47 protein-coding genes, 2 pseudogenes and 1 riboswitch (2 of these 50 cut by a window edge) are annotated in these 57,671 nt (G+C 71.5%); of the genes and pseudogenes, 34 read left to right on the top strand and 15 right to left on the bottom strand.

All coding sequences use genetic code 11. The features are described 5' to 3' along the window. A protein-coding gene (locus tag ACFYNP_RS16020; protein WP_388785919.1) for a class I SAM-dependent methyltransferase crosses the window boundary here: on the top strand, positions 1-225 show its 3' portion. Its footprint begins 726 nt before the window's first position; the window shows 225 of its 951 coding nt (coding positions 727-951); its start codon lies beyond the left edge, outside the window; it ends in the stop codon at positions 223-225. 110 nt (positions 226-335) lie between these two features. Here the strand turns inward: ACFYNP_RS16020 and ACFYNP_RS16015 are convergent. The 3 genes and pseudogenes from ACFYNP_RS16015 to ACFYNP_RS16005 form a co-directional block, all read right to left on the bottom strand. Then, a pseudogene (locus ACFYNP_RS16015) lies at positions 336-593 on the bottom strand (esterase); the annotation flags it as partial. Between the two features lie 137 nt (positions 594-730). Continuing rightward, a complete protein-coding gene (locus tag ACFYNP_RS16010) occupies positions 731-1,096 on the bottom strand; it encodes a MerR family transcriptional regulator (RefSeq protein WP_388409348.1) in 366 nt (121 codons plus the stop codon). Positions 1,097-1,206: 110 nt separating this feature from the next. Next, entirely contained in the window at positions 1,207-1,686 is a 480-nt protein-coding gene (locus tag ACFYNP_RS16005; protein ID WP_388785917.1) for a GNAT family N-acetyltransferase, read from the bottom strand. Positions 1,687-1,805: 119 nt separating this feature from the next. On the opposite strand from ACFYNP_RS16005, the gene ACFYNP_RS16000 reads away from it, so the two are divergent. The 11 genes from ACFYNP_RS16000 (at position 1,806) to ACFYNP_RS15950 (ending at position 12,203) form a co-directional block, all read left to right on the top strand. Beyond that, the gene (locus ACFYNP_RS16000; protein ID WP_388785915.1) at positions 1,806-3,047 is read left to right on the top strand and encodes an RNA polymerase sigma factor; all 1,242 of its coding nucleotides are present in this window, start codon (positions 1,806-1,808) and stop codon (positions 3,045-3,047) included. 169 nt (positions 3,048-3,216) lie between these two features. Then, the gene (locus ACFYNP_RS15995) at positions 3,217-3,858 is read left to right on the top strand and encodes a formylglycine-generating enzyme family protein (protein ID WP_388785914.1); all 642 of its coding nucleotides are present in this window, start codon (positions 3,217-3,219) and stop codon (positions 3,856-3,858) included. Between the two features lie 133 nt (positions 3,859-3,991). Continuing rightward, the gene (locus tag ACFYNP_RS15990; protein ID WP_388786275.1) at positions 3,992-4,804 is read left to right on the top strand and encodes a class I SAM-dependent methyltransferase; all 813 of its coding nucleotides are present in this window, start codon (positions 3,992-3,994) and stop codon (positions 4,802-4,804) included. Between the two features lie 727 nt (positions 4,805-5,531). Beyond that, positions 5,532-7,427 (top strand): bifunctional metallophosphatase/5'-nucleotidase, encoded by a 1,896-nt coding sequence (locus tag ACFYNP_RS15985; RefSeq protein ID WP_388785913.1) that lies wholly within the window; start codon positions 5,532-5,534, stop codon positions 7,425-7,427. Positions 7,428-7,605: 178 nt separating this feature from the next. After that, entirely contained in the window at positions 7,606-8,841 is a 1,236-nt protein-coding gene (locus ACFYNP_RS15980; protein ID WP_388409748.1) for an SLC13 family permease, read from the top strand. Positions 8,842-8,850: 9 nt separating this feature from the next. After that, positions 8,851-9,348 carry a universal stress protein gene (locus ACFYNP_RS15975; RefSeq protein WP_388409341.1) on the top strand — a complete coding sequence of 166 codons (498 nt, stop codon included), beginning with the start codon at positions 8,851-8,853 and terminating at the stop codon, positions 9,346-9,348. A gap of 67 nt (positions 9,349-9,415) precedes the next feature. Continuing rightward, positions 9,416-9,907, top strand: coding sequence for a fluoride efflux transporter CrcB (gene crcB / locus ACFYNP_RS15970; RefSeq protein WP_388785911.1), 492 nt, complete (start codon positions 9,416-9,418; stop codon positions 9,905-9,907). Continuing rightward, entirely contained in the window at positions 9,904-10,251 is a 348-nt protein-coding gene (locus ACFYNP_RS15965) for a DUF190 domain-containing protein (RefSeq protein WP_388409338.1), read from the top strand. The genes crcB (ACFYNP_RS15970) and ACFYNP_RS15965 overlap by 4 nt, the downstream gene beginning before the upstream one ends. Further along, a complete protein-coding gene (gene crcB, locus ACFYNP_RS15960) occupies positions 10,248-10,622 on the top strand; it encodes a fluoride efflux transporter CrcB (RefSeq protein ID WP_376208690.1) in 375 nt (124 codons plus the stop codon). The genes ACFYNP_RS15965 and crcB (ACFYNP_RS15960) overlap by 4 nt, the downstream gene beginning before the upstream one ends. Positions 10,623-10,815: 193 nt before the next feature. Then, entirely contained in the window at positions 10,816-11,433 is a 618-nt protein-coding gene (locus tag ACFYNP_RS15955; RefSeq protein WP_388409335.1) for a phosphatase PAP2 family protein, read from the top strand. Between the two features lie 86 nt (positions 11,434-11,519). Next, positions 11,520-12,203 (top strand): hypothetical protein, encoded by a 684-nt coding sequence (locus ACFYNP_RS15950; RefSeq protein ID WP_388785909.1) that lies wholly within the window; start codon positions 11,520-11,522, stop codon positions 12,201-12,203. Positions 12,204-12,260: 57 nt separating this feature from the next. On the opposite strand, the gene ACFYNP_RS15945 is transcribed toward ACFYNP_RS15950, so the two are convergent. Continuing rightward, complete coding sequence (locus ACFYNP_RS15945) at positions 12,261-12,884, bottom strand: RraA family protein (RefSeq protein ID WP_388785907.1); 624 nt, start codon at positions 12,882-12,884, stop codon at positions 12,261-12,263. Between the two features lie 655 nt (positions 12,885-13,539). Further along, positions 13,540-13,723, top strand: a riboswitch (cyclic di-AMP (ydaO/yuaA leader). A 3-nt stretch (positions 13,724-13,726) separates the two neighbouring features. Between ACFYNP_RS15945 and ACFYNP_RS15940 the strand changes: the two genes are divergently transcribed. From ACFYNP_RS15940 to ACFYNP_RS15930, 3 genes and pseudogenes are all read left to right on the top strand, one after another. After that, the gene (locus ACFYNP_RS15940; RefSeq protein ID WP_388785905.1) at positions 13,727-14,491 is read left to right on the top strand and encodes a transglycosylase SLT domain-containing protein; all 765 of its coding nucleotides are present in this window, start codon (positions 13,727-13,729) and stop codon (positions 14,489-14,491) included. A 315-nt stretch (positions 14,492-14,806) separates the two neighbouring features. Beyond that, complete coding sequence (locus ACFYNP_RS15935; protein WP_388785904.1) at positions 14,807-15,244, top strand: STAS domain-containing protein; 438 nt, start codon at positions 14,807-14,809, stop codon at positions 15,242-15,244. Between the two features lie 117 nt (positions 15,245-15,361). Next, positions 15,362-16,018, top strand: a pseudogene (locus tag ACFYNP_RS15930) (DUF4157 domain-containing protein); the annotation flags it as partial. Between the two features lie 1,675 nt (positions 16,019-17,693). On the opposite strand, the gene ACFYNP_RS15925 reads toward ACFYNP_RS15930, so the two are convergent. Both ACFYNP_RS15925 and ACFYNP_RS15920 read right to left on the bottom strand, forming a co-directional pair. Next, a complete protein-coding gene (locus tag ACFYNP_RS15925) occupies positions 17,694-18,404 on the bottom strand; it encodes an HAD family hydrolase (protein WP_388409320.1) in 711 nt (236 codons plus the stop codon). Positions 18,405-18,545: 141 nt separating this feature from the next. Further along, positions 18,546-19,586: an ETX/MTX2 family pore-forming toxin gene (locus ACFYNP_RS15920; protein WP_388785902.1), complete on the bottom strand. Its 1,041-nt coding sequence runs from the start codon at positions 19,584-19,586 to the stop codon at positions 18,546-18,548. 115 nt (positions 19,587-19,701) lie between these two features. Between ACFYNP_RS15920 and ACFYNP_RS15915 the strand changes: the two genes are divergently transcribed. Then, entirely contained in the window at positions 19,702-21,315 is a 1,614-nt protein-coding gene (locus ACFYNP_RS15915) for an adenosine deaminase (protein WP_388785900.1), read from the top strand. 84 nt (positions 21,316-21,399) lie between these two features. Here ACFYNP_RS15915 and ACFYNP_RS15910 read toward each other — a convergent pair whose 3' ends face one another. From ACFYNP_RS15910 to ACFYNP_RS15900, 3 genes are all read right to left on the bottom strand, one after another. Next, positions 21,400-23,550: a beta-galactosidase trimerization domain-containing protein gene (locus tag ACFYNP_RS15910; RefSeq protein WP_388785898.1), complete on the bottom strand. Its 2,151-nt coding sequence runs from the start codon at positions 23,548-23,550 to the stop codon at positions 21,400-21,402. A gap of 123 nt (positions 23,551-23,673) precedes the next feature. Then, positions 23,674-25,782 carry a glycoside hydrolase gene (locus tag ACFYNP_RS15905; RefSeq protein WP_388785897.1) on the bottom strand — a complete coding sequence of 703 codons (2,109 nt, stop codon included), beginning with the start codon at positions 25,780-25,782 and terminating at the stop codon, positions 23,674-23,676. A 153-nt stretch (positions 25,783-25,935) separates the two neighbouring features. Continuing rightward, on the bottom strand, positions 25,936-26,595 hold the full coding sequence (locus tag ACFYNP_RS15900; RefSeq protein ID WP_388785895.1) for a PAS domain-containing protein: 660 nt from the start codon (positions 26,593-26,595) through the stop codon (positions 25,936-25,938). Between the two features lie 116 nt (positions 26,596-26,711). Here ACFYNP_RS15900 and ACFYNP_RS15895 point away from each other — a divergent pair, with 116 nt between their 5' ends. The 11 genes from ACFYNP_RS15895 (at position 26,712) to ACFYNP_RS15845 (ending at position 43,909) form a co-directional block, all read left to right on the top strand. Then, complete coding sequence (locus tag ACFYNP_RS15895; protein WP_388785893.1) at positions 26,712-29,867, top strand: cytochrome P450; 3,156 nt, start codon at positions 26,712-26,714, stop codon at positions 29,865-29,867. A 288-nt stretch (positions 29,868-30,155) separates the two neighbouring features. After that, positions 30,156-31,088 (top strand): NADP-dependent oxidoreductase, encoded by a 933-nt coding sequence (locus tag ACFYNP_RS15890; protein ID WP_388409745.1) that lies wholly within the window; start codon positions 30,156-30,158, stop codon positions 31,086-31,088. 252 nt (positions 31,089-31,340) lie between these two features. Continuing rightward, positions 31,341-32,612, top strand: coding sequence for an imelysin family protein (locus tag ACFYNP_RS15885; protein ID WP_388785891.1), 1,272 nt, complete (start codon positions 31,341-31,343; stop codon positions 32,610-32,612). Then, the gene (gene efeB / locus ACFYNP_RS15880) at positions 32,609-33,871 is read left to right on the top strand and encodes an iron uptake transporter deferrochelatase/peroxidase subunit (RefSeq protein WP_388785889.1); all 1,263 of its coding nucleotides are present in this window, start codon (positions 32,609-32,611) and stop codon (positions 33,869-33,871) included. The genes ACFYNP_RS15885 and efeB overlap by 4 nt, the downstream gene beginning before the upstream one ends. Before the next feature lie 185 nt (positions 33,872-34,056). Further along, positions 34,057-35,952, top strand: coding sequence for a phospholipase C (locus tag ACFYNP_RS15875; protein WP_388785887.1), 1,896 nt, complete (start codon positions 34,057-34,059; stop codon positions 35,950-35,952). Positions 35,953-36,118: 166 nt separating this feature from the next. Next, positions 36,119-37,033, top strand: coding sequence for a glycoside hydrolase family 25 protein (locus ACFYNP_RS15870; protein WP_388785885.1), 915 nt, complete (start codon positions 36,119-36,121; stop codon positions 37,031-37,033). 118 nt (positions 37,034-37,151) lie between these two features. Then, positions 37,152-38,756 (top strand): APC family permease, encoded by a 1,605-nt coding sequence (locus ACFYNP_RS15865; protein ID WP_388786273.1) that lies wholly within the window; start codon positions 37,152-37,154, stop codon positions 38,754-38,756. A gap of 221 nt (positions 38,757-38,977) precedes the next feature. Continuing rightward, positions 38,978-41,107 carry a hypothetical protein gene (locus tag ACFYNP_RS15860; RefSeq protein WP_388785883.1) on the top strand — a complete coding sequence of 710 codons (2,130 nt, stop codon included), beginning with the start codon at positions 38,978-38,980 and terminating at the stop codon, positions 41,105-41,107. 55 nt (positions 41,108-41,162) lie between these two features. Further along, positions 41,163-42,806 carry an ABC transporter substrate-binding protein gene (locus ACFYNP_RS15855; RefSeq protein ID WP_388785881.1) on the top strand — a complete coding sequence of 548 codons (1,644 nt, stop codon included), beginning with the start codon at positions 41,163-41,165 and terminating at the stop codon, positions 42,804-42,806. Positions 42,807-43,048: 242 nt separating this feature from the next. Beyond that, entirely contained in the window at positions 43,049-43,534 is a 486-nt protein-coding gene (locus tag ACFYNP_RS15850) for an Asp23/Gls24 family envelope stress response protein (RefSeq protein ID WP_388409740.1), read from the top strand. A gap of 33 nt (positions 43,535-43,567) precedes the next feature. Further along, the gene (locus tag ACFYNP_RS15845; protein ID WP_388409286.1) at positions 43,568-43,909 is read left to right on the top strand and encodes a YkvA family protein; all 342 of its coding nucleotides are present in this window, start codon (positions 43,568-43,570) and stop codon (positions 43,907-43,909) included. Here ACFYNP_RS15845 and ACFYNP_RS15840 read toward each other — a convergent pair. Next, complete coding sequence (locus ACFYNP_RS15840) at positions 43,866-45,290, bottom strand: pyridoxal-phosphate dependent enzyme (protein ID WP_388409284.1); 1,425 nt, start codon at positions 45,288-45,290, stop codon at positions 43,866-43,868. The genes ACFYNP_RS15845 and ACFYNP_RS15840 overlap by 44 nt on opposite strands. 146 nt (positions 45,291-45,436) lie before the next feature. Between ACFYNP_RS15840 and ACFYNP_RS15835 the strand changes: the two genes are divergently transcribed. Continuing rightward, positions 45,437-46,345, top strand: coding sequence for a class I SAM-dependent methyltransferase (locus ACFYNP_RS15835; protein WP_388785880.1), 909 nt, complete (start codon positions 45,437-45,439; stop codon positions 46,343-46,345). On the opposite strand, the gene ACFYNP_RS15830 is transcribed toward ACFYNP_RS15835, so the two are convergent. From ACFYNP_RS15830 to ACFYNP_RS15820, 3 genes are all read right to left on the bottom strand, one after another. After that, the gene (locus tag ACFYNP_RS15830; RefSeq protein WP_388785878.1) at positions 46,346-47,779 is read right to left on the bottom strand and encodes a hypothetical protein; all 1,434 of its coding nucleotides are present in this window, start codon (positions 47,777-47,779) and stop codon (positions 46,346-46,348) included. Positions 47,780-47,911: 132 nt separating this feature from the next. Continuing rightward, on the bottom strand, positions 47,912-49,306 hold the full coding sequence (locus tag ACFYNP_RS15825) for an amidase (protein ID WP_388785876.1): 1,395 nt from the start codon (positions 49,304-49,306) through the stop codon (positions 47,912-47,914). A gap of 104 nt (positions 49,307-49,410) precedes the next feature. Next, positions 49,411-50,400 carry a LysR family transcriptional regulator gene (locus ACFYNP_RS15820; RefSeq protein ID WP_388785874.1) on the bottom strand — a complete coding sequence of 330 codons (990 nt, stop codon included), beginning with the start codon at positions 50,398-50,400 and terminating at the stop codon, positions 49,411-49,413. A gap of 229 nt (positions 50,401-50,629) precedes the next feature. Between ACFYNP_RS15820 and ACFYNP_RS15815 the strand changes: the two genes are divergently transcribed. Continuing rightward, positions 50,630-51,889: an MFS transporter gene (locus tag ACFYNP_RS15815; RefSeq protein ID WP_388785872.1), complete on the top strand. Its 1,260-nt coding sequence runs from the start codon at positions 50,630-50,632 to the stop codon at positions 51,887-51,889. Positions 51,890-51,939: 50 nt separating this feature from the next. On the opposite strand, the gene ACFYNP_RS15810 is transcribed toward ACFYNP_RS15815, so the two are convergent. Both ACFYNP_RS15810 and ACFYNP_RS15805 read right to left on the bottom strand, forming a co-directional pair. Beyond that, entirely contained in the window at positions 51,940-52,938 is a 999-nt protein-coding gene (locus ACFYNP_RS15810; RefSeq protein ID WP_388785870.1) for an alpha/beta fold hydrolase, read from the bottom strand. Positions 52,939-53,215: 277 nt separating this feature from the next. Then, entirely contained in the window at positions 53,216-53,689 is a 474-nt protein-coding gene (locus ACFYNP_RS15805) for a hypothetical protein (protein ID WP_388785868.1), read from the bottom strand. A gap of 881 nt (positions 53,690-54,570) precedes the next feature. On the opposite strand from ACFYNP_RS15805, the gene ACFYNP_RS15800 reads away from it, so the two are divergent. The 5 genes in view from ACFYNP_RS15800 to ACFYNP_RS15780 are tightly spaced (each overlapping or abutting the next) and all read left to right on the top strand, a layout consistent with a single transcriptional unit that may run on beyond the window. Next, entirely contained in the window at positions 54,571-55,770 is a 1,200-nt protein-coding gene (locus ACFYNP_RS15800; protein WP_388785866.1) for an ATP-binding protein, read from the top strand. Beyond that, positions 55,767-56,165 carry a roadblock/LC7 domain-containing protein gene (locus ACFYNP_RS15795; RefSeq protein WP_388409264.1) on the top strand — a complete coding sequence of 133 codons (399 nt, stop codon included), beginning with the start codon at positions 55,767-55,769 and terminating at the stop codon, positions 56,163-56,165. The genes ACFYNP_RS15800 and ACFYNP_RS15795 overlap by 4 nt, the downstream gene beginning before the upstream one ends. Continuing rightward, positions 56,162-56,551 (top strand): DUF742 domain-containing protein, encoded by a 390-nt coding sequence (locus ACFYNP_RS15790; protein WP_388409262.1) that lies wholly within the window; start codon positions 56,162-56,164, stop codon positions 56,549-56,551. The genes ACFYNP_RS15795 and ACFYNP_RS15790 overlap by 4 nt, the downstream gene beginning before the upstream one ends. Beyond that, positions 56,526-57,131, top strand: coding sequence for an ATP/GTP-binding protein (locus ACFYNP_RS15785; RefSeq protein WP_388409260.1), 606 nt, complete (start codon positions 56,526-56,528; stop codon positions 57,129-57,131). The genes ACFYNP_RS15790 and ACFYNP_RS15785 overlap by 26 nt, the downstream gene beginning before the upstream one ends. Beyond that, a protein-coding gene (locus tag ACFYNP_RS15780; protein WP_388409258.1) for a cytochrome P450 crosses the window boundary here: on the top strand, positions 57,128-57,671 show its beginning. 803 nt of this gene lie beyond the right edge of the window; 544 of the gene's 1,347 nt are visible here — the first part of the coding sequence; it begins with the start codon at positions 57,128-57,130; its stop codon lies beyond the right edge, outside the window. The genes ACFYNP_RS15785 and ACFYNP_RS15780 overlap by 4 nt, the downstream gene beginning before the upstream one ends.

Raw genomic sequence — 57,671 nt, 5'->3', positions numbered from 1 at the left:
AAGGCCAAGGCGCCCACCCCGCCCCAGCCGCTGCGCCCCGCGCCGGAGACGCCGGAGACGCCGGAGACGCCGGAGACGCCGGAGACGCCGGAGACGCCGGAGGCACCGGGTGCTCCGGGTGCTCCGGGTGTGTCGACGGCCCCCAGGACGCCGACGGCCCGGCCCGTCACCCCCGCGCCCGCCGCCCGGGGCCTGCTCGCCCGCGCCCTCGGTCGCCGCCGCTGAGCAGGACGGCGGGAGAGCCGGGATACGGCCCCGGCCCCGCGCTCCGGGCGGCTCGACCGTACGAGCCGCCCGGTGACGGGGCCGGAGCCGCAACTGGTGTGCGCGGCCTAGTGGTTGACCACCACGCCGACGCCCTGCTCCTGTCCGAACAGGTCCGTCCAGGAGCCGAAGAACAGGAAGGAGTTGTTCGTCGCGAGCCCCACGGCGGCGAACACCAGGAACTGCGTCGCGATGAGCAGCCCAAGCCGGCCGATCACCGTCTTCCAGGTGTGACGTGACAGACGCGGCCACAACCAGATGGTGACCGCGAACATGACCACCGCGCAGAGCACGGTCAGTGCCAGCACCTTGTTACTCGTGAGACCCATGGGTCGATAGAACTCTCTGCCAGACGTTCCCCCGGGCGCGCCCGAGTGGCACCGCTCGGGGGTGCTCACGAGAGTAGACAGGGATGGAGCCGGATCCGTTCCAGCGAAATCCCCTCGAATGGGCCCCCGTCCGCTCCTCAGTCCCGCTTGCCGCTCACCGTGTCGAGGTACTCCGACACCGCGTCGCGATTGCGGATCAGGCAGTCGATGCGTCGCGTCATGCGGTCGCGTTCGAGGGTGAGCGTGGCGAGCATCTCCGGCGTGGCGTCCGGAAAGTGGATCGCCCGGGGTTTGTTGAGGCAGGGCAGGATCTGCTTGATGATGCGCGTCGGCAGCCCGGCATCGAGCAGACCCCGGATCTGCAGGACCCGGTCCACCAGGTTCTCCTCGTAGTTCCGGTAGCCGTTGGGGGAGCGGCTGGAGATGATCAGGCCCTGTTCCTCGTAATAGCGCAGCAGCCGACGTGATGTGCCGGTGCGCTCCGAGAGCTCGCCGATGCGCATGTGCCCCTCCTCGCGGACGTACGGATCGAGGCGCCGAGCCTCACACCGGTGTCACGGTGGGAGCGAGTGTAGGGCAGCGCGAAGGGGGTCATGGGGGCGCGGCCGGACGGTCAGAGGTTCCGTACGAAGCGGAGGCCCGGGCGCCCGTTCAACTCGATGTCCCCGGTGGGAGTGAACCCGGCACGGGCCAGGACGGCCCGGGATCCGGGATTGTCCAGGGTCGCTCTCGCCGTCAGCGAGGTGAGCCCGTACGTATCGCGGGCCAGCACACAGACCTCGCGGACGGACGCCGTGGCCAGTCCCCGCCCCGCCGCCCGCTCGGCGATCCGGTAGCCGAGCTCGGCCGAACCACCGTCCAGATCGAGCAGGTTGACGCGGCCGAGCACTGCCCCGCCGTCGCCCATCACCAGATGGAAGTAGCACGTGCCCACCTCCTGCTCGGCCAGCAGTGCACCGTGGCGGGCGTCGAACTCGGCGAAGTAGCCGTCGCCGCGGTCGGGAATCGACGCGGCGAAGTACGCGCGGTTCTCCCGCTCGAACTCCAGCAGGGCAGGACCGTGATCGGCGCGGAGAAGCTGGAGCTGGACCATGCCTCAAGGCTAAGCACCGGGGTGCTGTCGGCAGGCCCGGGGGTGGCATCCGATCCAGGGCACGGGACGCACCGCGTCGAGCTTGCCGCGCCCCTGCCGGGCTGCTCTGATGGGTGGCCGTGACGGCAGCGAGTGCGACCGAGACGGTCGAAGCGGTATTCAGGATCGAGTCCGCGCGGATCATCGCGGGGGTCGCCCGCATCGTGCGGGACGTGGGCATCGCGGAGGAGCTCGCGCAGGACGCGTTGGTTGCCGCACTGGAGCAGTGGCCCGCCTCAGGTGTTCCCGACAATCCGGGTGCCTGGCTCATGGCCACCGCCAAGCACCGCGCCATCGACCTGGTGCGCCGAAAGGAGGCGTACGCCCGCAAGCTGGCGGAGGTCGGGCGGGCGATCGAGGACTCCCCGCCGCCGGATCCGGCCCAGTTCGACGACCCCGACCGCATCGACGACGACCTGCTGCGGCTCATCTTCACCGCCTGCCATCCCGTGCTGTCCACCCCGGCCAGGATCGCACTCACGCTGCGGCTGCTCGGCGGACTGACCACGCAGGAGATCGCCCGGGCCTTCCTGGTCCCCGAACCCACCGTCGCCCAGCGCGTCGTCCGTGCCAAACGCTCGCTCGCCAAGGCCGGAGTGCCCTTCGAGGTGCCGTACGGGGCGGACCGGGACGCGCGGGTGTCCTCGGTCCTCGAAGTCATCTACCTCGTCTTCAACGAGGGGTATTCCGCGACGGCCGGCGACGATCTGGTGCGCCCGGCGCTGTGCGAGGACGCACTGCGACTGGCACGCGTCCTGGCCGCCCTGATGCCGAAGGAGCCCGAAGTCCACGGCCTGGCAGCCCTGTTGGAGTTCCAGGCTTCGCGCATCGCGGCCCGCACCGGGCCCGGCGGCCGGCCGGTGCTGCTCGCCGACCAGAACCGCGCCAAGTGGAACCGCCTGCTGATCCGGCGTGGTGTCGAGGCCCTGCACCGCGCAGGGGACGGTCCCTACTCCGTGCAGGCCGCCATCGCCGCGTGCCACGCGCACGCCGTCCGGTACGAGGACACCGACTGGGCGTCGATCGCCCTCCTGTACGGCCGGCTCATGACGATGACCCCGTCCCCCGTGATCGAGCTGAACCGGGCCGTCGCCGTCGCGATGGCCCAAGGCCCCGCGGCCGGACTGCTCCTGGTGGACGCCCTGGCGGACGAACCGGCCCTGCATGGCTACCACTTGCTGCCCAGCGTGCGGGGGGATCTCCTGGAACGCCTCGGCCGACGGGCCGAAGCCAAGGCGGAGTTCGAGCGAGCCGCCTCCCTGACCCACAACGCCCAGGAACGCGAACTGCTCCTGAAACGGGCCGAGTTGAACACATCGTAGGCAACAGACCTGCGCCAACGAGACCTGGACAACGGGCCTTGGCCCACGGAACTCGGGTGAAGGGTCTTGGCCTGTGGGTCTGGTCGACGAGCCCTGCTGAAAAGGGGTTTGGAGCCACCGCTGCTAGGCTCACCCGATCATGGTCATGGGTGGGGTAGTGAGAGACGCGATGGTCGCCGTACCCGGCGGCCGGGTGACGCTGTCGGACCGGCGGACCCAGCGCAGCTGGCAGGTGGACCTTCCGCCCTACCGGCTCGGGGCGTACCCGGTGACCCAGGCGCGCTACGCGGAGGTCACCGGCGCCCGGCCGAGCACCGCGCGGGGGGACCGGCTGCCCGTGGAGGGCGTCTCCTGGATGGACGCGGTCCAGTACTGCAACGCCCTCTCCCGGCAGCAGGGGTTGACCCCCGCCTATCGCGTGGCCGAGGGCGAGGGCGTCGAATGGGACGTGGAGGGCGACGGATACCGGCTGCCCAGCGAAGCCGAGTGGGAGCACGCGTGCCGGGCCGGCACGACGGCCGCGCGCTACGGTCCGCTCGACGCGATCGCCTGGCATCGCGGCAACTCCGCCGAGCGCCCGCACGAGGTGGGCGGCAGGCAGCCCAACGCCTGGGGGCTGCACGACATGCTCGGCAACGTGTGGGAATGGTGCTGGGACGTCTACGACGCCGAGGTCTACGGCAGCTACCGGGTGCTGCGCGGTGGCGGCTGGTTCGACGAGCCCTGGAGCTGCCGGGCCTCGGTGCGGCGCCGCAGCCACCCGACCTTCCGCATCGACGACGTGGGGTTCCGGGTCGCGCGCTCCGGCTGAACGACACGCCCAGACGGTGCGGTGCGGCGGTACTGGGGGGCGGCCGACGTGGGTAGGGTCGGAGCGGGACGGCGTCCGTGAGGGGGACCGGTTGAGCGACGAGAGCGATGGCTTCGATCCGGCTGTGCGGCGCATGATGTCGTCCAACGAGGCGAACTGGGACGCCCGCACCCCGGTCCACCTCGCCAGCCGCTTCTACGGAGTGGCCGACAAGAGCGCCGGCCCCGAGCGCTGGTTCGCCGACTACGAGTGGCGCGACCTCGGTGACCTCGCCGGGCGGGACGTCCTCCACCTCCAGTGCCACCTCGGCACCGAGACGATGGCGTTCGCCGCCCGTGGGGCCCGCACGGTGGGTCTCGACCTCTCCGGTGCGTCGGTCGCAGCGGCCCGTACGCTGGCCGCCGAAGCGGGCCTCGACGTCGCCTACGTCCAGGCCAACGTCTACGACGCCCGCCGGCACCTCCCGGGGCGGCAGTTCGACATCGTGTACACCGGCAAGGGCGCGCTCTGCTATCTCCCGGACCTGCCCCGCTGGGCCGAGACGGTCGCCACTCTCCTGCGCCCGGGCGGACGGCTCTACCTCGCCGAGTTCCACCCGCTGCTCAACTCCCTCGGCCCTTCGCCCGCTCCCGGTGCCGGGCCCGAACTGCTGCTGCGCAACGACTACTTGGGCGGCAAGGGGCCCGTGCGCCGCGACGCCACGTACACCTACACGGACGGTCCCGCCGTACAGGGCGCGACCGAATGCTACGAGTGGATGCACGGACTGGACGAGATCGTCGACGCCGTGCTCGGCGCCGGCCTGAGGCTCGGCCGGCTGCGGGAGAGCGACGAGCTCCCCTGGCCCCGCTGGCCGCAGATGGTCCCGACCCCGCAGGGCTGGTGGCGGCTGCCGGACAGCGAACCCCGGATCCCCTTGCTCTTCACGCTGACCGCCCACCGCTGAGTCCCGCGACGGCCCGCCTGGCCGGATCGCTCAACTCCCCTGCCGTCAGGTCGATTCGGAGCGGCGGTCGCGGGGGACACTGCCAGCAAGTGCATCTCCGCCGGGCGGTCGGCTCCTGTGCCGGCGCGGCGCGGGACGGCCAGTAGGCGGCCCCTGGCCCCAGCGCTCCAGACGTACACGGACCGCCGTGATGGGAACGGTCGAACCGTGCCGGGTGCGCGGAAACCCGGCGCGGAGTGGCGCCCTCCAGTGGGGCGCGGCGGGCACCGGCGAAGGGCGGCCTTCTGTGAGGAGAGGTCAGAGCCGATTAGCCCGCGGTGCCGCCGAAGCTCGCTCCGAGCGCACACTTCGCACCGGCACCGCATTCCGCGGGATCCTGACGTCCCTTCATGACGACGGCGTACTCGCCGGGTTGAGGGACGCCCGATTCAGTTCAGCAACTCGTCATGTGACACCACCACCGAGTTCCGCGCATCTTTCGCTCTTCGTGTGGTTCGTGCGCTTGAGTGGGGCATGTTGGCGATCCGGATTTCGGCGCCCTTCGTCCGGCGGCGTGTCGAGGGTTCGGCCATCTCGCCGTGTTGTATTCCTTGTGCCCGCAATCGGCGGATTCGTGTCACGCAGTTCTTCGGGCCGCCAGGTGGGGAGCCGGAACACCGCTCCCGGCATGGCCGCATAGCTTTCGAATGAGGGAGTCGAAATGTGGGGCGTGGGTCGACGGAGCTTCATGACCGTGGCGGGATCACTCGCGACGATGGCGGCGACCGGCACCTCGGCGCTGGCCAGCGGACACGCACGTGACGCCGAGACCGCCACCGAGTACGTGGACGTACAACTGCTCAGCATCACCGACCTGCACGGATACCTGGCGGGCCCGCCCGCGAGCGACGCCGTCATCACGGGCGCGGGCGGCGAACAGTTCACCGTCGGCGGTGTGCCCTACCTGGCCACCCACCTCAAGAACCTCCGGGCCGGCCGCACCAACACGCTGTTCTTCGGACAGGGCGATCTGTTCTCGGGCTGGGCGTGGCCGGCCGAGTCGCTGGCCGACGAACCCACCATCGAGGCGCTCAACCGGATGAAGCTCGACTTCTCGACCGCCGGGAACCACGAGTTCGACCGCACCCCCGGATTCCTGATCAACCACATGGAACACGGCAGACCGTACGCCGGAGCGGGCTGGACGAACAGTTTCCCCGACTCCACCGGACGGACCTTCCCCGGGGCGAACTTCCGTTACTACTCGGCCAACATGCTGTGGGGGAATACGGGAAAGACCGTTCTCCCGCCGATGAATGTCGAATGGGTGCAGGGGCCGAACGGGAAGCGCCTTCCGATCGGATTCATTCATCTGACGGTCACCGGCACCGATACCGGTTCCACGAGTTTCCAGACGGCACTGCGCATGACCGAGGAGCTGGCGACCGCGAACCGCTGTGCGGCACTGCTCAAGGCGCAGGGAGTCAACGCGATCGTGCTCAGCATGCACGACGGGGCGGTCGCCGGCAGCGACTTCAACAGCGGGAGCAACCCCTCGGGCCCGGCCTACGACCTGGCGCTCGCCGTCTCGTCCGACATCGACGCGATCGTCACCGGACACTGGCACTACGCGTTCAACATGATGGTCCCCGACCCCTCCGGCAAGCCGCGCCCGTTCGTCGAGGCGGGCTGCCACGCGCAGCTCATCAACGAGATCAACCTGCGCCTCGACCCGGTGACAGGCGAGGTCGTGCGGGAGCTGACCACCTCGACCAACCACCCCAACACCCATGATGTGACGCCCGACCCGGACCTCAAGGAGACGTCCGACTACTGGACCGGCTACGCCAACAACCGCGGCAACACCCGCATCGGCCGCCAGACGGCCTCGTTCACCCGGAGCCTGAACAGCTTCGGCGAGAGCACGATGGGCAACCTCACCGCCGACTGGGCGCTGTGGGCCGGGGGGCAGCCGCTGGACCCCTTCGACACGGGCAACATCCACCCGAACGTGCCCGCCCAGCTCGCCCTGATCGCGATCGCCCCCCGCCAGGGCTCCTGCATCATCAACGGCGACCTCACCATCGACGCGACCGTGCAGGGCGCCGTCTCCTACCGCAAGGCGTTCAACGCGGTGGGCTACGGAGACCCGATCGTCACGGCCACCGTCACCGGTCAGGTCATCCACGACACGCTCGAACAGCAGTGGAAGATGAAGGGGACCGTACTCACCTACGCCCCCCTCGCCGTGTCGCACAACGTGCGCTACACCTTCGACGCCGCCGGGGCGGTGGGCAACCGGGTGGCCCCGGCCGACGTCCTCATCGACGGCACCCCGCTCGACCCGAAGGCCTCGTACCGGATCGCCGTCACGGCCTACACACTGATCGGCGCGGACGACTACCCGGCGCTGCTCACCCACTCCCAGGCAGTTCGCCACACCCGGGACTTCGAGAGCTTCATCGCCTACGTCCAGAGCCAGGCCGTCCTCACCCCGGCCCCGCTCGGCCGGGTCGCCGCGCGCAACGGCGAGGCGCTGCGCGCGGACACGGGCCGGCTGCTGCCGGTGCCCCGGACGCGCAGCGCCGACGCCGGACCCCGGGTCGCCTCGGCCGGCACGGACGGCGGCGAGGGCCGCTGCTGACCTGCGCGCTGCCTCCTCCCCCGTACGCCGGTCGTGCGGGGGAGTGCCGGCGACTCACCCCTCCGGAGATCGCGCGGCGGTTCCCGGCGCGTAGGGTCGTCGCGGTGGTGTGGCAAGGGGCCCACCACCGCGATCGCCCGTTGCCCGGAGGCCGAACCTGAGTACCGTCACCGCCGAGATCGTGTCGGCCGTCCTCCTGATCGGCGTGCTCGCCTTCGCCGTGGTGCGCCCCCGCAACTGGCCGGAAGCCGTGGCCGCGCTTCCGGCGGCCGCGCTCGTGGTCGGGCTCGGCGCGGTCTCGCCCACCGAGGCCTGGCAGCAGACCCGCGATCTGCTGCCGGTGGTCGGATTCCTCGCCGCCGTCCTCGTACTGGCCCAACTCTGCGACGACGACGGGCTGTTCGCGGCCACCGGTGACTTCGTGGCCCGGGTCTGCGGCAGCAGCGCCCAGCGCCTGCTCGGCGGGATCTTCGCCGTCGCCGCCGTCATCACCGCCGTGCTCAGCCTGGACGCGACCGTCGTGCTGCTCACCCCCGTGGTGTTCGCGACGGCCGCCCGCGCCGGGGTCCGGGCCCGCCCGCATGTGTACGCGACCGCGCACCTGGCGAACTCGGCCTCCCTGCTGCTGCCCGTCTCCAACCTCACCAACCTGCTCGCCCTCGCGGCCAGCGGGCTCACCTTCACCCGGTTCGCGGCACTGATGGCCCTGCCGTGGCTCGCGGCCATCGCCGTGGAGTACGGGATCTTCCGGGTCTTCTTCCGCAGCGATCTGGCCGCCCGGCCGAGCGGCGGGCGGGCGCGGGACAGCACCCCGATGCCCGTGTTCACACTGGTGGTCCTCGCGCTGACGCTCGCCGGGTTCGTGGTCACCTCGTTCGCGGGCCTGAGCCCGGCCTGGGCCGCGCTCGCCGGCGCGCTCGTCCTCGCCGTACGCGGCCTGGTCCGGCGCCGCACCACACCCCGCGCACTCGTCGGCTCGGCCGGCATTCCGTTCTGCCTTTTCGTGCTCGGCCTCGGCATCGTCGTCAAGGCCGTCGTGGACAACGGTCTCGGCACCGCCATCGGGCATCTGCTGCCCGACGGCGACTCCCTGCCCGCCCTGCTCGCCGTCGTCGCCGTCGCCGCGGTCCTGTCGAACCTCATCAACAACCTGCCCGCCGTGCTCGCCCTGCTCCCCGTCGCCGCGCCGGGCGGTCCGGGGCCGGTCCTGGCCGTGCTCATCGGCGTCAACCTCGGACCGAACCTCACCTACGTCGGCTCGCTCGCCACCCTGCTGTGGCGGCGCATCCTGCACGAGCACGACGACGCGCCGGAACTCGGGCACTTCACCCGCCTCGGCCTGCTCACGGTTCCCGCCACACTGGTCGCGTCGACCGCCGCGCTGTGGGCGGCGCTGCACACGATCGGAGGCTGACCGCATTCCATGAGCGCCATCATCTGGATCACCGAGGGCACCTGGCCCGCCTGCGTGGACGCCGCCCGCGAGCACACCGCCGCGGACGACGACCTCGTACTCCTGCACGTGACCGACGACACCGTGGCCGAGGCCGCGCACGGAGCCTTCGCCGGACTCCTCGGACGAGGCCACCGCGAACGCGACCCCGGCACCCGCCTCGAAGACCTCTCCCGGGCCGCCGTCGACGACCTCTTCGCCGACGCCGAGCAGCGCCTGGGCCGCCCGGCCCGCCGCCTGGAGATGACCGGCCGCGCCGAACAGCGGGTCGTCCGCGCGGCGGAAGGAGCCGACCTCCTGGTCTGCGCCCGCGACGGCGACCGCGGCCACCTCGGGCCCCGCAGCCTCGGCCCGGCCACCCGGTTCGTCGTGGACCACGCGCCCTGCCCGATCCTGCTGGTCTGGCCCGACACGGCCCCGGGTCTCGGCTCGCTGCCGCCGCCACCGCCCGAGCACCCGCGGCCCTGAGCGGAAACTTGATCCCGGCCCGGCCGGAGGCCGAAACCCGGCGCTAGCCTGGGGAAAGAGGAGAGGTATGCCCGAGCGAAGCAACGAGGTCGGGGCAGCCGTCGAGCCCACCGACCCCGACATCGACCTGGCCGTGCCGGCCCAGCGCCGCGATGTCGCGCGCGGCCTCGGCCCGGTCGTCGCGGTGGTGGCGCTCGGCGGGGCGATCGGCGCCTGTGCCCGTTATGGGGCCTCGCTCCTGTGGACCACCCCGGCCGGGTCCTTGCCGTGGACGACGCTGCTGGTGAACGCCTCGGGCTGCGCCGTCATCGGGGTCCTCATGGTGGTGATCACCGAGGTGCTGCCTGCACACCGGCTGGTGCGCCCCTTCTTCGGCACCGGTGTCCTCGGCGGGTTCACGACCTTCTCGACGTACGCCGTCGACATCCAGAAGCTCCTGTCGGCCGGACGGCCCCTCACCGCCTGCGCCTATCTGGCCCTGACGCTGTTCGCGGCGCTCGCGGCGGTGGCGAGCGCGGTGCGGCTGACCCGGCGCGTCCTCGTACGGAGGCAGCGATGACCAGACAGCCCGGACGAGCCCTGCGGATGACCGTCCTCATCGGCGAGAGCGACCTGTGGCACCGCAGGCCCGTCTACACCGAGATCGTGCACCGGGCCCACGCGGCCGGGCTCGCCGGAGCCAGCGTGTTCCGTGGCATCGAGGGCTTCGGCGCCTCCTCGCTGGTGCACACCCAGCGCCTCCTCTCGCTCGGCGAGGACATGCCCGTGGCGGTCGTCATCGTGGACGACGAGGAACGCGTACGTGCCTTCCTGCCCCAGCTCGACGAGCTGGTCACCGAAGGCCTGGTGATGCTCGACGACTGCGAGGTCGTCCGGTACGCCGGACGGGAGGCCGCCAAGTGAGCTGGATCTACGTGGTGCTGGGGGCGGCGATCGGCGCGCCCCTGCGCTTCCTCACCGACCTGACCGTGCAGAAGCGGCACGACAGCGTCTTCCCCTGGGGCACCTTCACCGTCAACGTCGTCGGCTGTCTGATCCTGGGCACGCTCACCGGCGCGGTCACCGCGGGCGCCGCCTCCTCATCCGTGCAGCTGTTCCTCGGCACGGGGCTCTGCGGGGCGCTGACCACGTATTCGACCTTCTCGTACGAGACGCTCCGGCTCGCCGAGGACGGGGCGAGGTTCTACGCGGCGGCCAACGTCGTGGTGAGCGTGGTGGCCGGGCTCGGTGCGGTCTTCGCCGGGGTGGGGCTCGCCGGGGCGCTCTGGGGCTGAGGCCCGGCACGGCGGACGAGCCGTCGACCGACCCGTTCCGCATCCGTGACGAGGCAGGCCACGGACACGCGCAACCATTCCGTATCTTCTGGCGTCTACACGCCTGTAGTCGTTAAGGTTCCGCTCGCCGGGCCGTCACCCAGAGGGCCACCGCACGCCCCGCCCCGTTCGATCCACCGGAGAACCGCATCCCATGACCAGCCCCACCCCCACGCCCCAGGCCCTGGACGGCGCGTCCATCGACGGCGGCCTGTACGGCGACATCACGGACTTCGCCCGCCACACGCACTGGCTGAACGGGCCCGTGTTCGCCTACACCAGCTACGGCGTCGCCCTGTTCGCGGTACTCATGCTGGCCGGGTGGTGGATCGCCCGGCGCGAGGACGCCTCCGTGATGGCCGCGGCCCTGTCCGCGCCGATCGCGGTGGTCCTGGCGTACGTCGTGAACGACGCGGTCAAGTCGGTGTTCACGGAACCGCGGCCGTGCCGCGCCCTGCCGCACGACTTCCTGATCGAGAAGTGCCCGCCCGTGAACGACTACGCCTTCCCCAGCAACCACACCACGGTGGCCGCGGCCGCGGCCGTGGCGCTGTTCCTCGTCGACCGGCGCCTCGGCGCGATCGCCGCCCTCGCCGCACTCCTGATGGCCGCGTCCCGGGTCTACGTCGGCGCGCACTACCCGCACGACGTACTGGTCGCCCTCGTGGTCGGCGGGGTCGTCGCCCTCGCGGTGACGTGGTCCGCGCGGCGGTACGCGGCCCCGCTCGTCTCCCGGCTGCGCGGCGGCGCCCTCAAGCCCCTGCTCGCCTGAGCCGCACGGGAGCCGGCGGGGTTTGTCTCGTACGCGCGGGCGTGGGCCGGTGTCCAGGGCGCCTCGGAACACCTAGGGTCGGCGGCATGCTGCGAATCGTCGATGAACTCGCCGGCCCCGGCCCCCTGCGCATCTGCGCCCACGCTCCGGCCGACGGCGACCCCGGCACCGCGCTGCGGGTGCTGCTGATCGCGGATGTACTGGCGCGCGTCGTCGAGCAGCGCGGCCGGGCGGCGCTCATCGGCTGGACCGGCCCCGAACAGCAGGTGGCCGCCGCCGGAATCCGGCCGCCCGACGCCGAGGGGGACCCGGAAAGCATCGCCGAGGCGCTCGGCGGCCCGCCCGGTGTCCAGCTCAGCAGCGCAACCTACGAAGGGGCCGGCGTCGCCGGGCTCCAGATCGGTGCGGCCACGCTGCCCCCGCTCGACGGCCTCGACCTGCTGGCCGTACGCCTGCTGCTGCTCAGCCGGCCCTACGAGGAACCGGTCTCGGTGACGGCCGAACAGGTCGACGAGGCGGCGCGTGCGATGGCCCGCTGGCGGCGGGCCATCGCGGACTGGGCAACGCACCCCTCGAAGCCGATCCCCGCCGACCTCAAGAGCACGGCCCGTACCGCCCTGGACAACCGGCTCGACACCGCGGCCGTACTGCGTCTCCTGCACGATCTGGCGACGTCCGACGAGGTACCGCCGGGCGCCAAGTTCGAGACCATGTCGCATCTGGACCGCGTGCTCGGCCTCGAACTCGTCCGCGAGGTCGGCACGGTGTGAACCCGGCGGCCGGGCCGACCCGCCAACCAGCCGTCTGAGCACGGTAGTTGGCGGGGATCAGTCCTCGAAACCGCCTTCGCGCAGGGCCCTGTCGATGCGGTCGCGGTGGGCCTCCTCCCACGCGTCGAGGGATTCGGCGGCCTCCTTGGCCAGCTTCCGCCGGGCCTCGACGAGCACCTGCTCCGCCCGGGCGCGCGGGGTGACCACGACGCCCTCCTCGTCCGCCACCACCACATCGCCCGCGTGCACGCGTACGCCGCCGCAGCGCACCGGCTCGTTGAGCGGGGCCACCGCCTTCTTGGCGCCGGGGACGGGGACGACGCCCCGGGCGAAGACGGGGAAGCCGGCCGCGCGCACCTCGGCGAGGTCCCGGATCACCCCGTCGACCACGAAGGCGGCGATGCCCCGGCGCTGGGCCACTGCGCACACGTTGCCACCGGCGAGGGCGTAGTCCAGATCGCCCGACTCCACCACGACGACCGAACCGGGCTCGGCCCGGTAAATGGCCGCGTGCAGCATGAGATTGTCACCGGCGGGACAGCGGACGGTGAATGCGGGCCCGGCCGCACGAGGCGTCGGGGCCCACAGCGGGCGAATTCCGATATCCATGACCTGTCGGCGTCCCACGACGTCGGCGAGCGTCGTCGGGGGAATGTCCTTGAATTCGCTGAAGTCGTTCATTCTCTTCCTGACGGTCGGTAGTTGACGCGTGCTTATTCTTTTTCTCACCGGCCGCCGGTCGGCCGGTGCGGGTTTGACGGTACGTGACGGGGCTTGCGCGTCCCGCGAGTTGAACGGCATGGGCGGTGCCCGATGTCGTGACGGGCGCTGGGATCCGAGCGGACGGCCGCGCACGGTTCGGAGAAGAGCGCATTGATCACTGCTTCGCCTCTCTGCCGGCTCCCGCTGCCGGACCCGTGTCCCATGCCGTGGGGGAGGGGCCAGGGATCATGATCCCCGACAAGGGCCACGAGGGCGTGTGTGCTGCCGCACACAGGGGGCGGGGCCACCTTCTGCGTCCGCAATGTCCTATATAGAAGGTAATGCGTGTCGGGTTTCGTGTCGCGAGAATGTCCAAATTGGGGCTAATGGGTAGGACTCGCCTCGTTTATCGCCGGCCTCTGCGGTTGCGCCACCGGCGAGTGAATTGGGTCACGTGGGGCCCGTCGGGTCCGCGGGGTCCGTGCCGGGCATTTCGGTTCGGTTGAAAGCGAGTTGAGGGTGCCCGGCGGACCGCCCGGCTCGGGAGAATTCGAGTTGATCTATATCCGCGATCATCACTCGCGAATTCCCGCCTTGTTTCCGTCGGGGCTATTCGTCTACGTTCACCGTCAATCCGGAAGGAACGCCGAATCCTGCCGCCGTCCGGAGCCGCCCAGACACGTACGGCAGGAGCGGGGGACCCAGGTAAGCCGCCGATCCGGATTCCGGACCGGCTGGGGTGAAGTCGCGTGCATCGCGACCGGACAGCTCCCGTCCGAACCCGACAGCTCACCTCGTAGGCGACGGAGAGGAAATACACCATGCCTGCAAAGGGCAAGCACCGCCGTCCCAAGTCCCGCTCGTTCGCCCGGGGCCTCGCCGTCGCGAGCACCGGCGGCGCAGTCCTGGCCATGCCGGTGATCGGCGCGACCACGGCCTCCGCGGCCCCCGCGGCGGTCCACTCCGCCGTGGCCAAGCCGGTGGCGGCGGTGAAGGCGGCGCCCACGAGCTACGCCGTCGTCGACGGGGACTCGCTGGCCAAGATCGCCGACGCGCTCCATGTGAGCGGTGGCTGGAAGCAGCTCTACCAGGACAACCAGAGCGTCATCGGCGGCAACCCCGCGCTGATCCGCCCCGGCATGAAGCTCACCCTCGGCGCCCCCGCGGCGACCACCGCCCGCGACGCGTCCGCCGCCCGCGCGGACCGCTCGGCCCGGACGACCGACCTCACCGCGACCGCCACCGTAGCCAGCACCACCACGTACGCGAACAACCTGGACGGCTGGATCAGGCAGTCGCTGGCCATCATGGCCCAGCACGGCATCCCGGGCAGCTACGACGGCATCTACCGCAATGTGATGCGGGAGTCCTCCGGCAACCCGATGGCCATCAACAACTGGGACTCCAACGCCGTGGCCGGAACCCCCTCCAAGGGACTTCTCCAGGTCATCCAGCCCACCTTCGCCGCCTTCCACGTGCCGGGCACCTCCACGGACCTGTACGACCCGATCGCCAACATCACCGCGGCCTGCAACTACGCCGCCAAGACCTACGGCTCGATCGACAACGTCTTCGGGGCCTACTGACGGTCCTCGCGGCCGGGTGCTCCCGCGGTGACGGGAGCGCCCGGCCGTGCCGCACCTCACGCGGCCCCCAGCGCGCGCCCGGCCCTGTCATCGGCCGGGCGCCGCGCCGTTCCGGGCCAGGACGGCCCTGGAGGAGTGTCCGAACAGGGAGCGGCGCAAATTTCGTTCACCCTCCAGGGTGAACAAATCCAAGGCTGGACGTTTCTGCACACGCGTCAGTTCCTAGGGTGCTAGTGCGTCACCCCGGACCACGGTGACTGTCCGACTACCGAGCACTCCCGCACCGCGGGGGTCAGTTCTGGACCGGGAGCTGCCATGGGTTCCACCGTTCGGCCATCCGTCTCGGCGCCCGTCCCCCTTCCGCCGGGGCTGCTGCCGGACCGGTGCCGCCACGCCCGCACGTATCTGATGCGCGGCTTCACCGTCGTCGAGGTGCACGGCACCGTCGACCTGGTGACCGCGCCCGATGTACAGCTCCATCTGGACGCGGCCACCCAGCCGGCCGGCGCCCGGGTGATCGTGGACCTGCGTCCCGTGGACTTCTTCGACTGTGCCGTCCTCACCCAGCTCTGCCGGGCCCGCCGCAGGATCCGGGAGCGTGCGGGGCACCTCGGCCTGGTGTGCGTACGGCCGTGGCATCTGCGCGTCCTCGCGGCGGCCCGCCTCGATACCGTCCTGCGGCCCGCCGAATCCGTCGAAGAGGCCGCCGTCGCCGCCCTCGCCCGGTCCGGCCCGGACGTCAACCGGCGCTGAACCGGGCATGGTTGGCGTGATTGCCCTCACCGCTGCCCTTTCGTCCCTTCACCCCTGCCGCCGTGGCTGATATGCACGTACAGCCCGGCATCACGCTTCACCACCGAAGGGGTTCACGTGCACGCGCAGGACAGGCAGCAGGGCCGAGCTGTCACGCCCGGCGGACCCGTTTCGCGGGCCGGCGACCGGCGTGGGAGCGAGCGCGGGGGACCGGCGGCAGGCGGCAGAGGCTTCGGCGCGGCCCAGTTGCTCGCGCTCCAGCGGTCCGCGGGGAACGCCGCGGTGGCCGGCCTGATGGCCGAGGGCGAGGCGACCGTACAGCGCTCGGCCGTGCACGAGGTGCTGCGCGGATCCGGGCAGCCGCTGGACTCCGAGGTGCGGGCCGACATGGAGTCCAGGCTCGGTGCCGACTTCGGCGACGTGCGCCTGCACAGCGATGCCGCGGCCCAGCGCTCCGCCGCCGAGATCGGCGCCCGCGCCTACACATCCGGAAGCCACATCGTGGTCGGGCAGGGCGGCGCCGACCGCCACACCCTGGCCCATGAACTCACCCACGTCATCCAGCAGCGCCGGGGACCCGTCGCCGGCACCGACACCGGTGACGGGCTGCGCGTGTCCGACCCCTCGGACTCGTTCGAGAGGGCCGCCGAGGCCAACGCCACCCGCGCGCTCTCGCGGCCCGCGCCCGAAACGGGCGCAGACCCCGAGCCCGTCCAGCGCGACTGCGGAACGGCGGGCCACGCGCACCCGGAGGGCGCCCCGGTCGTGCAGCGGGCCGTCGGGTTCGAGTTCGAGGCACAGTGGAACGTCCGCCGGGTCGCCGACCCCGTCGCGGCGAAGGCCGTTCAGGAGCAACGGGCCGTGGAGCGTGAGCGGTTGCTCGACGCCAAGCTCCTGGACCGGGTCCTCAATCCGCACAGCCCCTACGCGAAGGAGCTGAGCGCTTCGGAGCGGAGTGAGCCGCAGGACGCGCTCAGGGCCCGCTGGTTCGACGGCGAGTTCCTCACCGAGGAGGGCGAACTCCGTCTGAAGAAAACGCAGTTGGGGCCGGACGGTGCGCAGCGCGCGGCGGCCGAGATGAGCCTGATGATCTCCAGCGAGATCTCCGAGGTCCCCCTGGTGGGCGAGAACCTCGGCAAGGGCCGCGGGCCCGACGGAGTGGTGGTGAAGGGCGACAAGTTCGACCTCACCGCGGACGCGAGTCCCTCGGGCGGTTCGAACCTGGAGTGGGTGACCGACCCGCTGAACAACGTCGCCGAGGTCGGCGGCGTCCTCGACCGCATCTCGCGGATGGCGGGCTACCTCAACGGCCGCCGGCGGGACGCGTACATCCCGTCCGAGGACGTCACCGCGGGAGGCGGCACGCCCGAACGGCAGCTGCGCATCTACCCGTTCGGCGGCGCGCTCAAGTTCGCCCCGCAGACCACCGCCGGAGTACGTCTGGACCGCCTGCCGGATCTGATCGGCTATCTCTCCGACACCCAGGAGCCCGAGGAGAAGTCCATCGGCGGTGCCGTGCGCGGGGTGTACGGAAAGCTCACCCACACCAAGGAGCGGCGTGCGCAGGCGCAGCGCGACCTCTTCGGCGGTGGCCTCGGCACGCTCCCCGCGGCCAAGGCCGGTGCGGAGCGTGCCGTGGGGGAGTTCGGGGACGCGGCTCCCGAGGGGATCTCCCTGTCGAAGGCCGACATCGGCGGTCTCACCGGCCTGGTCATGCACCTCGCCTCCTACGTGCTCGCAGGGGAGGAGCTACAGGCGGGTGCCAACGCCAAGTCCATCGCGGGCGGTCTCATGGCCCGCACCGACTTCGGGCGCCACTTCGGGCTCCTCGCGGAAGGGGTCCGGGAGTACTTCACCGCCCGTCCCGACGACTTCGTCGCCCTGGTCCTGTCGGCCGCCAACCGCGAGGGCACCGGCGGCACCAAGCTCTTCGGGGCCCCCGTGGAGCGGGGCCTGGCGAACGACCGCACCCAGACCGACATCGCCCTGACCCGGTCCCAGTGGCTGCGCGCGATCCCCCAGGGCCACGACCTCCTGAAGAACACGCAGCACCTGACGGCCGAGGAGCGGACCATGGTCGACGACGAGCCGGGTGCCCAGGCGGTCCACAAGTCGCTCGGTGCGCTGGGTGACCAGGACAACCGCACCACCGTCAAGAGCGGCGAGCTGAACCTCATGGTCGCGGAGCTGCGCCGGATGCGGGACGGCGTTCCGGCGGAGGGGCTGAAGCCGCTCGCGCTGGCCGCCTTCACACTCATCGAGCAGCTGAACGAGGGCAAGAAGCTGAAATACGCGAAGCGGGCCTGAGGTCGCCGGAAGGCCGGCGGCAGCCCGATCCGTGCCGCGCGCCACGGCCATCGGTGCCGCGCTCGACGGCCATCGGTGCGGCGCTCGACGGCCCCCGGACCGTGAGCCGCCGGCTGGGAGCGGACCGCCGCTTACCAGGCCGTCAACTCAACTGGTGGCCAAGGCGGTTGAGGCGTCGACTCAGCTCGTCGACATGGGGGATGGTGGCGATGGCCGGTGGCAGCGCGTCCGGCCGGGGCCCCGGCCGGACGAGCACCGCGGACATGCCGTACGCGTGGGGCCCGAGGGCGTCGGTCTCCGCGTTGTCCCCCACGAACAGGATGTCCTCGGCGGGGCACCCCGCGACCCGTGCCACCTCGGCATAGAAACGCCGGTCGGGCTTGCGGATGCCGAGCGTGCTGGAGAGCACCAGGGCGTCGAAGCAGTGCGCGATACCGGCATCCCGCAAGGTGCCTCGGCGCACCGGTTCGGGCCGGTCCGTGTTGGCGGCCAGCACGAGGGACAGTCCGCTCGCACGCAGCTCCCGCACCGCGACGGCCGCTCGCGGATCCACCTCGGCGTCGGGCAGCGCCGTGAACACCACCTCGGTGGCCAGCCGCAGATCGGGCACGACGGCTCCGCAGTCCTTGGCGGCCCGGCCGAGGCGGACGGGGAAAGGGGCGCGGACGCCCTGGAGCCGGGCGGCTTCCCTCGGCCGATCGGTGACGGCGTCGAAACGCGCCGGAAAATCCTCCGGGATCGCCGCACCCGGCAGGCCCCGGAGCACGTCCGCGACGAACCGGCCATTCGGAGCCGGGCCGTGGCCCGCCAGGGTGCCGACGAAATCGAGCGCGAGTACGCGCGTCCGCGCCATGGGGGCCGCCCCTTTCCCGGGATCGGCCTCACTTTACTGAGCGGCCGCACGAAATTCGTCCGGGATTGCGCGCGCCGGTCCTGCGACCACCGGATTCGCCGCACGCACCATGGAGAATCCGACGGTTGCTCAGAAGGGAGCTCAGTGTCCCGGAACGGCTGCTCTTCTCCCGTTCGGGGCGAGCGGAATGGGGATCGTACGGGATTCGGAAGTGCGGGAACGGGTGCCCTTCAGCGGTTTCTGATCGGCATTCACATTCAAGGACACGCCCTGGCCGCCGCCGAAGGTGCCGCTCGCGAAGGCGTGCACCCCGTCCGCCATGACCTCGTATCCCGGGGTGTCGATGATCTGGTGGTCCCGGCAGTCCCGGAACACCTGCTCGACGGGAACGAACCAGAGCCAGTGGCGGTCCCCGTCCTGATTGAGGTCGACCTTCTCGTTGAACCAGATCGCGACGTTTCCCCGAAGGGTGACGGTGGCCGTCCAGTCGATGTCGTATTTCTGGGTGCCGACCACCAGCGTCGCCTCCACCACCGACTGGGGAGGAATGCGCAGCGGCAGGTCGACGCTCCAGTTCTGCGTCTCCTTGTGCGTGTACTCCTGGGTCGACGACAGACTCGCCTCGATGGACGTGGTCTCGCTGACCTTGGCGACCGCCGGGATCTCGGCCGACACCTCCACCGTCACGCCGATCTTCAGCGACTCCGTGACCGAGATCCGCAGATCCTGCTCGGTGGTCTTGCTCTGTTTGTAGGTGACGGTCTGTTCCACCGCTGTTCCGTTGCGGTAATTCGTGGCCACCGAACTGACCTGGCCCGGAACGGGGGAGGGGGAATTCGCGTCGTAAATGATGTCCTGGTACTTCGCCGCCACCTGGTGACGGTGGTAGTCGCTGAGAAAGCTCTGCTTCCCGTAGTCGGTGGACGCGGTGAAGCGGCAGCCGTTCGAGGCGGGAAAGCGTTGGCGGGCCATCCAGTTGCCCCACGCGTCCGTTATCTCCTGAAGCGGCCGGGCCGATGTTTTCGAGCCACCTTTCCGAGGTGCGGCATGTGCCGCCGAGCCGAGGGACAGGGGAATGGCCGAGGCGAGGGTGGCGACGGGTGCGACAGCGAGCAGACGTCGTCTGGATACATGACTCATCGGCGGAGGGGCCTTTCGTTCCATCTTGTACGAAACGGTCAACTTCCTTGACAGGCCATGCAATCCACCGGCGGACCCGCAGTATAGGGACTTTGGTCCCGACCCCCGGATCAATGAATGATGGGACGCGGAAGTGAACGACGAGAGGGAACGGAACATGCGCAAGAGGTACGCGATCCGGTGGCCGGTGCTCGCCGCGGCCACGGCGTTGGGCGTGGCCCTGGGGGTGCTGCCTGCGACGGCCGCGGTCCCGTCGGACGGGCGGGGCGAGCACGGCGGCCAACAAGCTTCAGTAGAGGCGTACTTGGGGCGCACCGCGCACTCGCCGGGCGAACTCAGGGAGTTCCTGGCGGACTTGCCCAAAGGCGGCGATCTGCACCACCATCTGTCCGGCGCGGTGCGCGCCGAGTCGCTGATCGGGTATGCGGCGAAGGACGGCAAGTGCATCGACACCGCGACCTACGTCGTCACGTCCGCCACCGCCCCCTGCGCGGCCGGACAGCGCCCGGCGCGTGACGCGCTGGCGTCCGGGCCGTTCCGGCGCGGCGTCATCGAGGCATGGTCGATGCAGGGTTTCGTCCTGCCGCCCGACGGCGATCCCCAGCCCGGCCACGACCACTTCTTCGACACGTTCGGGAAGTTCCAGGAGGCCGCCACCGGTCACGACGCGGACATGCTGGCCGAGGCGGCCCGCGCTTCCGCGAAGGAGCACAGCGCCTATCTGGAGACCTTGATCACCCCCGGGGCCGGCCCGCTGAACCAGCTCGTCGACCGCATCCTGCCGAAGGACCCCGGCCCGGCCGATCTCGCCGCCTTCCACGCCACGCTGACCGCGAACCCGCGGTTCCAGGCGCTCGTCCGGCAGGTGGCCGACGACACCGACCGCAGCGTCCGCGACGCCCGCGGAGTCCTGGGCTGTGACGCCCCTGGCGCTCCCGAGGCCTGCCGGGTCGCGATCCGCTTCGACTACCAGGTGCTGCGGGCCCAGGACCCGCGCTACGTCTTCGCCCAGCAGACCCTCGGCTTCGAGCTCGTACGCCACCACCTCGGCGGGGTCGTCGGAGTGAACATGGTGCAGCCGGAGGACGCGCCCATCGCGCTGCGCGACTACACCCTGCACATGAGGATGGTCCGCTACCTCAAGTCGGTTTCCCCCGAGGTGCGGGTGAGTCTGCACGCGGGCGAACTCGTCGCGGGCCTCAACGGCGTCGGCGGACGCGATCTGACCTTCCACATCAACGAGGCCGTCGACGTGGCCGGCGCCGACCGGATCGGTCATGGCGTCGACCTCGCCGAGGAGAAGGACCCGGAGGCCCTGGCCGCGCGGATGCGCCGGCAGCACGTCCTCGTCGAGGCGCCCCTCGTCAGCAACGCCCAGATCCTGCGCGTCAGCGGCGACCGCCACCCGCTGCGCACCTACCTCGACGCGGGCGTCCCGGTCGCGCTGGCCACCGACGACCCGGGCGTCAGCCGCAGCGACCTCACCGCCGTCTTCCAACAGGCCGTCACCGACCAGGGGTTGACCGTCGCCCAGCTGCGCACCCTGGTGCGGGCCTCCCTCGACCACGCCTTCATCGAGGGCCGCGACCTGTGGCAGGAGCAGGACCGCTACGACGCCTTCGCGAAGCCCTGCGCCCACGACACCCCCGACTCGCACCGGCTGCCCAGTGCCGCCTGCCGCGGCTTCCTCAAGGCCAGCGCCAAGGCGACGGTCCAGTGGAAACTGGAGGCGGACTGGCGGGACTTCGAGAACCGCTACGCCCACCGCTGAGCCGTGCGGGGGCGGGCCCGTCCCGGCGGCGAGGTGCGCCCACCGCTGAGCGACACCGGGCCGGTCCCGCTCCGGCGCCCCGGATCAGCGCAAGGTGACCGTGAGCAGCGAGTACTGAATGACCGTCAGGTCCACGCTCGCCGTCGTGCCGTTCACCTTCCACCCCACCGGCACCGGGGCGGGCGAGACACCGTCCGGTGAACTCACCGCGGCGGCCGTCACCTGCTTGCCCGCCGGGATCGTCAGCGAGACCGTGCAGGCGGCCGGGGTCGTGGTGAAGGGGCCGGGACTCTCGCCGAACTGGGTGAAGTTGACGAGCTGCACCACGGTGTCGTCGCCGTACCGGCTCAGCTCCAGATGGATCCGCCGGTCGCCGGCCAGCGACACGGCCGGCGGCGCGGCGGTGCGTACGGGGTCGAGCAGCCGGTCGGCGCTCGGCGCGTCCGTGTGCGCCAGATAGGAGAGCCCGAGCAGGTCCTTGAAGTACCAGCAGGTGCCGGCCCCGTAGGTGTGCCGGCTGGTGGCCGGCAGCGGGTCGGCCCGGTGGAAGCCGAGCACATCGGCCAGCGCGTACTCGGCCCGCGCCGCGCCGAACGCGTCGAGGGCCGTGGGCGCAGGGCCCGTCACGACGACCGTGCCGCCGGCCTTCACGAAGGCGCGCAGCACCTCGGCCTCCGGGTCCGCGACCGCCTGGAGGTTGGGCAGGTATAGGACGCGGTAGCCGGACAGGTCGGCGGCGTCCAGGCCGGGACTCGGCACGGTGTCGAACGGGATGTGCGCGTACACCAGGGCCTTGATCGTGCCGCGGAACTCGCCGAGCCACTTCTGCTGGGTGCAGCTCTCCTCGGAGCTCTCGAAGCTCCACCAGTCGCTGACGCCGGCCGGCGGCTTGGTGTTCACGTACATGCCGCTGCCCGGCACCGGGCTCACGAAGTCGCGGCTGCCCGAGGAGTGGTACACGCCGACCGCCGCCCCGGGGACGGCGTCGAACAAGCGCTCCTGATGCGCCGCGACGAACCCGAACATGCGGGTCCGCATCGCGGTGTCGGTGCTCTGGTCCTTGAACGGGCTCTTCACCTCGTACGGGTTGCAGCCCGCCGCGAGCAACTCGGCCATCACCAGGGAGGCGTCGTCGGCCTTCCAGCCGTAGGAAAAGGCCCAGGCCGGTTTCGTGCCGCTGGCGGCCCGCGCGTACTTGTACATCGAGATCAGGCAGGTCCAGTCGCTCGCCGTGGCGTGCCGCATGCCGTCGTAGTTGCCGAGGATGTCCACCTCCCAGACCTGGCTGACGCCTTCGGCGCGGCGCAGCTGCGCGCCGTCCAGGCCGATGAGGGACGCGTACTGGTAGTCCATGGTCACGGTCTCGACGAAGGTGACCAGGTCCGGGTTGACGGAGCGGCCGGCGGCGGCGATGTCGAGCTGGAAGGCCGACAGGTTGCGGTGGCGCCACTCGACGTAGCGTCGGAAGCCGGGGTTCGCGAAGTCCGCGGTGCGGGGGAGTTCCAGGCCGGTGTCGGAGCGGAACGCGTCGGCCGCCCACGTGGAGGCGTCGCACCAGCTCAGCGCCCCGTCGAAGTAGATGGGCACATCCGGCCAGATCGCGTCGACGCCCGTCGCGGCAAGCCCGCGCACACGCCCCAAGTAGTAATTGCGCCAGGGGGAGTTGGGGCTGAGCCAGCAGCTCTCGTCACCGGGATCCACCCAGACGACGAGGCTGCCGTAGAACACGTTGGGCTGCCCGTCGAGTCCGCGCTGCACCCAGTCCTTGCCGCCGCCGTTCTTGTAGAACGACGGCCCCTTCTCGCCGCCCGGGCTGATGAGTTCGAGCGAGGGGTAGTACATGACCACCCGCAGGCCCGCGGCGTGGGCCAGCGCGACGAAGCTCTTCACCTTCGCCATGTGCGCGGCGAACTCCTGGTCGGTCAGCCAGTTCGACAGGACGGTGTCGAGCTCGATCACGCTCACGTTCTGCGCCTTGAGCCGGTTGATGACCGGCAGCATGTCGCGCTGGGGATCGGCGTCGTCGTCGAAGGTGCCGTCCGCGAGCCGGGCGTACCGGGCCCAGTCGGGGAAGGAGACCCCGGCCACGTTCCGGGCCTCCGGTGCCGCGGCCCAGGCGGGGCGGGGACCGCCGCCGGGCAGGAACGGCAGCAGCTGTGACGCTGCCGCGAGCCCCCCGGCGCCGAGCCCCGTCCGTAACACGCTGCGCCGGGTCAGTCTTCGTCTGGATTCCATGGCCCGTGACTCCCTACGACCACGCCGGTACGGTTCCGGCTCGGGCGAGGCATCCTGTCGCCGTACGCGGGGATCGGCCAGAGCGCCCTTTCGGCCAGCCGGGCCGGGGAGCGGCCGGCCGTGTCACGAGACCACGTCGGCCGGACACAGCCGCTGGGGCTTGCCGCCCTTCAGGGTCGCGTCGACACAGCCGCCCGGAAGGCCGTCATGGGCGGCGGTGCCGAAGTTGGCGGTGACGGTGAGCGTCCCGTCCCCGAACGCGGTCCGCTGTACGGTGCGGTCGGACGTGAGCCAGTCGAACGAGGTCAGCTCCTTGGTTGCCGCCGCCTGGTGCAGCGGCGCGAAGTAGCGCTGGAGCGCGGCGAGTTCGTGCACGTTCTGCTCGGCGCGCCGGTCCTTGTCGCTGAGCACGAAGTTCAGCGGGGTGTTGTAGAGCATCGCGAGCAGCGCCCGGGTCGTCTTCTCCTCGGGCAGTTTGCCGAACGGCAGCTCCCAGCGCTCCACGTTGATCAGCGAGCCGTGTAGCGCGGTCTCGTACAGCGGTACGCGATAGGCCGGGTCGTACATCGCCTTGAGTGCGTCCGCGACCGCCGCCCGGTGCTCCGGCTCGAAGTCGCTCACCCGCACGGGCTTGAAGAAGGTGTCGGGTGCTCCGGCAGGCAGGTACCCTCCCCACGCCGTGTCGTCCTTGGGCTGGTTGGGCGCGCTGTCGAAGTGGCCGTTCTCCATCGGCCAGAGCCGCCCGTCGACGGGGGTGCCCGAGCCGTGGTCGAACGCGAGGACCTGGTTGGCCCAGGCTCCGGCCGACTCCGAGCCGAGCACCAGCGGGGTGCGCCGCGCGGTCCCGGCGTACGAGCCGTCGGTCAGGCGCCCCATCCGGGCGAGCCGGTTGGCCCGGTCCTGGGCCATGGTCATCGGGTGCCCGGCGTCATGGTCGCGGAAGAGCTCGCCCGCCGCGTCCACGTCCAGGAAGTAGCTGCGCGCGCCGTTCGCGACCAGTGAGCGGGTGCGGTCCGCGAGCAAGTGCCGCTGCTGCTCGCCCTGTTCGAAGGCCTCCGAGCTGAGATAGCAGCCCTGCTGGTGGAAGCCGGGCTGGGGGGTGCCATCGGCCCGCCGCACACAGAAGGACGGGTAGACGCCGTCGGGCCAGACCGAGTTCGGGGGAGTGTCGGGGCCCTTGTCGCGGCCGTTGGCGAACGAGTCGTACGGGCCGACCAGGTACCCGGCCTTCGTGGCGGCGGCGACGTCCGCGCTCTTCATCGGGGCGTCGTCGGCGTCGTAACCGAGCCAAAGCCGGGAAATTCCCTGGGACTTGAGATGGCCGATCCCCGTAGCCGTGCGGTCGCCGCCCCAGGCGTAGGCGTGGAAGGCGCCGAGCAGCCTGCCCGTCTCCGGGTTCGCGCGGATCTTGTCGCTCAGGCTGCCGAGCCGGCCGTGCTCGGCGAGCCAGCGGCGGTAGTCGACGGCGGCGGCCACGGGCGAGCCGTCGGTGAGGGAGAAGGCGACGGTGTAGGCGCGGGTCGCGTTGCCGCCGGAGAAGATGTGCTTGGCCGTGGTGCGAAGACGGCCGCCCTGCGAGGAGTAGCCGAGAGAGGTGTCGATGTCGGTGGGCGCGAGATAGCTGACGCCCCGGCCGCCGCCGAGCGTGTAGCCCCAGGCCGGCAGCGTGAGCTGGGAGGCCATGTCCTCATCGGAGCCCACGAGTTGAGCGCGCGCGGAGTTCCAGAACGGATCGGCGACCGGCAGCGAAAGGCCCTCGCCGCGCGGGAGTTGGAGCGCGGAGGAGGCGGGATCCGTGCCCGTGACCGGCCAGGCCAGGGTCGTGTCGCGATCGGCGGTGAGGGTGACCAGCAGCCTGCCGTGCTCGACGCTCGCCCGGGCCCGCAACCCCTGCCCCGGATAGGACCACTGGGCGCTCCGGCCCGAGGCGGTCACCCGGCCGGGGTCGCCGGGGGAGTCGGCCGCCGGGTCGGAGACGCGCAGGGTGCGGCCGTCGTCGGTGCGGGCGTCGATGCGCAGGGTGGCGGGGTCGATGGTGGCCGTGCCTCCGGCGATCGGCAGCTCCACGCGTCCGCCCTGGACGCGGACCCCGGCCGCGTGCGCGGGTCCGGCCGCCGCGGCCGGGGTGAGGCCGCCTGCCAGGGCCGTGGCGACGGCGAGTACGAGCAGGGTGCGCCGGGCACGTCGCCGGCCGGGACGCGCGATGGAAGACTTCCCCGAGTTGATGTCCATGGCGCAGTGATAGTGAAGAGTTGTAAGAGGGGTCTAAGAAACGTGGGGGCGACCGCAGTTCGGCCCGGGGCGGATGAGACCCCCTCACGGGCCGATCAGCACCCGCCTCACGGGCCAAGGGGGCCCTCGGCTCACGGGCCAAGGGCCCCAGGCTCACGGGGCGACGAGCCCCTCCGCAGGTTCCGGCGGCCAGCGGCCGGGAGTCAGCACGCCGAGCGCATAGGCCTTCGCCACCAGGGCTGTTCGGCCCTGGACGCGCCAGCGCCGCGCCAGCCGCGCCAAGTGGTAGTTGACGCCGTCGACGGTCAGGCCGAGGGCCTTGCCGATGGTGGCCGTGGTCGCGCCGGACGCGGCGAGTGCCAGGATGCGGGCCTGTGTCGCGTTCACCGTGCTGCCCGGCGACGGTGCTGGCCCGGGCCGCTCGTCGTGAACGTACAGCAGGGCCAACAGGACGGGAACGGGCTCGGAGACGGTCCTGATGGGATCGATGGTGAACTCGCCCGTGCGCACGGCACCGTCCTTGCCGGGCCAGCTCACCTCGATGCGATAGCGCGACGTGCGCCCCGCCCGCAGGGCGGCCACCAGCCGCTCGATCTGCCCCTCGGTACGCGGGGTGAACAGGTCGCGCAGGGCCCGGCCGCGCAGCCGGCCGGGCGTGGTGCCCCATTCGGCGGCCATCGCGGGATTGGCGACGTGCATCTCACCGTCGATCGTGCAGACCGCGATCGGCAGCGGAATGCGGTCGAGAAGGTTCAGGAAGTGGTTGCGCCAGGCGCCCAGCTCCTCCTCCTGCACCGCCTGCCAGTCGGCCATGCCGCGTGCCACCTTCCTTCGCCGGTCCGTCCGCAAGTACCGGACGCGAGAAACCACTGCACAATCATGCAGTCGTCGTCCCCGGACCCGGGCACCGGGAGGGCGAGGCTTGAGGCATGACGGACACGATCCCGATCCCCACTCCCGTGAGCCCCGCCGTCGATGCCACCGTCCCCCTGGTGGACATCTCGGCGGACGGTCCCACCCCGACCCCCATCCAGCAGGCCATGGACCTGGCCCGCGAGCACGGGCCGGTCTTCCGGCGGCGCCTCCACGAACACCAGGTGCTCTTCGTCGGCTCGCTCGACCTGGTCACCGAACTCGCGGACGAGACCCGCTTCGTCAAGGGCATCTCGAAGGTCCTCGACCACGTACGCGAGTTCGCGGGCGACGGCCTGTTCACCGCCTACAACGACGAGCCCAACTGGGCCAAGGCACATGACATCCTCATGCCGGCGTTCGCGCTCGGCTCGATGCGCACCTACCACCCGGCGATGCTTCGCGTCGCACGCCGGGTGATCGACAGCTGGGACCGGCGGGCATCGCAGGACACCGCCGTGGACGTCGCCGACGACATGACGCGGATGACCCTGGACACCATCGGACTCGCCGGTTTCGGCTTCGACTTCGACTCCTTCGGACGGGACACCCCGCACCCCTTCGTCGAGGCGATGGTGCGCTGTCTGGAGTGGAGCATGAAGCGCATCGGGCGTGCCCCGGGCACCGATCACAGCGCGGTGGACCGGGAGTTCGAACGGGACTCGGCCTATCTCGCCTCGGTGGTGGACGAGGTGATCGCCGCCCGCACCGAGAGCGGGGACACCTCCGTGGACGACCTGCTCGGCCTGATGCTGGGCGCCAAGCACCCCGGGGACGGCACCACGCTGGACCCGGCCAACATCCGCAACCAGGTCATCACCTTCCTCATCGCCGGTCACGAGACCACATCGGGCACCCTGTCCTTCGCGCTCTACCACCTCCTGAAGGACCCGACCGCGCTGCGGCTGGTCCAGCGCGAGGCCGACGAGCTGTGGGGCGACACCCCCGACCCGGAGCCCTCCTTCGAGGACATCGGCAAGCTGCGCTTCACCCGTCAGGTATTGAGCGAGACCCTGCGCCTGTGGCCCACGGCGGCCGCGTTCACCCGGCAGGCCCGCGCGGACACCCTGCTCGGCGGCCGCGTCCCGGTCGCCGCCGGTGGCCTCGTCACGGTGCTCACGCCAATGCTGCACCGCGACCCGGCCTGGGGCGACAACCCGGAGCTGTTCGACCCCGCGCGGTTCACCCCCGAGGCGGAGGCGGCCCGCTCCCCGCACGCCTACAAGCCGTTCGGCACCGGTGAACGGGCCTGTATCGGGCGGCAGTTCGCGCTCCACGAGGCGACCATGCTGCTCGCGCTGCTCGCCCACCGCTACCGATTCGTCGATTCCACCGACTACCAGCTGCGCATCAAGGAGACCCTCACCCTCAAGCCCGAGGGCTTGACCCTCTCCCTGATCCCGCGCACCCCCGCCGACCGGGCCCTGAACCGGCTCGCGCTTCCCGGCGCCGTGACCGCCGCGGCTTCCGGGACCGCCGACGGACCCGAGCTGCCCTCCCGGGTGCACCAGGGAACCGGCCTGCTGCTCCTGCACGGCACGAACTACGGCACCTGCCGCGAACTCGCCGAACGGCTCGCCGCCGAAGCGGCCGGTCTCGGCCTTGCCACCGAGATCGCGCCGCTGGACGCCCACGCGGGCACGCTGCCCGAGGACCGTCCCGTCGTCATCGTCGCCGCCTCCTACAACGGGCAGCCCACCGACGACGCGGCGCGCTTCGTCCGCTGGATCGAGGAGGCCGCGGCCGGCACCGCCGACGGCGTCCCGTTTGCGGTGCTCGGCGTCGGCGACCGCAACTGGGCCGCGACCTACCAGCGCGTGCCCACCCTCATCGACGAACGTCTCGCGGCGCTCGGCGGTGACCGGCTGCTGCCTCGCGCCGAGGCCGATGCCTCCGGTGAACTCATGGGAACAGTGGATGAGTTCGCGGCCGCACTGCGCGTGGAGCTGCTGGTGCGGTACGGCGATCCCGAGAGCGCCGGCGCGGCCGCCCCGCCCGTCGAGGCCCGGTACACCGTCACCGAGGTCACCGGCGGGCCGCGCGAGGCCCTCGCCGCACGACACGGCCTCCTTGAGATGACCGTCACCGAGGCGCGCGACCTGACGGCGCCGGGCCACCCCAGGCCCAAGCGCTTCGTACGCCTGTCCCTGCCGGACGGCGTCGGCTACCGCACCGCCGACCACCTCACCGTGCTGCCCGAGAACTCCCCGGCGGTCGTCTCCCGGGCCGCCACCGCCCTCGGCGTGGACCTCGACACCGTCCTGAGCATCCACGCACCGGGCGCGGCGCCTGCCGCACTGCCGGTCGACCGACCGCTGTCCGTACGCGAACTCCTCACCCATTACGTCGAGTTGGGCGGCCGTCCGACCCGCGGCCAGATCGACCTGCTCGCCGCGCACAACCCCTGCCCGCCCGAGCGCGCCGCCCTCGAACACCTCCCGGCCGACGACCCGCGCCCCCTGCTCGGCCTCATCGAGGACCACCCCGCGCTGCGCGGCGCCCTCGACTGGCCCACCCTCCTGGAGCTGCTGCCCCCGCTGCGGCCCCGCCCCTACTCGGTGTCCTCCTCGCCCGCCCGCGACCCGCGCCACGTCGACCTGATGATCTCGCTCAACCCGGGCGGCACCGGCTCCGGACATCTGCACGCGCTGCGGCCCGGCGACACCGTCCTCGCCCGGATCCAGCCCTGCCGCGAGGCCTTCCGCATCGCGCCCGACGCCCCCGAGCCGGTCATCATGGTCGCGGCGGGCACCGGCCTCGCCCCCTTCAGGGGTGTCGTCGCCGATCGCCTGACGGTCACTCAACCCGCCCCGGCCGTCCTGTACTTCGGCTGTGACGCCCCGGACGCCGACTTCCTGCACGCCGACGAACTGCGGGGTGCCGAACTGTCCGGAGCCGTCTCGCTGCGCCCCGCCTTCAGCGCCCCCGCCCAGGGCGCCGGCCGCTTCGTGCAGCACCGCATCGCCGAGGACGCGGACGACCTCTGGCCGCTCCTGGAGGCGGGCGCCCGGGTATATGTGTGCGGCGACGGCAACCGGATGGCGCCCGGTGTACGCGCCGCCTTCCGCGAGCTGTACGCGCGGCGCACCGCGGCCTCGGCCGAGGCGGCCGAGGCCTGGCTGAACCGCCTCACGGCGGAGGGCCGGTACGTGGAGGACGTCTACGCGGGCTGAGCCACCGAGGCCACACCCCGGCCCGGTGACCCCGCGCCGGCCGGGGCGCTCCCGGCCCGGGACGCAAGCCCGGACAAAACCGGCGCCCTGTCCCCGGGGATGCCGCTGGGCCACCCGGGTACGCGCACCCGGGCGGGCGAGCAGTCCGCCCGGGGAGCGCGTCCGCGCGGCGCGCACCAGAATCGTAGGAACCGGGCGGGCCGCCCCAGCGCGCCCCGTCCCGCCCACCTCGACATCGGGAGAGAGCACGCGATGCCCACCAGCTCCGCAAGCACCGAGAAGAGCACCATGAAGGCCATGACGTACTCCTCGTACGGGGACAACTCCGTCCTGAGCCTGACCGAGCAGCCCCAGCCCAAGGTGGGCCCCGGCGAGGTGGTCGTACGGGTGCGCTGCGCGTCCGTCAACCCGGTCGACTGGAAGATCATGTCCGGCGGCCTCGACGGCATGATGGACACCGTCTTCCCGGTGGTCCCGGGCTGGGACGTCGCCGGTGTGGTGGAGCGCGTGGGCATCGACACCCCCGAGTGGACGGAGGGGGACGAGGTGTTCGCGTACGCCCGCAAGGACTACGTGCACGGCGGCACCTTCGCCGAGTACGTCACCGTCCCCGTACGGGCGCTGGCCCGCAAGCCCCGGTCCCTGAGCTGGGAGGAGGCGGCGGGCCTCCCGCTCGCGGGGCTCACCGCGCGCCAGACCCTGACCCGGCTCGGCACCGGCAAGGGCGACACGGTGCTCGTGCACGGTGCCGCCGGCGGCGTGGGCACCTTCGGCGTACAGATCGCGAAGGCCCTCGGCGCGCGCGTCATCGGCACGGCCTCCGAGCGCAACCACGACCGGCTGCGCGAACTGGGGGCCGAACCGGTGACATACGGCGACGGCGTCGCCGACCGCGTCCGGGCGCTGGCCCCCGACGGCGTCGACGTCGTCGTGGACTACGTGGGCGGGGTGCTCGACGTCACCCGGGCGGTCCTGCGCGAGGGCGGCCGGCACGCCTCGATCGCCGACCCGTCCGTGATGGAGGCGGGCGGCCAGTGGATGTGGGTGCGCCCCGACGGGCCCGGGCTCGAAGCGCTCGCCTCGCTCGCGGACGCGGGCGAGCTCAGGGTGCCCGTCGCCGAGACGTTCCCGCTGGAGCGTCTGGCGGACGCGTTCGAACTCAGCCAGGCGGGCCACACCCACGGCAAGATCGTGATTCGGGTCGGCGGAGACGCGGCGTAACCCGCGCAGTCCGGGACGTGAGCCGCTCGGGACGTGAGCCGCTCGGGTCAGGACCGTTCGGGGTCGGGACCGGTGACGTGGAGGTGAACTCAGCAGCAAATCTGGACACGCGCCCGCCCGGATGAGTGTTCGGGCCGGGCGGGATGCCTAGCATGAGCGGGCCGGCACGAGGCAGGAGCGGGCCGGTACGCGCGGCGGTTTCCTCACGCCGCCTCGCGCTGCCTCCCCTGCCGACACGAACGGAGTGCCGTGATGAGCGACCCCGACCGGGGGCTGGTAGAGCACCCGGCCGAGCCCGAGGAAGGGCCCGGGGCACGGTTTCGGCGGGCCCGGCCGGCCGGCGGCCGTCGCCTCGGGGCCGCTCTGGCCGTGCTCGCCGTCGTGGTGGGCGGGAGCGTCTGGGCACTCGGCCCGTTCGGCGACAACGGCCCGGACGCGAAGCACCCGGCCGCCCAGGGCCCCACCACCGTCGAGGTGTCGACCGGCTCCTGCGGGCGGGGCTGGAGCGGCGGGACGGCGGGCCCTCAGGTCTTCGCGCTGCGCAACACCTCCTCGACCGCCGCCGAGGTCGACCTCACCGACCCCGCGACCGGCGCCGTGTACGGGGAGATCGAGGGTCTCGCTCCCGGTTCGACCCGAGAGATGCGGGTAGCCCTGGGCGGTGGCTCCTACGCCTTCAGATGCCTGCCGGACGACGCCGACGCCGTGACCGGCCCCACCGTGAAGGTCGCGGGCGCGCGCACCGGCGGCGGTCCGGCCGCGGTCCCGGTCACCCAGCACGACCTCATCCCGGTGGCCCTCGTCTACCAGCGCTGGATCACGACGAAGACGGTCGAACTCACGGACCGCACCGATGCGTTGAAGCGTGCCCTGGACGACGGCGACCTCGACGCGGCCCGCTCCGCGTGGCTGCCCGCGCACCTCGTCTACGCACGCATGGGCGCCGCGTACGACGCGTTCGGCGACGCCGACGCGGCCATCAACGGGTCCGGCCCCGCCCCCGCGGACGCGGCATCCGCCCGGGACTTCGAGGGCTTCCACCGGATCGAGTACGGGCTGTGGCACGGCGAGTCCGCCGCCTCGCTGCGCGCTCACGCCGACCGGCTCGCCCAGGCCGTGCACGCCCTGCGCGACAGCTGGCCCCAGGTGCGGCTCGACCCCGCGCAACTGGGTCTGCGCGCCCACGAGATCCTGGAGGCCACCGCGCAGTCGGAGCTCACCGGACGCACCGACTACGGCAGCGGCACCAGCCTCGCCACCGCCCGCGCCAACCTCGACGGCACGCGTGAACTCCTCAACCTGCTCAGGCCGTTGCTCACCACCCGCTACCCCGGCCTGCCGCAGCTCGACACCTGGCTCGACCGCACCCAGCACACCCTGGACGGCTTCGACCACGACGGGGAGTGGACACCGCTGGTCCGGCTCGGCCGCCGGGACCGGCAACGGCTCAACAGCGACATCGGGCAGACGGTGGAACTCCTCGCCCCGGTGGCGACGATCTGTGACGTGCGGAGGACGACATGAGCGAGGTACGGCGCCGCGGCTTCCTGCGGGGTGCGGCCGCGGGGGTGGGCACCGCCGTCACCGGAGCCGCTGTCACCGGAGCCGGCGTCACCGGAGCCGCCCGGTCCGGCGCCATCCCTCGTCCGGCCCGCGGCGAAGCGGCGGAGCAGGCCGTAACGCACCCGGAATTCCACGGCGTTCACCAGGCCGGGATCCTCCAACCTCCGCAGCGCGCAATGGCGTTGGTGTCCTTCGACGTGACCGCGGCGGACCGCAGGGAGCTCACGGAACTGCTGCGTACCCTCACCGACCGGGCCCGCTTCCTGGCCACCGGCGGTACGCCGGCCCCGCTCGGAATCACCGCACCGCCCAGCGACTCCGGCGTACTCGGACCGCAGGGTCCCACCGGCGGGGTGACCGTCACGACGGGTGTCGGCGCCTCCCTCTTCGACGACCGCTACGGCCTGAAGGGCAAGGGGCCGGCCCGGCTCACCGCGATGCCGGCCTTCCCCGACGACGACCTCGACGCGGCCTGGTGCCACGGCGACCTGAGCCTCCAACTGTGCGCGGACAGCCCGGACATCGTGCTGCACGCCCTGCGCGACATCGCCCGGCACACCCGGGGCGGCATGCAGGTGCGCTGGCGCATGGACGGCTGCACCAGCCCGCCGAGGCCCAGCGGAACGCCCCGCAACCACATGGGGTTCAAGGACGGCACCGCCAACCCCGATGCCACCGACGCGGCCGCGATGGACCGGCTCGTCTGGGTGGGCCGGGGAGGTGCCGAGCCCGCCTGGACGGCCGGCGGCAGCTACCAGGTGGTGCGGCTCATCCGCATGCTGGTGGAGTTCTGGGACCGGGTCTCGCTCGGCGAGCAGGAGCGGATGTTCGGGCGCGCCCGCGACACCGGCGCCCCACTGGACGGCTCCGCCGAGTTCGACGTGCCGAAGTTCGCCGAGGACCCCAAGGGGGACGTGATCCCGCTGGACAGCCACATCCGGCTCGCCAATCCGCGCTCCGGGCAGAGCAGCGAGAACCAGCGGATGCTGCGGCGCGGCTACAACTACGACCGGGGCATGGACAGCAACGGCGACCTCGACCTGGGGCTGGTCTTCTGCTGCTACCAGCAGGACCTGGCCCGGCAGTTCGAGACCGTACAGGGACGGCTCAAGGGCGAGCCGCTGGTGGACTACATCAAGCCGTTCGGCGGGGGCTACTTCTTCGCGCTGCCCGGCGTGCGGGACCGTACCGACTGGTTCGGCCGCGCCCTGCTCGCCTGAGCTGCGCCGACCGGGCGAACTTCGCCAACGGAGGGTCAAGTTTTGGCCTGATCTTCCTGACTGCTTGTTCACCATGGGGACACGGTGTCGCCGTCGCGGTGTAGTGGTCCGCGCGAAGCATCGCGTTTCGTCAACGACATCACGAAGGCGGCCGGAGACCGGAAGCCAGTGGAGGCACGCGGAGCATGGGCAGCAAAGGCAGCGCGGTGGGTCCGGGGCGGCGGGCCAGGCGATGGGGGGCGTTCGCCGGAGCGGCGGCGATCGGCCTGCTGAGCGGTACGGCCCCGGCCGCGGCGGACTCGGCGGACCACTCCGGCGGCCGGACGGCGACCCCGGTCAAGCACCTGGTGGTGCTCTTCCAGGAGAACGTCTCCTTCGACCACTACTTCGGCGCCTACCCGGTTGCGGCCAACACCGACGGCACGAAGTTCACCGCCGACCGGCGGACCCCGAAGGACATCAACACGCTGCGCAACGCCGGGCTCCTGACGGAGAACCCCAACCAGTACCCGCCCAAGCGGCTCACCCCCGAGCAGGCCATGACCTGCGACCAGAACCACGGCTACGGGCCCGAGCAGTACGCCGCCAACGGCGGCAAGGCCGACCAGTACGTCCAGAACACCGACTCCGGCAAGTGCTCCGGCAACCTGTTCGGCGAGCCCGGCCTGGTCATGGACTACTACGACGGCAACACCGTCACCGCGATGTGGAACTACGCCCAGCACTACTCGCTCGGCGACAACTCCTTCAGCAGCACCTACGGCCCCTCGACGCCGGGCGCCATCAACCTCGTCTCCGCGCAGACCCACGGCGTGATCTCCACCGACGCGGCCTCCGGCACCGAGCACCCCAAGCAGACCGCCACGCCCGACCCGTACGCGGTGGTCTCGCCGAACGCCAAGGGCGTCGGCACCCTGGTCAACGACCCGGACCCGGCCTACGACGACTGCTCGGGCAAGGACCACACCAGCACCAGCCCGCTGGCCGCGATGCAGGGCCGCAACATCGGTGACCTGCTCAACCGGCAGAAGGTGACCTGGGGCTGGTTCCAGGGCGGCTTCCGGCCCAGCACCGCCTGGGACGGCGAGCAGGGTCACTACGCGAAGTGCTCGGGTACCACCCACGCCAATGTGGGCGGCGCCGCGGCCATCGACTACAGCCCGCACCACGCGCCCTTCCAGTACTACGCGTCGACGTCCAACCCGCACCACCTGCCGCCGAAGAACACCGCCGAGATCGGCCACGACGGGCAGGCCAACCACAACTACGACCTCACCGACTTCGACGCCGCGCTCAAGACCGGCAACCTTCCCGCGGTGAGCTTCCTGAAGGCACCGGAGTACCAGGACGGCCACGCCGCCTACTCCGACCCGATCGACGAACAGCACTACCTCGTCGAGCAGATCAACAAGATCCAGCAGTCGCCGCAGTGGAAGGACACCGCGGTCGTCGTCGCCTACGACGATTCCGACGGCTGGTACGACCACGCCTACGCCAAGCCGCAGAACGGCTCCAAGGACACCAGGCCCGGCTCCGACGGCAAGGCCCCCGACAGCCCCGCCTGCCAGGCCGGACCCGCCGCGGCCGGCGGCTACTCCGACCGCTGCGGCCCCGGCACCCGCCAGCCGCTGCTCGTCATCTCTCCGTACAGCAAGGTCAATTCGGTCGACCACACCCGGACCGAGCAGGCGTCCATCACCCGCTTCATCGAGGACAACTGGGGCACCGGCCGCATCGGTGACGCCTCCTTCGACGCCCGTGCCGGTTCGCTCGCCTCGGCCTTCGACTTCAAGCACCCCAACGGCAAGCAGGTCCTGCTCAACGCCGACGGGTCGGTCGAGTCGGTCCGGGACATCCCGAAGCATCCCGCTCCCCCCGCCGCTGGCTCGGAGGCCTCGTCCAGCGCCGGCGGCGCCGGGAACACTCCGGTGACCCAGACCGCCGGTGAGAGCCTCGCCCGGACCGGGTCCTCCTCGGCCCTCCTGCCGGCCGGCCTCACGGCCGCCGCGCTCGCCGCCGCAGGGGTGGGCATCGCCCTCGCCGTGCACCGCCGCAGGAACCGCGCGAGCGCCGCCGGATAACACCCGCACCACCCGTTGGACGAAGGGCCGCCGACACTGTCGGCGGCCCTTCGCGGCATCTTCCGGAGACCTGTGCATGACACGCCCGTTCGGGAGTCGGCCTGCCCCAATACGGGCAAGCAACAGGTAGGAACAGCCGGTTCCGCCGGCTCGCGGAAGGACTCCCATGGGGATCTACGGGCAGGACTGGGCGTCGTACCAGTCGCCGACACCGGATACGAGCGGCCTGTCCTTCGCCTTCGTCAAGGTCACCGAAGGGCTGTCGTACATCAACCCGAGCTGGGTGTCCCAGCGCGACCACGCCAAGGCCAACGGGCTCGTGTGGGGCGGATACCACTACCCCAACATGGCCAACAGCCCCCAGGCCGAGGCCAACTACTTCATCGACCAGGTCAACTGGCAGCCCGGCGACATCGTGATCCTCGACTGGGAGGGCTACGACACGGCGAACTCTCGTGTCGCGAAATCGACCCAACGCGCCTACAAGGACGCCTGGTTGAAGTACGTCAAGGGGCGCCTGCCGCACAATCCCGTCGGCCTGTACGCGAACCTCGACTACTGGTGGAACGTCGACCAGGACGGCTACTACGCCGACTTCCTGTGGATCGCCACGGCCGGGCGCGCGGCCGGCGACCCGGGGATCCAGGCGAACTGGCTGTTCCACCAGTACGGCGAGTCCAACGGCCTCGACCGCGACTACTGCCGCCTCGCCGGCACCAGTGAACTGCGCGCCTGGACGCTCTCGTTCCAGCCCTCACCGCCTCAGGAGACCGACATGCCCCAATGGATCACCGGCCGCGTCGACCCCGGCACCCAACCCACCGTCGTCCTGCTGCCGCACGGCACCGCATGGGCCGCTTTCAACCGCCGGCTGCATCTCGGCATGGACCAGATCACCGATGTTCCGGCGGTCGGCTCGGTCCGCGTCGCCCTGCACAACGGCGCCGGCTGGCGCGACATCGAGGCCGTACGGGTCGAGGCGGCGAGCGGCACGGTCGACGTGGACATCGCGAGCGGCGACGTGAAGCTGAGCCTCCAGACCGACACCGCCGGTGTCACCTACGCCGTGGAGACCTGGTAGCACCCGCGCGAAACCGCCGGGACTTGTCCCCTGCTTCGGGTCCGCACGGCGCGGGGCGTGACACGCTGGGCACTCTTGTGTCCCGAGTCATGCAAGGAGGCGGGTGCGCGTGCGGCCGATCGAGGCGGAAGACAACTCCGAGCTCCTGACGGTGCTCGGCGAGGAGCGGCGGCTCCGCAAGGAACTCGGCTTCTGGAGCCTGACCGCCATCGGGTTCTCCAACATCCTCGGCTCGGGCTGGCTGTTCGCCGCCATGTTCGCCGCCCAGACCGCCGGCCCCGCGGCGCTCCTGTCCTGGGTCGGGGCGGGCGTGCTGTGCGCACTCGTGGCCCTGGTGATGGTGGAACTCGGCGCGACCCGGCCCGAAGGCGGCGGCACCGTGCGCTGGCCGCTGTACGCCGGCGGGCGCCTGGTCGGCACCGTCGTGGGCTGGTCGGTGCTGCTCTCGGTCGGCGGCACCGCGGCGGAGATCAGCGCGATCATGCAGTACGCCGCGCACTACCTGCCCGGCCTCTACGACCACGGCCGCCTCACCGGCGCGGGCCTCGCCGTGGCGACCGGCCTGAGCGTGCTCCTCACCGCGCTCAACTGGTTCGCGGTACGCGCCTTCGCCCGCCTCAACAACCTGGTGTCCCTGTTCAAGGTCCTCATCCCGGTCCTCACCGTGGTCGCCCTGTTCCTCTCCGGCACCCACTCCGGCCGCCTCACCGACCACGGCGGCTTCGCCCCGTACGGCTACGCGGCCTGTCTGACCGCGCTCGCCGGAGGCGGCATCGTGTACTCCGTCAACGGCTTCCAGGCCCCACTCGACTTCTCCGGGGAGGCCCGCAACCCCCGTCGTACCGTGCCGCTCGCGGTGCTCACCGGGATCGGGCTCGCCGTGCTCGTCTACCTCGGCCTGCAACTCGCCTTCCTGTTCACCGTGCCAGACTCGCTGCTCGGCCACGGCTGGCACGGCGTGAACTTCGAATCGCCCTTCGGCCAGCTCGCCCTCGTGCTCAACCTGCACTGGCTCGCCACCCTGCTGTACGCGGACGCGGTGGTCTCACCCGGTGGCTCGGCCTACGTCGGCGTCGCCATCGACGCCCGGCACACCTACGCCCTCGCCAAGAACGGGCTGCTGCCCCGCTTCTTCATGCGGATCGACCCCCGCTCCGGCACGGCCCGCCGGGCGCTGCTCCTCAATCTGCTCGTCATCATCGTCTTCATGCTGCCGTTCGGCGGCTGGCAGGACATCGTGAGCGTGATGGGCGACATGTATCTCATCGTGTACGCCGCCTCGGCCGTGGCCGCCGCCGCGTTCCGCGCCCACGACCGGGAGCGGGGGCTGCCGCTGGCGGACGGCCAGGTCCCGGGAGTGCACTGGATCGCGCCCATCAGCTTCCTGGTGGCCAGCGAGTTCGTGTACTGGTCGGGCTGGCACCACCTCCGGCTCGCCCTGCCCCTGGTGCTCGCGGGCGTCCCCCTGTTCCTGATGCTGCGCCGGGACGCCGAAGGCCGGTCCACCCGGCTGGAGCTGAGCCACGGCGCCTGGCTCGTCTTCCACCTGGCTGCCCTGACCCTGCTCTCCTGGCTCGGCACCTTCGGCGGCTCGAGCCGGCTGCCGGCCCCCTACGACTCCTTGGTGGTGGCGGTCCTCGCGCTGGGCGTCTTCGGCTGGGCCGTCCGCTCGGGCGCGGCCCATCTGAGGACGGCCCCGGTCACCTCGCTCCCGACGGACTGACGGCTGCCGCCGGTCCGTACGGCGGGGGGCCAACCGGGCCGCACAGCAGGGGAGATGCCCCGCCCGGAGCCCGAATCCACTCAACTGCCGCACACCCGCGCATCCGGCGGACCGATGTGGTGGAACACCCGTCGCAACCTGTCCCTCCGGTGTTACCTTCCGTGTCAATCGATGCCGAAGGTGTGCCTTGGGCAGGTCGGTTCCGGGGGGCGGTGAGTGCGGTGGGGGATCTTGATGCGGCAGAGGGCGCGGACGCGTTCCTGCGGCACATGTTGTGGCGGTATCCGGGCCAACGACAGCCGATGGTGGCGCTGTTGGGGCCGAGACGGTCGGGCAAGACCGATCTGTTGCGGGCCGTGTCGAGGGCGTGCGGCGGCACGGTGATCCACGCGGGGCTCGACTTCGAGGAGAACCCCGTCGACCCGGTCTCCGCGGCAGCGCTGGCCGCTTTCCAGATGATGCGCGGCTGGGACAACCTGCGGCGCGGCCCGGTGTTCCACCGCTTCGGGCTCGGGCTGCTCGCCCTCAACGAGAACCTGGACGCCGACCGCGGCCGGGCCACCGTACAGATCCGCGAACTCATCCAGCAGTACGTCCGCAGTACCCGGGGCGGCAGGATCGCGGTCAACCTGGAGGGCGCCGCGGCGGGCGCCATGGACATCGTCAGCCAGGGCGTGTTGAGCCCCCTGGTGTCCGGGCCCGCGCGCGAGGTGGTCGCAGCGGTCCGCGAACAGGCCAAGCCCGTCATCGGCTCCCTGTTCCAGAGTGCCGCGCGGTGGGGTGTACGGGACGCGCTGCGCTGGCACATCAGCGTTCCCGAGGCCGAGTCGGCCCGTTCCGTCGACGCCCTGATCCGGCTGAGCTCCACCTCCCGGTCCGCGGCCGTCGGGCCCCTGATGGCGGCCTTCCTCGCCGACGTCAAGGACCAGGCGGAACGGCATCCGCCCCTACGCTCCGCCTGCACATGCGTGCTGCCCGCCCACGGCGCCCGCCGGGACCGGCACGACCACGCGTGGGTGCTCCTGGTGGACGGGGCGCAGACCCCGTCCGGGCGCCGCTTCCTGACCGAACTCGCCGGTGCCCGCGCCCGCAACCAGCTGTCCGACCTGGACGGCACGGGCGCCGCCGACCCGCTGCTCGTCCTGTCGGCCTGCGCGCAGTGGCAGTCCGAGTGGACGACCTGGTGGTGCGAGCCGTGGCGCTCGACCCCGCTGGCCGGCACCCCACAGCGCCGCGTCCCGCTGCTCTCCCGGGCGACCCGGGCCCTGTGGGCCGGCGAGAACGAGGCGGCCGTCGGCATCGAGCGCGGGCCCGCCTCCGCCTGGTGGTACCCGGTGTGGCTCGACCCGATGACCGAGGAGCAGGTCGGCTACTCGATGGACCGCTCCGATCCGTCGCCCGCCCGGCCGCTGCCCGCCTCGGTCGTGCACCGACTCACCGGGGGCCACCGGGGCGCCGTCTCCGCCGTCCTGGAGGAACCGTTCGGCGTCCACCCCGGGCCGCACGGACCCGCCGTGTCCCTGCTCGACCCCGCCGACGAGGACGGCACGCCCCTGTGGTCGTACGCCCTGGAGACCAGCCTGCCCGAAGGGCTGCCCGTCCCCGGCACCACCTGGAACACCGCCCCCGCGGTCGGCCTCGCCGCCGCCTACCTCGCCGACGTCCGCACCGCGCACGATCCGCGCCTTCCGGCGGACTCCACGGAACTCCCGCGCAGTCTGGAGCTGTTGCGCCGCCACCTATGGGTGAGCACCTTCACCCACCGCCCGTCCCGGATCCGCGAGATCGGCTGGGGCGACGCCGACGGGCCCGCCACCCTGCACCCCTGGCTGGCCCGCTCCACGCTCACCGCCCTGAACACAGCCCGCCGCACCCAGCCCGCCGAACCCACCCTGTGGCACGAGGTGTTCGCCGCGCAGTCCTTCGCCCTGGCCACACCCTCGGCGCTCGGCGGGGACGAAGCGGCCGTGGAGCGCGGGCTCTTCCACGATCTCGCCCTCGGCCGCTTCGAACCGGTCGCCGCCGCCCTCGCCGACCGGTTCGACGAGGACCACCGGGCCTGGATCCGGCTGCTCGACTACCTCTCGTCGGCGCCCTGCCGGCTGCTGTACGAACAGTCGCCCCAGGAGGCGTACGTCACCCTGCTCGGCGGGGTCGAGAGCACCGGGCGGACGGTCTCGGCCGTGGCCACCGCCAAACTCCTCGCCCTGCTGTGGCTGTACAACGACCCGCTGACCGAGCACACCCGGCGCTGGGACGGCGAGATCAGGGAATGCTTCACCCGCCTCGCGCACAACTCCCGTCTGCTGGACGTCAGTCCGCTCCAGCAGGCGGCGGCCGCCTTCGCATAGCCCCGCGGCGGACGCGGCACGCCCGCGTCCGCCGACCGCACCGCAAGGAGTGTCCATGCCACCCGCTGTAGGCAACCCCCGCTTCGGCCGGCTGCGCCGCCACCCCGTGCTGTCGGCCCTCGCGGCGCTCGTGATCCTCACCGGGCTCGTGTTCGGCGGCCGCTGGGGATACGGCAGGCTCTTCCCGCCCTCGCTCACCTGCGGAGCCGGCCTGACCGCGACGGGAAGCCCGCTCGCCTGTGCCGGCGTCAACCTCGACAGCGGCCCCTTCACCGACCACGAGCCCACCCGCATGCGGGAGTTGGAGGGCATGGTCAAGGCGGCCAACGACACGGTGAAGGGCCCGTACACCAGCATCGTCCTGATGCTGGACCTCTCGCCCGTCACCGATGTGGACACCCTGACCTACGACTCCCTCTACCCCAACATCGAAGGCGCGCTCACCGCCGTGTGGCGGGCCAACAACACGGCCGCGTACGGCAGTACGCCCGCCATCAAGCTGTACCTCGCCAACATGGGCAGTCAGTACGGCTCTTGGGAGCAGACCGTCGCCCAGCTCAAGGCGAAGGCGGTCTCCGAGCACGTCTCGGCGGTCGTCGGCCTCGGCCAGTCCACCGATCAGACCCGGCGGGCCGCCGCGGCGATCTCCTCGCAGCTGCACATCCCCGTCATCGGTTCCACGGTGACGGGCAACTCGATGAACCTGGACCCCTCCGACCTCACCGGCAAGAAGCAGATCGTCGACATGTTCCGGGTCTCCCCGACGAACTCGGACTCGGTGACCGCAGCCAACCAGTACGTGTCGGGCCTGCGGCCCGCGGTGACCTCGCTCGCCGTCGTCGCGGACAGCGTCACGGGCGACGACTACACCCAGACGCTCGCCGCCGACGCCAAGGCCAAGTTCAAGGCGCCCGGCCGCACCGTGACCGTCCTGCCGTACACCTCGCCCGTCGACCTGCCCGCCGGTTCGGGCCGCCAGGCCTATCTGGTCCAGCAGTTCAACCTCATGCACGCCAACCTGTGCCAGGCGGCCCCCTCCGTCGTCTACTTCGCCGGCCGGGGCCGCGACCTCGGGGCCTTCGTGGAGAACTGGGTGCAGGGCACGCCGTGCGGGAGCGCGCAGCTGCACATCCTCGCCGGTGACGACGCCTCGGAGTCCATCCGGGACAAGGGCGTCCTGAACGGCATCGCCTCCGGCCGGGTCACCGTCGCCTACACCGCGCTCGCCAGCCCCGACGAGTGGGGCAAGGAGTGCCCCGGCTCCGACGCCAAGCACAACTACGACCAGTTCTGGTCGGCGTTCACCGGTCGCCCCGACCCCTGCACCGGACAGCCCCTGAGCGCCGAGCAGGACGTGCCGACCCTCTCCTTCGATCCCGTCGACCTGGCCAGTGGGCAGGCCATGCTCACCCACGACGCCGCCGTCGCGGCGATCAGCGCGGGCCGGCACGACGCGGTCGGGCTGAAGAACCCGGGCCTGGAGACCGGCATCCTGCACCAGTTCTACTGCGCGCAGATGCTGCCCGGGGCCAGTGGCTGGCTGTCGTTCGGCAGCGACGGCACCCCCGCGGGCAAACCGACCCCGGTGGTCCAGCTCGGCTCCGACGGCTCGGCCAAGACCATCGCCCTGACCTGGCCGGACGGCGCCCCCAACCTCAGCCTGCCGCAGCGCGGCGGCAAGGGCGCGCCCGGCTGCTGAGCCGCACCCCGCAGCGGCTCGACGGCCGCTGCGGGGAAGTGCCCCCGTATCCGCATGAACCGCCCCGGGCACGGTACCCGGAAGTGAGGGGGCGGCCGCCCGGGCCGTCACAGCACTCCCCGAGGAGGTGGCTTCGCATGACGGAGCCGATCGGCCAGACCTTGCGCAAGCCCGAGTCGGACGAGTTCCGCACGCCCACGCCCGGTACCACCACGCCCGGTACCACCACGCCCGGTACCACCATGCCTGGTACCGGGGCGTCCGGAATCGCCGCGCGCGATACCGCCACATCCGGCGCCACGACGGGCAGCACCACGCTCGAACCCGCCAAGAGCGGTGCGGGCCAGCCGCCGGCGACCCGAGGCCGTACCACCATCGCGGGCGGTGTGGTGGAGAAGATCGCGGCGCTGGCCGCCCGCGAGGTGCCCGGCGTCCATGCCCTGGGCGGTGGCCTGGCCCGTACGCTCGGCGCGATACGGCCGGGCCGCGCGTCCGTGACCCGCGGCGTGAAGGTCGAGGTCGGCGAGCGTCAGACGGCCATCGACCTGGAGATCGTCGTCGAGTACGGGGTGAGCATCACCGAGGTCGCCGCCGAGATCCGGTTCAATGTCATCGGGGCGGTGGAGCGGATGACGGAACTGGAGGTCGTCGAGGTCAACATCGCCGTCAGCGATGTGCACCTCCCGGACGAGAGCGAGTCCGCGGTCCCCGAGAGCCGGCTTCAGTAGCATCGCCGCCACAGAGCGACGGAAGGCGGCTCGATGAGTACCGAAGTGAAAGTCGGCCTGGTCCTCGCGGCCATCGCGCTCCTGGCGACGGCCGTCGTCACGGTCGTCCTGACGGTCCGCCTGTTCAAGGCCCGCAAGCTCCTGCGGGACGCGGGGATCCCCCTGACCCACAAGGCGGCCTGGTGGGGCGCGCTCCTCTACGTCGTCAGCCCCGTCGACCTGCTCCCGGATCCGATCTATCTGGACGACATCGGCGTCCTGCTGCTCGCCCTGCGCACCCTGCACATGGCGGCGGCGCGGGCCACGCAGGGGGAGCTCGGCGCCGGGAAGCTCAGTGAGCGGTGGGCACCAGAGCGCTCAGGCCGGTCGAAGTGATCAGACCCTGGGCGCAGCCGTCGCGCAGCACGACCGCCGTGTCCTGGGGGTGCCCGGCCAGTGTGCCGAGGGCCTCATGGGCGGGCTCGCCGTAGCCGAACTGGGGGAGCGGCGGTTCGAGATGGTCCGACAGCGGGTCGCCGAGGGTCGCGCTGCCGTCCTGGAGGGCGGCTTCGAGCCCGGCCAGGGTCACTGACCCGGCGAGTTCCGGTGCGGTGGGCCGCCGGTCCGGGCCCGCCGGGCAGGGGCCGGCCGGCAGAACGGGTTCGGCCCCGGCGAGCTTCCTCGCGCGCAGCACGTTCAGCGCGTCGCCGACCGGGGTGCGGGTGTTGAGGTACGGCAGCGCTGCGGAGTCACCGTCCTGGGGAGCGACGTCGGCGACCCGCGGCGAGCCCGTGTCGCCGTCGAGGAAGCCGAGGCGCAGCATCCAGGTGTCGTTGAAGTACTTGGACAGATACTGCCGTCCGGAGTCCGGAAGGATCACGACCACGACGGCGTCCGCGCCGGCCCCGGCGGCCACCTCCTGGGCCGCGGCCAGGGCCGTACCGGACGAGCCGCCCGCCAACAGGCCCTGATCGCGGGCTAGTTGACGCAGGGTGTGCAGCGCGTGCCGGTCGGCGACGGGCACGATGCGGTCGACGACATCGGGGTGGTAGGACGCGGGCCATACGTCCTGCTCGGTGTCCGGGTGCACGAAGTGGCCGGCCGCCTCGATGAAGTAGGGGCGCCCGTCACCCCCGGCGTAGACGGAGGAGGCGGGGTCCGCGCCGATCACCTGGACGCCTCCGTCGCTGACCTCCTTGAGGTAGCGGCCGGCCCCGCTGATGGTTCCGCCCGTCCCGATGCAGGACACCAGGTGGGTGACGCGTCCCTGGGTCTGCCGCCAGATCTCGGGACCGGTGGTCAGGTAGTGGGCCTCGGGGTTGGCCGGGTTGTCGTACTGGTTGGCGTGCCAGCCGCCGGGCGTCGTCGCGGCGAGGTGGGCCGCGAAGCTCATCGGGTGGTCGGGGTGCTGGCGCGGCAGGCCGCTCGGCTTGATCACCACCTCGGCGCCGAAGGCGCGCAGGGTGTTCACCTTCTCCTCGCTGACCCGGTCCGTCACCACCACGAGGGAGCGGTAGCCCTTCTCGGCCGCCACCAGGGCGAGGCCGATGCCGGTGTTGCCGGAGGTGGCCTCGACGACGGTCCCGCCGGGCCGCAGCAGCCCGTCCTTCTCCGCCTGCTCGACCATGCGCAGGCCGATGCGGTCCTTGGCGCTGCCCCCGATGCTCAGATACTCCAGCTTCGCGCAGACGGTGGCGGCACCCTCGGTGCGCAGCCGCACGAGCGGAGTGCTCCCGATGAGGCCGAGCGCGGATTCGTATACGTCCATGGCGTCCATCACGGCACCCTAGCCAACGGCCGTGAGGGCCAAACGCCCTACCGGGGTGGCGCGTTGACGCCGACGGATGCTCGGGAGTGCGCCGGGCGTCCCGGAATCAGCAACGAAAGTTGCCGTGGCGGGCCGGTGGGCGCAGGCTCGTCCGCATGAGCGCACACAACGACTCCGGACACGCACACGCACACGCCCACGGTCACCAGCACGGGAACCTCGACTGGGAGGTCATGGCCGCCCATCTGGTGAACAGCGGCGAACTCCAGCTCCCGGTCCTGCGCCGGACGGCCGGTCGCCTGAACGAACTGCTCGGCCCGGAGCGGCAGGTCCGGCGGGTCCTCGACATCGGCAGCGGGCCCGGCGTGATGACCTGCGTACTGGCCGAGGCATTCCCGGCCGCCGAGACGGTCGCGGTGGACGGCACGCCCGCACTGCTCACCCACACCCGGGACCGCGCCGCGCGGCTCGGCGTGGGCGAGCGCGTCGCCGTCCGGCACGCGGAACTCCCCGACGGCCTGGACGGCACACTCGGCACGGCCGACCTGATCTGGAGCAGCAAGGCCGTGCACCACATCGGCGACCAGCAGGGCGTCCTGGACGCGCTCGCCGGCTCCCTGAACCCCGGCGGACTGCTCGCCGTGGCGGAGGGTGGCCTGCCGATGCGCTTCCTTCCGCGTGACATCGGTACCGGCCGGCCCGGAATCCAGGCGCGGCTGGACGCCGCCCAGGAGTACTGGTTCGAGGTCATGCGCGCCGAACTGCCCGGCAGCACGAGCGTGGTCGAGGACTGGCCCGCGATGTTCCGCCGCGCCGGGCTCACCGGGGTCGGGAGCTTCACGCTGCTCCTCGATCTGCCGGCGCCCCTGGGGGAGGCGGCCCGCACGTTCCTGCACGCGCAGCTGACCCGCCTCCGGGAGATGATGAGCGAATCCCTGGACGCGGCCGACGTCAAGACCCTCGACCTGCTGCTCGACGCCGACGCGCCCGAAGGCATCCTGCGCCGGAGCGACGCCTTCCTGCTGGCCGCCACCACGGTCCACACGGGCGTGCGCCCCGCTTGACTACACCGCGGCCCGCCCGCTCGCAAGGGCCCACTCGCGGTGGAGCGCGCCCAGCGGAATGCGGTGCTCGATGACCGGCGTGCCGAACAGGGACAGGTGGAATTCGAGCCGGCCGCTCAGGTCGAAGCCGCCGTACACCGCCCACGACGCACGGGCCGTCGCCTTGCCGTCGCTGGACGCGGCGGCCCGGGCCGCGCCCTCGCCGCGCAGATACGGAGCGAAGTCCGCGGTGACGCCGACCGCTCCGTACAGGCCGACGGAGGCCTCCGCGCCGAGCGCGCCCTTGACGTTCCCGGCCGCCGCGACGCTCGCGTGCACCGGGGTGCTGTGCACGGCCGACGTGCTGACCGGGGACCAGCCGTTGCCCACCGCGTAACTGCCGCCCACCCGGAAGCCACCCTTGACGTCCTGCTGGACGTCAAGGGTGGCGTGGCCGTCGGCCTCCACCTGTAGGTAGCAGGTCAGGTCGAGGTTGACGACGACGGGCACCGGTCCCACCTGGATGACCGGGGCGCTGTGCAGTTTCGCGAACGGGATCCGCCGGGGCGTGCCCGTGCTCGCGGCGGCCCGGCCCTTCAGCGCCCACTGCGAGGACCAGGCGCCGCTCATGCCGAGGAAGGCCGAACTCGGTCCGGTCCCAGCGCCCTTGCCGCCGTCGTACGCGAACTCCACCTGCGGGGCGAGCTGGACGAAGCCGGAGACCGAGGCCGCGGCCTCGGCGGGGGCGCCCTTGGCGGTAGTCACCGGGGCGTTCACATCCAGGCGCAGATTGCCGAGGGGCAGTTCGGCGCCCTGCGGCCCGAACCGTACGCCCTGACTCCTGGCCCACGAGAAGGTGACGCCCTTCATCAGCGGGACCACGCTGACGGATGCGGGGTCGACCGGTACCTTGCCGTCGGCCCGGTCGTCCTTGAGGACGGAGGCGAGCGTGGTGGAGGCGGTCTTCACCTCGGTGCCGCGCTCGGTCCGGCCCACGACTTCGGTGACCTTGGCCAGCAGCCCGTCGGGTGCGCCGGGCGCGGGCGCGCTGGCGATGACGTCGCCCACCGCGACGGGCCTGTCGGCGGGCCTGCCCGGTGCGGGGGAGTGGCTCGGCTGCGCGGTGCGGCTCGGCGGGGCGGTGTGGCTCGGCGGGGCGGCGGATATGACGGCGCGTCCGCTCGCCCTGTCGTACGACGCGATCTCCAGCGAGGACTTCTCCGGCCGGCCCCTGCCGCCACGGGTGCGGGCCACCGGGGTGGGCGCCGTCGATCCCTGTGGCGCGGCGTTGACTTCGAGCTCCTGCTCCCCGTCGGCCGACGCCGACGAGGGCGTGGCGGCACTTCCGGGCCCGGCCGCCGCGGTTGCGGTGTCGGCGGGCGCCGAGCAGCCGGTGCCGGCCAGCGCGAGCGCGGTCAGGCCGGGGAGCAGGAGGCGTCTGGTGAGCGTGCGCACGTAGGGGTGACCTTCACGTTGGGGGAGTGGCTATTACCGACGGGTAACGCGAAGATGATCATGCCATGCCCGTGCGGCCCAGGTCATCCTCGGACTCCTCCAACTCGCTTGCCCGGCAAGGCTGTTGAAGGTTCACCTACGACGTGCGCCGGACGTTCCGAGGGGTGCCGTGCGCCGCCAGGGGTGCAGCTCCTCCAACTCGGCCGCCAGGTCCAGGAGTTGATGCTCCGAGCCGGGGCGTCCGACGAGCTGGACCGAACCCGGGAGCCCCGACGGCAGTGAGCCGAACGGCATCGCCAGCGCCGGGCGGCCGGAGAGGTTCCACGGCGGGGTCATCGGGGAGCAGGCGGTGTTGGCCAGCATGTTGGCCAGCCAGCCGCGCTCGTGCCAGGCGTCGGCCGCCGGCCCCGGCCGGGCGAGGGCCGGGGTGAGCAGGACGTCGTACTCCGCGAAGAACGGCTCCAGGCGTTCGTTCAGCGCCGCGCGGTGGTCCCCGCGCAGCATGCCGAGCCGTCCGGCCAGCCGCCCCACCTGGGCGTGGCGCCGGGTGCGCGGAGCGAGCAGGCGGGGGTCGAGCCCCTCGGCGTCCTGCGCGACCCCTGCGGTCCAGCGGGCGAGGACGACCGTGCCGAAGGACAGCGGGTAGGGCGGATGGGCGGTCACCACCCGGTGGCCCGCGCCCGAGAGGGTGCGCGCGGCCCGCCGGGCGAGCGCCGCATGGGCGGTCCCGACGCGCACTCCCGTGATCGGACTGCGCGCGGAACAGGCGATGTTGAGTCTGCGCGGGGCCTCCGCCGCGCTCCGGGCCGGGCCGCCCGAGCCGTCCGGCCCGACCGCCTCGTCGGCGAGCACCGAGAACATCAGCCGGGCGTCCGCGGCGGTCGTCGCCAGCGGGCCGTGCTCCGACATACCGAACCACCCGCCGCCGAGCTCGAAGGGGATGCGCCCGGTGCCCGGCTTGAGGCCGATGAGGCCGCAGTGCGCTGCGGGGATGCGCAGCGAGCCCATGCCGTCGTTGCCGAGCGCGATGGGCACGAGCCCGGCCGCCACCGCGGCCGCGCTGCCGCCGGACGAGCCGCCCGCCGTGCGGGTCGGGTCCCATGGGTTGCGAGCCGTGCCGTGCACCCCGTCCGTCGTGCCGAAGACGCACAGCTCGGGCACCTGGGTCAGGCCCACCACCACCGCGCCCGCCGCCCGCAGCCGGGCCACGGTCACATGGTCGGCGGTGGCCGGGGTGCTGGGGGTGGCCGCGGACCCGTTGCGGGTGCTCTCGCCGCGCACCGGAAGGTTGTCCTTGACGGCCACCGGCACGCCCGCGAGCGGGAGCCGGTCCAGATCCGTACGGCTGCCGACGGCGTCCGCCTCCGCGAGCGCGGCGGTGCCGCGCACCACGCGGAACGCCCCGACGCGGTCGTTCCCCTCGGCGATGCGGGCCAGGTGGTCGGCGACCATCTCCCGGGGCGTGACCTCCTTGCGGCGCACCGCCTCGGCTATCTCGACGGCGGTCCGGCCTGCCCACTGGGTCACGGTGGCTCCTCGTTGCTGGTGTGGTCACTAAGGCTGAGGAAGCCACTGTGTACGGTCGTACGCTCCGTGTCGATACCGCGATCTTCGAGACCGCTCACGACCGGTCAAGTCCGGTGGAACGACTCGCCGTCGGCGCCGAAGCGTTGTGCGGCCGTCGCCGCCCTGCGCCCCCAATTGGGAGTCCAGGAAAGGGAGTTGGTGGGTGTGGGACGGTCGGTGCGGCCGAGGTGGCGGCGCAGCGCGGCGAGTGAGGGATGCGGGTTGTCGCTGTGCCAGATCAGGGAGTGCGGGTAGACCGGAGTGGGATCGAGGAGGGGAATGCGCCGCAGACCCTGGTCGGCGGGCCAGGCGAACCGGGTCTGTTCGCCCACGAGGGTCGCCAGCACGGCGGAATCGGCGATGGTGTCAAGGAGCGGCTCGGTGCCGAAGTCGGGTCCTGTCGTCTCGATGGTGAGCCCGAAGGCCGCCGCGAGTGCGTCGTAGTACGCCGCCCACTCGGTTCCCGCGACGAGGCCGGGCATCCAGATCCGATGTCCGACGAGATCGGCGGGGGCGACCGCGCGGGCATGGGCCAGAGGGTGGCCCGGGCCGGTCAACAGCTGTACGGGCTCGTCGTGCACCCGGACGGTCTCGATCCCGTCGGGCAGTTCCCGCGCCGGCAGGGTGACCGCGCGGAAGGACGCGTCGATCGTGCCGGAGCGTACGGCGGCGAAGGCCGCGTCCGCGTCGAACAACGTCACCACGTCGAGTTCGGTCGTGGGGTGTGCGCGGTGGAAGCCGCGCAGCAGATCTGCGGGCGCGAGACGGCGGCCGATCACATCGACGCGCAGCGCGCGGTGACCGGGCCGCACCGAGGCCGCAGCCCGCTCCTCGGCCTGGAGCAGCGCACGGGCGTGCGGCAGGAAGGCCTGGCCGTCGATGGTCGGCCGGGCCCCGGACGCGGTGCGGGTCAACAGCCGCACCCCGAGGTCCCTCTCCAGCGTGGCGATGCGTTTGGAGACGGCCTGCTGGCTTATCGCGAGATCGGTGGCGGCCCGCTGGAACTGGCCCGTGTCCGCGACGGCCACGTAAGTGCGTACGGCGTTGAGATCCACGCCGGGGGATCCTAGGGCATCTCCGCCGAACGGGACCGAGTGCGTCGCATGCGGGCCCGGCCCGGCGGGCGGCCGGGCCGGGCCGGCTTGGTGCACAATGCCTGGTTGTGGCTCTCCGCCGGACCGGTTGTTTGACCTGCCCCGGTGCGGATCGCTTGGATCTCACGGGTCAACGTGGGGTTGTTCCACCGGGGCGGGTTGTGCGGGGCGGGTGAAAGGTGTGCTGGGCATGGCGGGCAGACGGAGGTCGCTGGGGCGGCAGTTCGGTTGGCTGTGGGCCGCGTACGGGGTGAGCACGGTCGGCACGATGCTGGCATTCGACGCTTTCCCCCTGATAGCCATCCTGGTCCTGCACGCCGGACCCGCCGCAGTGTCGGCGCTCGCCGCCGCGGGGCTCGCGGTCGGGACGGTGCTCGCGGTGCCGCTCGGCCCATGGGTCGAGTTCCGCCGCAAGCGACCGGTCATGGTCGCGATGGACCTGATCCGGTTCGCCGCCGTCCTCAGCATCCCCGTCGCCTTCGCGCTCGGACTGCTCGGCTTCGTCCAACTGGTCCTCGTCTCCGTCGTCGTCGGCGCGGCCGACATCGCCTTCCGGGCGGCCGGCGGGGCCCACCTCAAGGCGCTCGTCGCGCCCGAGGACCTGCTCGTCGCGAACGGACGGTTCGAGTCCACGTCCTGGACCGCCACCATGATCGGCCCACCGCTCGGCGGCTTCGCGATCGGCGCCTTCGGTCCGATGGCCACCGTGACCGCCGACGCGATCAGCTATCTGCTGTCCGCGCTGGGCATCCGGGCGATCGGCGGCAATGAGGCACCGCCGCCGGTGCGGACCGGCACGTCCGCACGGCTGCGGCGAGCCGATCTGCTCGAAGGGTGGCGGCACATCCTGACGCACCCCTCGCTGCGTCCCATGCTGTTCAACACGATCCTGGTCAACGGGCTGATCATGACGACGGCCCCGTTGCTCGCCACGCTCATGCTCGGCTCCCTCGGCTTCGCGCCCTGGCAGTACGGCCTCGCGTTCGGGGCCCCGTGCATCGGCGGTCTCATCGGCTCGCGCCTCGCGCGCCGGCTCGTCGCGCGATACGGGCAGCGCAGGATCCTGCTGGTCTCCGGAGCGCTCCGCGCGTGCTGGGTGCCCTGGCTCGCCTTCATCGGTCCCGGCGTCGGCGGGCTCGTGCTGGTCGCCACGGTCGAGCTGGGACTGATCACCTGCTGTGGGATCTTCAACCCGGTATTCGCCACCTACCGCCTGGAACAGACCGGCACGGACCGCGTGGCCCGCACCCTGTCGGCCTGGACGGTCACCGGCAAGGCGGCCATCGCGATCCTGACCGCCCTCGGAGGCGTCCTCGCCGGCCTGACCGGCCCGCGCACCGCGATCTTCGTCGCCGGCGTCCTCATGCTGGCCACCCCGCTCCTGCTGCCGAAGGCCGCCCGCACCCCGGGCACCGAGCCGGTGCCCGCCCCGGTCCCCAGCGGGGGCTGAGCACACCGGCACGGGGCCCGGAGGAAACCGGCGGCGACTCCGCTCCACCCTCAGTGACCCACGAACTCCCGCAGATCGCCGTTGAGTTGCTCGGCATGGGTCACGTACAGGCCGTGACCGGCGTTCTCGTACACCTTTAACGTGCTGCCGGGGACGAGGGCGGCGGCGCGGCGGCCGGTCAGGTCGATGGGCGCGGAGACATCACGGTCGCCATGGACGACCAGGGTCGGAACGTCGATCTTCCGTAGCTCGGGGGCCATCTCCAGCGTCACGAAGGTGGCGAGGACGGCGGTCGCGGCCCGGGCGGTCGCACCGTGACAGTCCTGGATCACCTTCCGCACATAGGCGGCCGAGACGTCATTGCCGGGCAGCCCCAGAGCGAAGTAGTCCTCGGCGCCGGAGGCGAAGAACTGGGCGCGGTCCTGGCGGAACGTCTCGTTGGCCGCCGCGATCGCCTCCGCCGGAACACCGTCCGGGTTCTCGTCGCCGCGTACGATGCCCGGCGCCATCCCACCGACCAGCGCGAGCCGCGCCACCCGGCCGCTGCCCTCCCGGGTCAGATACCGCACGGCCTCGGCGGTGCCGAGCGAGTGCCCGATCAGTGTGACGTCCCGCAGATCGAGGTGGTCCAGGAGCGCGCCCAGGTCGTCCGCGAGGGTGTCGAGGTCGAAACCGCCCCACACGTCCTCCGACCTGCCGTGGCCGCGCCGGTCGAACCCGACGCAGCGGTAGCCCTCGGCGGCGAGCGGGAGCATCTGGAACTCCCACATCCCGGTATCGAAATAAGCACTGTTGACGAAGACGAGGGCGGGCCCGTCGGCCGGTCCGTAGTCGATGAAGTGGAGCCGGGTCCCGTCGGTGGAAGTGCGGAAGTACGCCATGTCGATCTCCCCGTCCAGTGGTCTGACCGGCCGCGGCTGCGCGACCTGGACACACTGTGGCCCGGGGCGGGGGCGGGGCGCGATTACGTCCGGGGTAACGAAGCGGAGATCCAGCACCAGCTCGCCGAGCTCGTTCTCGCCCTCGCCGAGCAGGAACCTCGCCCACACCGAGCAGGAGGGGGAGAGGCTGCATCAGAAGCTCCACCGGATCACCCAGACCATCCAGCAACTCTGCGCCGGGCGACAGGCCTTCCGCTCTCACGCGCTGGTCACCAACCCTGACACGGTTGGTGACTACGAGCCCGTCACGGGGACCCGGGCCGCTCTCGCTGTCCGGATGCGTGATGTCCGCGACAAGCCGGCCGGAGAGGTCGCAGGCCCAGGCGCACGACACTGTCGCGGACGGCCGGGTTGACCACCCGCACCCGGCCGCGGCTGCTGGGCATCACTCTCCGTCCACTGCCTTCATATGCTCGGCGAGGACCGCCCGAACCTGCTCAAAGCCCCCCTCGGCGGGGATCACCCATTCGCTGTCGTCCCCGCCCTCCAGCGCCCGCTCGCTGCTGAAACGGACGAGATCAGGGCGAGGCGCGAGGCTGCTGCGCAGCCACAACGCGAAGTGCGCCGCCTCTGTGACCGTCGCACCCACCACGGTAATCACGGCGCTGTTCTCCACCGGAGTACTGGCGAAACCCTCCACCCATACCTGCGGCTGGATTTCGACATCGAAGTCCACAACAGAGTTCCCGCGGAGACTGCTGGTGCGGTACTTCGTCAACGCCCTGGGACCGGCCGCGGACAGTGCGCGCGCGAACCCGTCGACTGTCATCTGCCAGGCGCCGGCATCGTCAACGGGCGGGTAGAACATGAACATGGACCGCAGGTCGTCTGCCTCACTCAACTCTCGCTGCTCCCTCATGGCGCATACCTTCCCGTAGCAGTAACTCCGGACAGGGCCATCATGCTCTGTCAGTAACCCATCACCGCGTTACGGTTGTTCGTCACGATCTCCATCCCTCGGATCCGCGCATTGCGCGGATCCGGCATCGCGGCCTTGCGTGGGCGACACCGCCGAGCTGGTCACGGACGGGGACGACCGTGGCGACCGGCAACGTCGCGTTGCCGGACCATGCCCAGGAATACGTCCGCGTCCAGGGACATCACGACCGTCGCCGCCACACCCTCACCCCGCTGCTCCGCCGCGAATTGCTCCGCCGGCCACGACCCCCGAGGGGCGCTCGCCGGGAACCGCGCCAGCACCGTGTCCCGCTCCACCCCGTCACCACCCGGTGGCACCGCCAACGCGATGCAACCCATCCTTCCGCTCGATCACGCAGCCGAAGCATGTCCTGAGCCACAGCTCGCGTCGCTGTCCGTGGCCCGCTCCCGAATCGGCCATCTTGGGCCTGGGGAAAGCGTGTTGGTCGGATGGCACTCGCTCTGCGCCGTATCACTGCGTCAGTCCGCCGCAAGGCGAGATGCGCCGCAGAGCCGCGAGAGCCCAGGTGCCACCCGGCTGCGCGGCATGGTGCGGGCTCCGCCGCTGTGGGCCTCCACCTCGCGGGCACACCTTCCTTACTGACATGGACATGTGTTTCTCGCCAACGGTGCCACGACGAGGCGGACTTGAAGAGACTCATTTTCGTCCGGTGATACGCTCGCGTGCACATGCCACGTGAGCTTTCGTCTTGGCATGGCTACAGCCAGGGGGGCTCTCCGGGCGGTGACGTCTGCCCACAGCCGAGGGTCCGCTTGGGCAGATTTCGAGAGCTGGACTCCAGCCGCTCAACAGAGAGTCACATGACGAATTTTTGGCAGGATGCGACAGTCTGGGCGCTTGCCGTCTGCGTCGCTGTCGCCGCCACGGTAATCACTCGCCAGCGAAAAAGGATAAAGGCGCTACGTCGTCAAAAGCAGGACCTTCAGGGTGAGCTGACCGCATCGCAGGGCAGGGCCGCCACCCTCGACTCCACCGTCACCGAGCTGCGCAGCGGCTACGACGAGGTGGTCCGCCAGGCCAAGGAAGAGGCGGAGGAGGCCACGAACACCGTACTGAAATCGGCCATGCGGACGCTTCAGGGCCTCGCCGCGGAGCAGCAGCGGGCCATCTCCGGACTGCAGAAGAAGTACGGCGACTCGGCCGTGTTGCGGGACATGCTGGACATCGACCACATGAACTCGCAGTTCAACCGGCGTGCACAGTCCATTGCTGTGCTGTGCGGCGGCTGGCTCGGCCGGCAGCGGGAGGCCGCATCGGTCTATGACGTGATCCGCGGAGCGCAGGGCCGTATCCGGCACTACCAGCGCATCGAGATCGCCTCGCGGGTCGATGTCGCGGTGACCAGCCGTGCCGTCGAACCGATCGCGCTGACGGTGGCAGAGCTGCTCGACAACGCGACCAGCTACTCCGAGCCGTCCACCATGGTCGAGGTCGAGGTGCGGACGGTGCCCCGGGGCATCTGCATCGTGATCGACGACGCCGGTGTCGGCATGAGCGAGGAAGAACGGACGAACGCCACGGCTCTGCTGTCCAGCGGGTCCGCGGTGAGCGTTTCGGAGCTCGGCAACCCTCCCGCGTTCGGGTTCGCGGTGATCGGTGCCCTGTGTGCGCGGTTCGGGTTCACGGTCGCCATCGACAGCACCTCTCCGTACGGCGGCGTCCGCGCGGTGGTGATGGTGCCGAAGGAGTTGTTGACCGAGATGCCCGAGCCCAAGACGCCCAGTCACAGGCAAGAGGCCAATGCCGCTGCCGCGAGCCGCGGTTCGGCTCCTGCGGCGACGGAGGGCGGGCTGCCCCGGCGACGGAACAAGCGCGGCATGGCGCTCGTGCCGGACGGCGGCCGCGGGTCCGATGAAGCGCCGCCGGCCAGGTCGGCGGAGGCACGGGTGGCGGCCATGGGCGCGTTTCAGCGTGGCACTCTCCGGGGTCGAAGTGCGGAGGTACCGGCCGCCGAAGGTGATACCACTGCCGATTCACACGAAGGATTCGATGCCCCGTGAGCAACGACCTGTCCTGGATGCTTGAGGACGCGCTGCAGATTCCGCATGCCCTCCACGCGGTCCTGATTTCTGCCGACGGCCTCCAGATGTCCCGTACCGCGGAGATTGACAGGGGTGATGCCGACAAGGTGGCCGCCGCCGTCTCCGGCCTTCAGTCGCTCAGCCGGGCCGTCGGCTTCTTCTGCGGTGAGCACGGAGCGAACTGGCGCCAGACCCTCATCGAGTTCGACGGGGGCTGGGTGTTCCTGAACGCCGCGGGCGGCGGCAGCTACCTTGCCGTGGCGGCGTCGGCCGAGGTCGACATGCAGGACATCACATACCGGATGCAGCAGTTGGTCAGCCGGCTGGGCAAGGCGATGTCGACCGGCCTTCGCGGCGACGCGGTCACCTCATGACGGAACCCGGCCGTCCCGAGCCCGAGTTCGTGTCCGAGGCCGGAGAATTAGTCCGGCCCTACGTCATCACCCGTGGCCGTGACCTGCCCGACGAAGGCGAGTTCGCCCTCATCACTCTCGTTACGACGGCCACCGACGAGCAGCAGCGCCCCCAGCGGCTCTCGCCCGAGGAGCAGCAGATCCTGGAGATGTGCTCCAGTGGCTACCTCTCGGTCGCTGAGATCGCCGCGTACTCCCAGCTGCCGCTCGGCGTGGTCAAGGTGCTGCTCAGTTCCCTCGCCGAGGGGGGCTATCTCGTGACCCGGGCGCCGGTGCCCTCGGCCCGTCCCACCAACAAGGCCTTGCTCAAGGAGGTGCTCGATGGCCTCAAGGCTCTCACTGTCTGAGGATGCCTACGTGCCCGGCGGCGCACAGCAGACCGCAGTGAAAATCCTGGTCGTCGGGCATTTCGCCGTCGGCAAGACCACTCTGATCGGCTCGCTTTCCGAGATCACGCCGTTGTCCACCGAGGAGCGGATGACGACGCTCTCGGAGCACGTCGACGACCTCAAGGGCGTGCAGGGGAAGTCCACCACCACCGTGGCCCTGGACTTCGGCCGGCTGACGCTGAGCGAGCGCATCGTCCTGTATCTGTTCGGCTCCCCCGGACAGCAGCGCTTCGTGAGTCTGTGGGACGACACGGCCCGCGGAGCCCTGGGCGCCCTGGTCCTGGTGGACCCCGAGCGCCTGGCCGACTCCTTCGACGTCATGGATCTGGTCGAGAGCTACGGCCTCGATTTCGCCGTGGCCATCAATCACTTCGACGGCAGTACGGTCCACACCCCCGAGGAAGTCCGGGAAGCACTCGACCTGCTGCCCGACACCCCCGTCGTCACCATCGACGCACGCGACGAGAAGTCGTCCGTCGACGCCCTGATCACCTTGGTCCGCTATCTGCACGAGCGCGCCGACCTGGAGCACGTATGACAACCCCCTCTGTACCTCCGCCCGGCTGCCCCGCACACGGCAGCGGGCAGCGTATACCGCTGGACAGTGCGGAGTTCGCTGCCAATCCGCACGCGTACTACCGCTACATGCGCGAGCTCGGCCCCACCGCGCCGGTCACCATCGCCCCCGGCGTGGAGGCGACGCTGGTGACCGATTACAACGCGGCTCTGGAACTCCTTCAGGATTCGACGACCTTCCGCAAGGACTCACGCCGCTGGCGTGCACTGGCCGAGGGCTGCATCCGCCCCGACAGCCCGGTTCTTCCGCTGCTGGCCTACCGGCCGAACGCGATGTTCACCGACGGCGCCGAGCATGTACGGCTGCGGCAGGCCATCACCGACTCCTTCGCCCGCGTCAGCAACAAGCGGCTGAGCCGGATCGTCAGCCAGGCCGCCCAGTTCCTGATCAACCAGTTCAGCCCCCGCGGCAGCGCCGACCTGCTCCGCGACTACGCCCAGCAGCTCCCGCTGTACGTGTTCAACGAACTGTTCGGATGCCCGCCGGAGATCGGCGACCGGG

Origin of the sequence: Streptomyces sp. NPDC006691 (genome assembly GCF_042869955.1) — a bacterium.
Taxonomy (GTDB): domain Bacteria; phylum Actinomycetota; class Actinomycetes; order Streptomycetales; family Streptomycetaceae; genus Streptomyces.
The sequence above is the reverse complement of the archived record's forward strand: the minus strand, read 5'-3'. Positions and strand labels throughout refer to the sequence as shown.

Bases quoted from the DNA above. Each gene is read 5' to 3' on its own strand.
- ACFYNP_RS15925 (WP_388409320.1), bottom strand. From the start codon at position 18,404: ATGGCGCGGACGCGCGTACTCGCGCTCGATTTCGTCGGCACCCTGGCG.
- efeB (WP_388785889.1), top strand. From the start codon at position 32,609: ATGAGCGAGGTACGGCGCCGCGGCTTCCTGCGGGGTGCGGCCGCGGGG.
- ACFYNP_RS15870 (WP_388785885.1), top strand. From the start codon at position 36,119: ATGGGGATCTACGGGCAGGACTGGGCGTCGTACCAGTCGCCGACACCG.
- ACFYNP_RS15850 (WP_388409740.1), top strand. From the start codon at position 43,049: ATGCCTGGTACCGGGGCGTCCGGAATCGCCGCGCGCGATACCGCCACA.
- ACFYNP_RS15885 (WP_388785891.1), top strand. From the start codon at position 31,341: ATGAGCGACCCCGACCGGGGGCTGGTAGAGCACCCGGCCGAGCCCGAG.
- ACFYNP_RS15905 (WP_388785897.1), bottom strand. From the start codon at position 25,782: ATGGACATCAACTCGGGGAAGTCTTCCATCGCGCGTCCCGGCCGGCGA.
- ACFYNP_RS15985 (WP_388785913.1), top strand. From the start codon at position 5,532: ATGACCGTGGCGGGATCACTCGCGACGATGGCGGCGACCGGCACCTCG.
- crcB (WP_388785911.1), top strand. From the start codon at position 9,416: ATGCCCGAGCGAAGCAACGAGGTCGGGGCAGCCGTCGAGCCCACCGAC.
- ACFYNP_RS15900 (WP_388785895.1), bottom strand. From the start codon at position 26,595: ATGGCCGACTGGCAGGCGGTGCAGGAGGAGGAGCTGGGCGCCTGGCGC.
- ACFYNP_RS15845 (WP_388409286.1), top strand. From the start codon at position 43,568: ATGAGTACCGAAGTGAAAGTCGGCCTGGTCCTCGCGGCCATCGCGCTC.
- ACFYNP_RS15975 (WP_388409341.1), top strand. From the start codon at position 8,851: ATGAGCGCCATCATCTGGATCACCGAGGGCACCTGGCCCGCCTGCGTG.
- ACFYNP_RS16010 (WP_388409348.1), bottom strand. From the start codon at position 1,096: ATGCGCATCGGCGAGCTCTCGGAGCGCACCGGCACATCACGTCGGCTG.
- ACFYNP_RS15990 (WP_388786275.1), top strand. From the start codon at position 3,992: ATGATGTCGTCCAACGAGGCGAACTGGGACGCCCGCACCCCGGTCCAC.
- ACFYNP_RS15910 (WP_388785898.1), bottom strand. From the start codon at position 23,550: ATGGAATCCAGACGAAGACTGACCCGGCGCAGCGTGTTACGGACGGGG.
- ACFYNP_RS15835 (WP_388785880.1), top strand. From the start codon at position 45,437: ATGAGCGCACACAACGACTCCGGACACGCACACGCACACGCCCACGGT.
- ACFYNP_RS15855 (WP_388785881.1), top strand. From the start codon at position 41,163: ATGCCACCCGCTGTAGGCAACCCCCGCTTCGGCCGGCTGCGCCGCCAC.
- ACFYNP_RS15785 (WP_388409260.1), top strand. From the start codon at position 56,526: ATGGCCTCAAGGCTCTCACTGTCTGAGGATGCCTACGTGCCCGGCGGC.
- ACFYNP_RS15955 (WP_388409335.1), top strand. From the start codon at position 10,816: ATGACCAGCCCCACCCCCACGCCCCAGGCCCTGGACGGCGCGTCCATC.
- ACFYNP_RS15965 (WP_388409338.1), top strand. From the start codon at position 9,904: ATGACCAGACAGCCCGGACGAGCCCTGCGGATGACCGTCCTCATCGGC.
- ACFYNP_RS15895 (WP_388785893.1), top strand. From the start codon at position 26,712: ATGACGGACACGATCCCGATCCCCACTCCCGTGAGCCCCGCCGTCGAT.
- ACFYNP_RS15815 (WP_388785872.1), top strand. From the start codon at position 50,630: ATGGCGGGCAGACGGAGGTCGCTGGGGCGGCAGTTCGGTTGGCTGTGG.
- ACFYNP_RS15935 (WP_388785904.1), top strand. From the start codon at position 14,807: ATGGGTTCCACCGTTCGGCCATCCGTCTCGGCGCCCGTCCCCCTTCCG.
- ACFYNP_RS16005 (WP_388785917.1), bottom strand. From the start codon at position 1,686: ATGGTCCAGCTCCAGCTTCTCCGCGCCGATCACGGTCCTGCCCTGCTG.
- ACFYNP_RS15790 (WP_388409262.1), top strand. From the start codon at position 56,162: ATGACGGAACCCGGCCGTCCCGAGCCCGAGTTCGTGTCCGAGGCCGGA.
- ACFYNP_RS15840 (WP_388409284.1), bottom strand. From the start codon at position 45,290: ATGGACGCCATGGACGTATACGAATCCGCGCTCGGCCTCATCGGGAGC.
- ACFYNP_RS15950 (WP_388785909.1), top strand. From the start codon at position 11,520: ATGCTGCGAATCGTCGATGAACTCGCCGGCCCCGGCCCCCTGCGCATC.
- ACFYNP_RS15995 (WP_388785914.1), top strand. From the start codon at position 3,217: ATGGTCGCCGTACCCGGCGGCCGGGTGACGCTGTCGGACCGGCGGACC.
- ACFYNP_RS15890 (WP_388409745.1), top strand. From the start codon at position 30,156: ATGAAGGCCATGACGTACTCCTCGTACGGGGACAACTCCGTCCTGAGC.
- ACFYNP_RS15945 (WP_388785907.1), bottom strand. From the start codon at position 12,884: ATGAACGACTTCAGCGAATTCAAGGACATTCCCCCGACGACGCTCGCC.
- ACFYNP_RS15875 (WP_388785887.1), top strand. From the start codon at position 34,057: ATGGGCAGCAAAGGCAGCGCGGTGGGTCCGGGGCGGCGGGCCAGGCGA.
- ACFYNP_RS15940 (WP_388785905.1), top strand. From the start codon at position 13,727: ATGCCTGCAAAGGGCAAGCACCGCCGTCCCAAGTCCCGCTCGTTCGCC.
- ACFYNP_RS15805 (WP_388785868.1), bottom strand. From the start codon at position 53,689: ATGAGGGAGCAGCGAGAGTTGAGTGAGGCAGACGACCTGCGGTCCATG.
- ACFYNP_RS15915 (WP_388785900.1), top strand. From the start codon at position 19,702: ATGCGCAAGAGGTACGCGATCCGGTGGCCGGTGCTCGCCGCGGCCACG.
- ACFYNP_RS15800 (WP_388785866.1), top strand. From the start codon at position 54,571: ATGACGAATTTTTGGCAGGATGCGACAGTCTGGGCGCTTGCCGTCTGC.